The following is a 55089-nucleotide window of genomic DNA, read 5'->3' on the forward strand; positions in this document are numbered from 1 at the left end:
TCGGGCTGGACTACTTCGACAAGTCCGGCATTGCCGAGCCGCGCCTGCAACCGCTGCGCGGCGATCAGGGCGACGCGGCGTTCCTCGACGAGCTCGGCCGCTCACTGGGCCCGTTCGACATCATCATCGACGACGGCAGCCACATCAGCGGTGACGTGATCGCCTCGTTCCGGGCGCTGTTCGCGCACCTGCGGCCCGGCGGGCTGTACGTGGTGGAGGACACCCAGACCTCCTACTGGTCGGGCTGGGGCGGCAGCAGCACCGCCACCGACGACCCGGCCACCAGCATCGGTTACCTGAAAACCCTGGTGGACGCCTTGCACCACCAGGAATTCGAGAAGGAATCCGGCCGCGCGACCGGCGCTTTCGACGACTGGATCGGGGCGCTGCACTTCTACCACAACATCGTGGTCGTCGAAAAACGCCGCAACGCCGAGCAATCGGCTCCATCATGGGTGCCTCGGCACACCAATCCGATGGAGTGGATGAAGCCGAAGGAGTGATCGGATGAAGTTTCTTGTCGTGCCGGTGCCCTCGTCGGGCCACCTGCTGGCGATGGTGCCGTTCTGCTGGGCGCTGCGGCTGGCCGGGCATGAAGTGCTGGTCGCCTCGCGCGACGACGTGACGGCCACCGCGCTGCGCTCGGGGCTCAACGCCGTCGAGATGACCGCGCTCAACGTGCCCATGGACCAGTTGCGCACCCAGGTGAATCCCGGCATGTTCCCGCTTCCGCTGTTCGCCGACCGCGACCTGTCCAGCGGGCAGGGCCTGTGGCAGATCGCCGCGCAGAACTGGCACAACCATGCCCGCCGATACCTCGAGGCGTTCGCCGCGGTGGCCACCGACTGGCAAGCGGAGGTGATCCTCACCGACCCGCTGGCCACCATCGGCCGGGCGCTGGGCGCGCACCTGGATCTGCCGGTGCTGGTGCACCGCTGGGGCATCGACCCCACCGGCGGTCCCTTCACCGAACGCACCGCCGCACTCGCCGCCGAAGCGGGCACCCGGCTGGCCGACCCGGTCGCCGTGCTCGACATCTGCCCACAGCGGCTGCAAGCGCCCGACGCCGCGCCGGGCACCCCGCTGGGCTACGTCCCGTTCAACGGCACCGGCGCGCTGCCCCCGTGGCACCGCAACGAGCACGGCCGCAAGCGGATCGCGGTGTGCATGGGCGGCAGCACGCTGGGCCTGACCGGTCCGCGGCCGCTGGAATCGGTCCTCGCGGCGCTGGCCGACATCGACGACGCCGAGGTCGTCGTCGCGCTGTCGGCACCCGACCGGGCCACCGTCGGCGAACTGCCCGGCCATGTCCGCGTCGTGCAGGAGGTTCCCCTGAACCTGTTCCTGCCGAGCTGCGATCTGCTGGTGCACCACGGCGGCTCGACCACCGGCCTCACCGCGGGCTGGTTCGGGTTGCCGCAACTGGTGCTGCCGCAGATGTTCGACCAGTTCGACTACGCGCGCGGCCTGGTGCGCAGCGGGGCCGGGCTCGCCGCCGAGACCCCGGCGAGCCAAGGCGACATCGACGCGCTCACCACCTCGATCCGCACACTGCTGCGCGAACCCGGATTCCGCGCCGCCGCCGAACAGATCGGCGCGGACCTGCGCGCCGCGCCCACCGCGGGCGACGTGGTGTCCCAAGTGGTTCCGTTGCTGACCGGGCACGCCACAGCAGCGACCAGATAGACCATCCGCGCGGCCCGGGACCGGGCGACGCGGGAACCGAAAGCCGTAGGTTGCAGATGATATCCAGGACATGGACCAGGTTCCGTGGTTCGCTCGACTACTTCGCCGCGATGTACGCGGTGTTCGTCGTCGGCATTCTCGTCCCCGTCGTGATGATCGTGCTCTCGCTCACCGGCCTCCCCGGACCGGTGACCGCCGTGCTCGGCGTCGTGTGCGCGGTGGCGCTGTTCGTGCTGTTCGTGCCGACGGTGCCCGCCGAGTGGCGGGAGGTGGTGCGTGCCAAACCGATCGTGGTGCGGGTGCTGTGGAGCGTGGCCATCCTGCTCGTAGTCGCGGTGCTGGCCCGGTTGACGCAGTTCATCCTCGACGCCGACAACGTCGACGCCTCGCTGTCGGCCGACGACGACTTCCTGGTGAAGAAGACCCACCTGTCCGGTTACCTCAGCGGTGCGCTCATGGCCGAGCACGACCCGGCGAGCCTCTACGACCGCCACCGCTACGAATCACCCCAGGCGGATTCGATCCTGCCCGCGGTGACGCCGCAGGATCGCGACGCCTACCTCTACCCGCCGCCGTTCCTGCTGCTGCCCCGGTTGCTGCTGCTGTTCAGCCACGACTTCGCCACGCTGCGCGCGCTGTATTACTCGCTGTACGTGGCGATCGTGCTGGTGGCGATGTTCGCCATCGCCCGCTGGGTCGGCGGCAGGCAGGGCGGGGTGCTGGCGGCGCTGACCCCGGTGGTGTGGCTCAGCCTGCCGACCCTGGCGACTTTGCAGATCGGCAACATCCACGTGCTGGTACTGTATGTCGGCGGTGCGGGCGCCATGGTGCTGTTCCATCTGCGGCGCAATATCTTCGGCGGCGCGGCTCTGGCGTTCGCGATCATCGCCAAGGTGTCCCCGGCGATCCTGCTGGTCTATCTGCTGGTCCAGCGGCGCTGGCGGCCCGCGGTGTGGACGGCGGTGTTCGGCGTGCTGTATTCACTGGCCACGCTGGCGATCTTCGGCTGGGAGCCGTGGCGGCAATTCCTGTCCGACGGCACCTGGCAGCGGCTGGCCAGCGGGGAATTCCACCAGTTCGTGCTGGTGGAGCGAGCCAACCAGCTGGTCAACTATTCGCCGTTCGGGCTGCCGTACAAGGCGAACATCATGGGCTGGGACATCGGCGATCCCGTCGGGCCCGCTCGCGTGATCACCAACATCTACACGTTGTTGCTGCTGATCCTGGTGGCGGCTACCGCGGTCCGCATCCACCGGCGGCTGTCCGCCGGGGCCGAAGGGCCGCGGGTGCGCGCCGAGCAGCTGGCCATCTGGCTGGCGGTGCTGACGCTGGCGTCGTTCCGCGCTCCGTTCGGGCCGTGGGTGTACATCGCGGTGGGCGCGGTATGGATGCTGGCGGTGTACGCCGGGCTGATGCGCGGCGGCAAACGCACCGTCGCCCTGCTCACGGTGGCCTGGCTGATCGTCGCGGTCTACAACGAGAACGTCTACTTCACGCTGGTGGCGCAGACGGTCATCTACGTCGCCTGCTTCGTGGTGGCCTGGCGGGCGAGCGCGGGCACCGATCCGGAACCCACGCCGCCGCAGGAAGACACTCCACAAACCGAACGGGTCGGCGCGGCATGAGCGGTCAGGCCCGGAGGCGGCAGCGCAGCGTGACCACGCAGGGCCCCGCTCGTGCCGAGAGCACACACAGCATGAGCGACTATTGCGTGATCGGCGCGGGCGCGGCGGGTTTGGCGACCGCGCGTGAGTTCGCCGCGCACGGTTTGGATTTCGAGGTGCTCGAGGCGTCCGATGGGATCGGCGGGATCTGGGACGCACGGCGTCCGGACTCACCGGTCAGCCACAACACGCACGTGATCGCGTCCAAGGGTGTGCAGGCGTTCTCGGGTTTCCCGATGCCCGAGGACTATCCGGACTATCCGGGGCACGAACTCGTGCTGCGCTATCTGCACTCCTACGCCGACGCCTTCGACCTGTGGTCGCGCATCCGGTTGAACACCTCGGTGCAGCGCGTCGAACCGGGAGAAGGCGGATGGGTGGTCACCCTGGCCGACGGATCCGAGCGACGCTACGCCGGGGTGGTCGTCGCCACCGGGCACGACCGCACGCCGCGGCGCATCGATATTCCCGGTTCGGGCACGGTGCCCGTGCTGCATTCCAGCGAGTACCGCCATCCCGAACAGGTGCTCGGCAAGCGAGTGCTGGTGATCGGGGCCGGGCAGTCGGCGGCCGACATCCTGTCCGACTGCGCGGTCAACGCCGCGCTGACCCTGCACAGCAGCAGGCGCGGGTTCTACTGCATGCCCAAATACATGCTGGGCCGCCCGACCGACAGCATGCTGCAAGGCAAGGTGTGGCGGCCGTTGCGTAAGCGGGCCTTCGAGCGGCTGTTCTCGTATCTGCGCGGCCGCTCCCGCACGTTCGGGCTCCCGGTGCCGGATTTCACCGACGGCATCGTCATCCCGATGCTCGGCGACCAGCTGCATCACCACTACACCCACGGCGACATCACGCCCAAACCGGACGTCACCGCGATCGATGACGACCGGGTGACCTTCACCGACGGCACCGAGGAGAAGGTCGATCTGGTGGTGCTGGCCACCGGGTTCGTGCCGAACTATCCCGTCGTCGACCGGACCCATTTGAACTGGGCCGGTGACAGCCTGCGACCGGGCCTGTATCTCAACATCTTTCCGCCGCACACCCGCGACCTGTTCGTCGTGGGGATGGTGCGGCCGATCGGTTCGCACTGGGATGTCTACGAGAAACAAGCCGAGCTGGTCGCGCGGTACCTGCGGGCCAAGGCGAGCGATCCGCGGCGGGTCGAGCGTTTCGATCGCGCCACCGAGGGCCGACAGCCCGACCTGTACGCCGGGTTGCGGCTCTACCACGCCGACCAGTATCCGCTGGTGGTGGAGAAGCAGGACTACGTGAACCAGCTGCGCAAGCACGCCAAGCTCTTGAAGTGAAAGGTCGTTCGATGAAAGCACCCGGGCCAGGTCTGGTGGAAACCGGACGCATGCTGCCGAAACTGGCGAAGAACCCGCTGACGACGGTGGGCGCGCTGCTGGAGGGCTACGGCGACGTCGTGCGGGTCAAGGCAGGCCCGATGCTGGTCTACCTCGTCGCGGACCCGGCGATGACCGAGTACGTGCTCAAGGACAACTACACCAACTACCGCAAGAGCCCGATCTACGACGAGTTCAGCATCCTGCTCGGCGAGGGGCAGCTGACCACCAACAACCTGGAGTACTGGCGCACTCAGCGCAAGCTGATCTCCCCGGCGTTCTCCCATTCGCACGTCAAGGGTTTCGCCGACGACATCACCGACAGCGCCGCGGCGATGCTCGATGGCTGGGACGCCGCGGCGGGGCAGTTCCGCGACATCTACGACGACTACGTCAAGCTGCTGCTCGCGGTGACCGGCCGGATCCTGTTCGGCTTGGACCTGTCCACCGACACCAGCCAGGTGACCGACGCGATGCGCGCGGCGTTCGCGCTCATCATGAAGCGGGTGAACGCGCCGGTGAAGCTGCCGCAATCGTTCCCGACACCGGAGGCGCGCCGGGTCGCGCGCAAGGTCGGCGAGCTCGACGACGTGGTACGCCATCTCATCGAGGAACGCCGCCGCGGCGGTGACACCACCGACGTGCTCACCGCGCTGGTGCGCGCCCGCGACGAAGGCGGTCAGGGCATGCGCGAGGAGGATCTGCTCAACGAGATCAAGACCCTGCTCGTGGCCGGGCACGAGTCCCCGGCCAACGCGCTGTCGTGGGCGTGCTACCTGCTGGCCACCCATCCGGAGATCCAAGAGAAGCTGGCCGGGGAGGTGTGCGCCGTGCTCGGCGACCGCAGCCCGTCCTTCGCGGATCTGGGGCAGCTGAGTTACTGCCGCATGGTGATCGAAGAGACGATGCGGCTGTATCCACCCGCCTGGATCGTCGAGCGCACCCCGATCGCCGATGACGAGATCGGCGGCTACCATGTGCCCGCGGGTGCGCGAGTCACGTTGTGCATGTACTACATCCACCGCGACAAACGGCTGTGGGACGCCCCGGAGGAGTTCCGTCCGGAACGTTTCGCCGACGCGGCGGTGGCCGAGCGGCACAAGTTCGCGTTCTTCCCGTTCTCCGGTGGCCCGCGTATCTGCCTCGGCAAGGACATGTCGATGACGGAGATGGTGCTGATCCTGGCCATGACGGTGCAGCGTTTCCGGCTCGAACTCGACCACACCCACCCGGTGGTGCCGCTGGCCTCGGTGAATTTGCGCCCGGAATCCGGCATCCGCATCCGCCCGGTCCGCCGCGTCACCGAGCCTGTCACGACCTGACCGGGCTGTTCGGCCACTCCGGCGAGCGGATCCGTAATTTCACCGGTCGGGAGTGTCGTGTGCCCTGGGGGGTTTCGGGAGGCGGGTGATCCTCGGCGCTCAGCATGGCTGGGCTGCCGCGTCCGGGCACTTCGGTCGAGGACCGGGCGCACCCGCGGCACCGGGCCGGGCGATGCCGGTGACCTGGGCCAGTCCCCACACAACCAGTGCGGCAAGGGAGTAGGCCGCGCCGGCCCAGCAGGAGGCCTGCCATCCTCGGGTGCTGTATGCCCAGGTGGTCGTGAGTGCGCCGAGGGCGGATCCGAGCGAGTAGAAGGCCATATAGGCGCCTATGACGCTGCCGGCGCGGTGCGGATGCGCCGTGGTCAGCAGATGCTGGCTCCCGACATGGACTGCCTGGACGGCGAAGTCGAGGAGAACGATGCCGATGGCGAGCGGCCACAGGGTTGTTTCGGTCCGGGCGATGAGCGACCAGGAGGCGGTGAGCACCACCAGTGCGGATCCGGTGATCGACTGTGCGTGCCCGGAGTCGGCCCATCGTCCCGCGCGGGCGGCGCCGAGAGCTCCGGCCAGGCCCGCCACTGCGAACAAGCCGATCTGCGTGGTGCCGAAGTTCCACGGGTCGGCGCCGAGGGGCAGGGCCAGCCCGCTCCAGAGGGTTCCGAAGGACGCGAAGAGGAAGAACGCGATCAGGCCTCGGCTCACAAACAGGCGATCCGTGCGCGCGAGCCGCCCCATCGATGCCAGCACCTGCGTGTACCGCGCGCCGGGAGTTCCGCGGTCCGGGTCGAGTGCCGCGCGGACAGTGAGAGCCAGAGCAAGGCACAGTACGGCGAGCAGCGCGTACACCGCACGCCAGCCGACTGTGTCGCCCAAGACACCGGCCAGGACGCGGACGCCGAGGATGCCGATCACCACTCCGGAGGTGATCGCGCCGATATTGCGGCCCCGCTCGCCCGGCGCGGAGACGGCGGCGACGTAGGCCACAGTCACTTGGACCACGACCGCGAACAGTCCCGCCATCGCCAGCCCCGCCACGGCGACGGGACCGTTCGGGGCGGCGGCTGCGACCGCGGCTCCCGCGGCGGTGAGGACCAGATGCACGGTGATGAGCCGCCGCCGATTCACCACGTCGCCGAGCGGGACCAGCAGGATCAGACCGGCGAAGTAGCCGACCTGCCCGGCGGCGACCAGCCCGCCCAGCGACTCGGGTGCCACTCCCAGGCCGGCGCCCGCTGCTTCCAGAACCGGCTGTATCGCATAGATCGTCGATACGGCCACTGCGCACACCAGCGCCAGGACGAATCGCTGCGGCCTTGTGACTCCTGTCGCCACCACACCTCCCACATCAGTAGCAAAATGCAACCATTCGAGGATAGGTAATAATGGTTTCGAATTGCAACTGATTGGAGGAGGCTCATGACCACGACGCTCGGTACCGGCCGCGAGTGGACCGATCCCACCTGCCCGGTCGCGCGAACCGTCGACCTCGTGGGCGACCGATGGAGCTTGCTGATCGTGCGCGACGCCATGGACGGCGCGGCGAGCTTCACCGACTTCCAGCAGCGGCTCGGGATCGCCCGCAACATCCTCACCGATCGCCTGCGCAGGCTGGTCGACCACGGCATCCTCACCACGAGCACCGCCCCGGGCGGCAAGCGGCACAGCTACACACTCACCGGAGCCGGGCAAGACCTCTTCACCCTCGTCGTGGCGTTGCGCCAATGGGGAGAACGCCACACCTTCACCGACGGCGAACCCCACTCCACGCTCGTCGACCGTGACGGCAGCCCCGTCGCCCCCCTGCGCACCGAAAACCACAGGGGCGAGCGCGTCACCGCGGCGACCACCCGAGTTCGCAAGGTGGGCGAACACGACACTTCGGCGGCGGACGCGTAATCGGCCGCACGGCGACTACGCCGAATCCGTTCTCCGGTGCGGCTACCGGAACCCGCAGGTGTTCGCGTTCGCCTTCAACCCCCGTGGGGGTTGCCGACCCGTCTCGATTCCGAGCTCAGCCGAGCAGTTCCCGGCTCAACGCCAGCAGTTCGGCGGTCGACAGAACCTCCTCGTGCGCTGCTGATTTCGCATCCACCGCCGAGGTGATGGGGGCCGGGGGTGACGGATCCGTCGCCGGGGCGGCGGGTGTGAGCCGGACGCCGAGTTCGGCAGTCAAGAGCTCGACGGTGGGGCAGCCCCAGATGACGGCGGCGGGGACTTCGATGCCCAGGCGGGCGCTGAGGCGCGCCGACAGTTCCACGGCGTGCACCGAGCCGATTCCGAGCTGGTCGAAGTTCTGCCGTGCGGGCACCCGGTCGGGTTCGATGCCGACGACTCGGGCCAGTTCGGCGGTGACCAGGGCGGCGAGGTCGCGTGCGGAGTTGCTTCGGGGCTCGCTGGGCTCGGGGGATGGGTGGGCTGGTGCCCGGTCCTGGAGCGTAGCGGCCGGATCGACCGCTCCCGGGGCCGTCACCGGCGACACAGCCAGCGCGGCCCCCACACCGGAACCTCGGGCATCAGTGGGAGCGAGGTCGTGGCCTTCCGGCGAATCGAACGAAGGCGATCCGATCGCGCCAACGTCCGGTTCCTCGACCGGGGCTTGGGGCTGCGCCCAATGCCGCCGGCGCTGGAATGGATAGGTGGGCAGGGATACCGGGCGGCCCGGCGGGTTCACCGCCGCCCAGTCGGGCTCGACACCACGCTCGAACAGCACGCCCGCCGCCTCGAGCAGGTCGCGGTGGGCCACCGTGCCGGGACGCAGGGCCGCGGAGAGCACCAGACTCAGCGCCTCGTGCTCGGTGTCGTCTTTCGGCGTGGTCCCGTCGAGGTAGGCGCCGAGGAAGTCGACAACCGCGCCCACATCGTCGGCCACCACCGCAAGCCGTTGCCCGAAAGGTGTTCTCGTGGCGAGGGTATGGGCGAGATCGCCCAGACCGATTCCGGGATCGCCTAGGAGATGCTCACGCAGCCGATGTGCGTGCGCGCGCAGCGCGGTCTCGGTGCGGGCGGACAGCACCACCAGCCGCTGCGAGACGCCGGTCCCGGTGACCGGCTCCGGCGGGGGCGCGGCTTCGACGATGACGTGAGCGTTGGAGCCGCCGAAACCGAACGCACTCACCGCGGCGCGCGCCGGCCGGTCGTGCTGCGGCCACGGCAGCGCGATGTCGGCGACGCGCACGCCGGCCGTCTGCGAATCGAATTCCTCTGGCAGTCGTTGGAAATGGAGGCTGCGTGGAATCCGGCGATGGGTCAGGGCGAGCGCGACTTTCACCAGCCCCGCCATGCCCGCGGCCGCTTCGGTGTGCCCGATATTGGTCTTGATCGAGCCGACCCTCAGCGGGGCGCCGGGCGCTCTGCCGGTGCCGTAGACCTCGGCCAGTGCCGACAGTTCGGCGCGGTCGCCGACTGCGGTGCCGGTGCCGTGCGCCTCCACGTAGTCGATCGTCGAGGGGTCGACACCCGCTCGCGCGCACGCCCGCCGCAGCAGTTGCCGCTGCCCGTCGGCACTGCTGGCGGGCATGGAGCGATGCCTGCCGTTGTTGTTGGTGGCGCTGCCCAGCAGGGTGCAGTAGACGCGGTCACCGTCGCGCAGGGCCTGTCGCAGCGGCTTGAGCACGACGACCGCGCCGCCTTCGCCGCGCACGTAGCCGTCGGCGGTGGCGTCGAAGGTGCGGGATCGGCCGCGCGCGGACAACACGCCCAGCGCGGACAGTCCGATCGTGGTCTCCGGGATCAGATTCAGTTGCACCCCACCGGCGACGGCCACCGCGCTCTCACCCGCCCGCAGCGCCTGACAAGCCAGGTGCACCGCGACCAGCGATCCCGCGCACGAGGCGTTCACCGTCATGCTGGGGCCGTCGAAACCCAGGAAGTACGACACCCGGTTGGCGATGACGCCTTCGACATCTCCGGTACTGGTGAACGGTGTGATGGCGGTGGCACCACGGGCGAGTTTCACGGCGCGATAGTCGTTGAACTTGTTGGCAAAATACACGCCCGTCCACGGAACCCGGTCGGGGCGGATTCCCGCGTCCTCGAATGCCTCCCAGGCCAATTCCAGCGCCAAGCGTTGCTGCGGATCCATATCGGCCGCTTCGCGTGGGGTGATGCCGAAGAATTCGGCGTCGAAACCGGCGACATCCGCCAGATACCCACCCGCGACCGACACCGTCTTGCCCGCGGCGGCGCGGTCGGCGCCGCGATGGTCACCGGACCAGCGACCGGGCGGCGGTTCGTCGGCGATCGCGTCGGTCTCCTCGATCAGCAACCGCCACAACGCTTCCGGCGAATCGACGCCTCCGGCGAAGCGGCAGCTCATGCCGATCACGGCGATCGGCTCGGCGAGGTCGATCGCTGTCTGCTGAGGACGGGTGCGCCGCTTGGCTTTCTTCACGCTTCTCGCCTGCCCGCGATCCACCGACCGTGCACCCGTGGAACAAGCGGTGCGGTGAATCTGCCGATCTTGTTGTGGGGTCGGGACATGTGCCGGAGACTTTACCTGTGCTGTTTTCCGAACGCCCCGTTTTCGCTCGGGTGACGTCCGCGCTGGGGGGCGAGGCACGGCGTCGAGAACTCCTCCGTTTCGCCTCCGTCGGCGCCGCCGCGTTCACGCTGGACACCGCGGTGTTCCTGACCTTGAAGAGCACCGTGTTCGAGGCGTATCCGGTCACGGCGAAAGTGGTCGCGGTGCTGGCGGCGATCACCTTGTCGTATGTGCTCAACAAGCAGTGGTCCTTCGACGGGCGCGGTGGGCGGCGCGGCCACCACGAGGCGGCGCTGTTCTACCTGGTCAGTTTCCTGGCCGTCGCGATCAACACCGCACCGCTGTGGGTCTCGCGGTATGTGCTGCATCTCGAGGTGCCCGAGGTCTCCCGTTTCACCCAGAACGTGGCCGACTTCGTGGCCGCGCAGCTGATCGGCACCGCGCTGGGCATGGTGTTCCGGTTCTGGGCATTCGTGCGGGTGGTGTTCCCGGACGAGGTCGAGCGCCCCGGCGCGGGGTGAGCCGGGGCGGTTGCACTCATCCTGATGACAACCCTGTCCGGCACGATCGCCCACCGTGCGGGCCGCGGCGCCCCGCCGCGACACCCCGGCCGCGCGTTCGCACCGCCGCGCGGGTGGTAGGAAAGGGGGCGTGTCCGCAACTGGCGAAGGAATCGACCCGAACAGAAGCTCGCGCGCGGTGTCGGAAGTGGTGGAGCTGGTCAGTACGCTGATCCGCTTCGACACCTCCAATACCGGTGATCTGGCCACCACCAAGGGTGAGCGCGAATGTGCGCAGTGGGTGGCAGACCAGCTGCACCAGGCGGGCTACGTCACCGAATACGTCGAATCCGGCGCGGAAGGTCGCGGCAATGTCTTCGCGCGGCTGGAAGGCGCCGATCGCAGTCGTGGCGCCCTGATGATCCACGGGCACCTTGACGTGGTGCCCGCCGAGGCCTCGGACTGGAGCGTGCATCCGTTCTCCGGCGCGGTGCGCGACGGCTACGTGTGGGGTCGCGGCGCGATCGACATGAAAGACATGGTCGGGATGGCGCTGGCGGTGGCCCGCCAGTTCAAACTCGAGGGGACGGTGCCGCCGCGCGATCTGGTCTTCGCGTTCCTGGCCGATGAGGAGAACGGCGGCAAGTGGGGCTCGCAGTGGCTGGTGGACAACCGCCCCGATCTGTTCGACGGCGTCACCGAGGCGGTGGGCGAGGTCGGCGGATTCTCGCTGACCGTGCCGCGCCCCGACGGCACCGAACGCAGGCTGTATCTGGTCGAGACGGCCGAGAAGGGTCTGGGCTGGATGCGGTTGCGCGCCAAGGCCCGCGCCGGTCACGGCTCGTTCCTGCACGAGGACAACGCCGTCACCATCCTCGCCGACGCCGTGTCCCGGCTGGGCAAACACACCTTCCCGTTGGTGCTGTCGGATTCGGTGGCCGCCTTCCTCGCCGCCGTCGCCGAGGAGACAGGTCTGGAATTCGATCCGTCCAGCCCCGACATCGAGGGTCAGCTGGCCAAACTGGGCACCATTTCCCGCATCATCGGAGCCACCCTGCGCGACACCGCCAATCCCACCATGCTGCAAGCCGGGTACAAGGCCAACGTGATCCCGCAGACCGCCGAGGCGGTGGTGGACTGCCGCGTGGTTCCCGGGCGGCAGGCGGCGTTCGAACGGGAGGTGGACGAGCTGATCGGCCCCGATGTCGAACGCGAGTGGATCACCAAGCTCGACTCCTACGAGACGACCTTCGACGGCGATCTGGTCGAGGCGATGAACAACGCCGTGCTCGCCCATGATCCGCGCGGCCGCACGGTGCCCTACATGCTCTCCGGCGGAACGGACGCGAAAGCGTTCGCCCGCTTGGGTATTCGTTGCTTCGGCTTCGCCCCGCTGCAGCTGCCGCCGGAACTGGACTTCACCGCCCTGTTCCACGGCGTCGACGAGCGGGTGCCGGTGCAGGCCCTCGAATTCGGCACCCGCGTGCTGGAACACTTCCTACTGCACAGCTGATCCGATCCGCAAGAGAGAGGTTTTCATGACCTACGACCCCTACGACGCGCTTCCGAAGGTGCCGTCGTTCACCCTCACCTCCACCGATGTCACCGACGGTCAACCCTTCGGCAACGAACAGGTCAGCGGCATCTTCGGCGCGGGAGGCAAGGACATCTCCCCACAGCTGTCCTGGTCGGATTTCCCGGCGGAGACCAAGAGCTTCGCGGTCACCGTGTACGACCCCGACGCCCCCACCGCCTCCGGCTTCTGGCACTGGGCGGTCGCCGACATCCCCGTGAGCGCGACCTCGCTGCCGGCGGGCGCGGGCAGCGGCGAAGAAGGCGGCGCCTTGCCGACCGGCGCGATCACCCTGCGCAACGACGGCGGCTTCCACGGCTTCGTCGGTGCCGCCCCGCCGCCCGGTCACGGCCCGCACCGCTACTTCATCGTCGTGCATGCCGTCGACGTCGAAAGTCTCGGCATCGACGAGAACGCCACGCCCGCCTACCTCGGCTTCAACCTGTTCTCCCACACCCTCGCTCGCGCGACCTTGATCGCCACCTACGAGCAGAACTAGAGCCCCGTCACGTGATTGTGGCCCTGAGCGAAACGCTCGGGGCCACAGCGCTTTCCAAGGCACCTCGGCCAGGCCCACGAGCCGCACCCTAACCCGACCAGTCGGTATTCCCAGGAGTGGGTTCGTTCGCGTCGCGCCGCGACTGCCCGCAAGCGCTACGCTGCCGCTGGACAGCTGCCCAAGTGGGCGCGCGAAGGACTGATGAGGGTACGAACTTGATCATTCGCACGGAAACCGCCTGGGTGCTCCTCTTCGCCGGGCTCATCTTCCTGTGGGCGCTGGTTCTCGGCGTGTGGAAATGGCAGGCGATGACCACCTCGCCGGACGGTCTGGCGCACCCCTACGTCGACATCGCCCACCGCGCCGCACTGCTGTACTCGTTCGCCACCGGTTTGATCGCCTGGTTCGTCGAATTGTCCGGCTGGCCGACGGCGGTGAACGCCACCGCGGCCGGGGCGATCATCGCACTGTTCGTGGTGACGATCGCGAACTACATCCGCCTGGGATTGCAGCGCGAGACCGACAACCAGATGCGCAACCCTCCGCCATCGATGCGTTTCGTCCTCGCCGCTCTGATCATCGGCGAGATCGGCGGATTCTGCGTACTCCTGGTCGGCTTCGCCGTAGAGCAGTTGGCGTAGTCCCGGCTCACTACGCTTAGCAGTAGTACGGCGCGATCCTCGCTACCGCCGCCACCTGCCGGTCCACACACTTGTAGGCACCCGCTAAGCCGTTCGGGAAGGATGCGGCAGCGAGCACCGAGGCGATCATCCGGCGGGTGGTTATCTGACTTGCCCGGGCCCGTTGAGGTCTTGTTGTAGGCATGATGCCGATGCCGTCGAACCGGCTGCTCTTGGCTGTACCGGTTGTCGGTGACCTTTGGCTTTCCTTGGGCCGCGGAGTCCTCCATGAAGGCAGCGGGCGCATCGTCGTATCCTCGGCGAAGCCGGTCGGCCAGTCGCGCGCGGTATCGCTCCGGTTGGACGAGTTCCCTTCTGCCGCAGCGGATTCTGCTAGTCTCTGCCTCAGCAGGACGCTGACGATCGCGGAGGGGAACACATGGAACACAGCGACGAGTGGGACACCCTGGTCGAACTCATTTCCCGGAACAGTTACGGCGTTCGCGTCGAGCCCGACAGCATCAGCCTCACGGTCGAGGACGCTGAAGAGGACTGGGCCGCACCGGATGTCGTGATCAGGCGGGCAGACGATGAATGGATCCATATCGAAAGGCCGTTCGCCAAGTCCGACAAGGTCGATCTCCTGGCCATCCTCACCAAGGTCGGCAGCACGGGCACTATCGGCGGGCTCGTCGTGGTGGGTGAAGATATCCTGATCCGAGACACGGTCCTGCTCACCCAGGCCCTCGAGCCCGACGACCGCTTCGACAACGACGTATTCATGTATGAAGACCCATTGGGCGGCATCATCGACGCGGCCAGGCTGCTGGGGCGCCAACTCGCCGGGCACGACAACGACTACGACTGACCGGCAACTCGGCCGCCACGACCAGCCTGGCGCCCGACTCCGGGCGTCCCGGCCGTTCAGCGCACACTCGACCGTCCATCGGTTGCAGGCGACGCGCTAGGCCGACCAAGCGGTTGAAGAGGGCCGCGGAGCCCGACCAGGGCACAAGGCTGTCCCTGGGCTCCTGCTCATGTTACGGACGGTCGAATTCACCTCGAACTACTGCACTCGTGAAGGCGTCCCAGGCGCTATCGGTGAACACGAGGCCTGAACCCGCCGGGTTTTTGGAATCTCGCGTGCCGATCAGCCCGCCGTCCAGGAATGCCACCTCGACGCAATCCTGGTTAGGTCCGCTGCGACTGCTCTTGAACCACGCCGCCTTCGCCAGGTCGGTATTCACCCGCCATACTCCTTAGCGATCTTCAACACCAGTTCCCTGGTTTCCTGCTCATCCAGCGCGGCGGCGCGAATCGCCTTGCACGCCGTCCTGTACTGGTCGATCTCAGTGGGCTTGTCCAGGTAGAGAGCGCCCGTGTAGCCCTCAACGTACACCACCGGCGGCTCGGTGAAGGACTGCAATGCTGGGAACTCCATGAGCGTGAAAGATCCCGTCACCAGGGGAAATACACGCTCGGTGTGAAATGGCACCACGCGAAGCGTTACCGTCGGTAACCGCGAAACAGCCAGGAGATGGTGGAGTTGTTCCGTCATAACGGGTGGCCCACCAACCCGGTATCTCAGCGCCGCCTCTCCGAGGTACACGTTCATGCTGAAGCGGTCGCGCGATTCGTGTAGGCGCTTCTGGCGCGTGGCCGCGAGCTCGATCCGACGCTCGACATCGGCTGTGGGCATTCCGGGATACGCGCCCCAGATCACCGCACGCCGGTAAGCGGGGGTCTGGAGCAGGCCGGGAAGCAAGGTGAGATGGAAGGTGGTCAGCTTCTTGGCCGCTTCTTCCAATCCGAGATAGAGATCGAAGTAGGTGGGCACCGCATCGCCGTAGGCATGCCACCATCCGGTCCTCTTGGTTTCACGAACCAGGCCCATGAGCGCTGCCGTGTCATCCTCGTCGACTCCATACAGTTCGCAGAGGGCCTTGATGTAGATGTCTTTGAGCTTTACACCCTGACCTCCCTCCAGCCGCCACATGGTTTGCGGCGATACCTCGATGACTCTGCACGCCTGCGCGACTGTCACACCGGAGGCCTCGCGGAGCTGACGCAGTCGGCGGCCCAACATGCGACGCGGAACTGTGGAGCCGGAACTCTCGGTCATTAGCCAACCTCACGGCGGTAGGTGAATTTGGAAGGATCTGCACAGCCACTATGGAAGATGGGGAGAAATCTAGAGTACTCGCGCTGTGGAATATTCCAAATATCGCCTGATGGGCGTCTACTAGGGGTGCGTCAGGCACTGTGAGCGAAACGCCAAGTCGCAGGGGGCAATCGGCTCCGCTCGGCGACAGGTTGACCGCGGCGAAGCGGGCGCGACTCATCCAGTTGTGCGATTCAGTAGGGGGTTCCATGGTTCAGATAGCTTTCGGACGCACACCACTGTCCCGGTGCGCCTACTACCGGCAGGTGTGCGACCTGCCCGCGGAGGTGGATCCACCTCAGGTGGGGCGCATCGTGCTAGGTATGGGGGTGGCGTGGGCGGTGATCATGCCCGCCACGCTCGGCCAGGATGTGAAGGTCTGGATGCAGCGGCACCACCATCGGATCGGGCCGATCATGTCGCATCCCCGGTCGAAGCGGTGGACGTATCTGACGCAGCCCGACCTGCCGGATGACATCATGCTGTTCGCGGAGATGTTCCGGCTCGACGTCTCGTTGGTGCGCGCCGGCGCAACCGTGGCGCTGCCGAGCCCGGCGGATCGGGGGACTACGTTCCGCGCCTGGATCGCCCGCCCCGACAGCGCTTTTCGTCCCTCCGGAAGCGTCGTGGTGGCCGCTATCCGTGGATGCGTGGCGGAGCGGATTGCACGACGGAAACGAGGCTTCACGTATGCCTGATGAGCGTCGTGGTTCTCCGCTCCCGTCCGAGCCGGATGTCCATTTGTCGGTGTTCTGGCACGGCGCCCGGATGGATTACGTCGCCTGCGTCACCGCGGCGTGCTTGTTCGTCCAGGAGTGGCGTGCCCGGCACTGGCACGACGCGGTCGAGGTGTCGATGGACGACATCCAGGGGTATCCGCGATTGCCCTGTGAGCGGTTGTATCTGGAGCCGTGAGGGGCCACCGGGTCAGGAGGGGGCGTCGTAGACCAGGGTGTACCGCCAGAACAAGCGACGGCGGATCCGGGCGCCGGGCAGTTCCCGCGCGGCGGCGGCGCGGATGTCGGCGAGGGTCTCGGTGGGCTCGGCGGTGGGTGCGGTCATGTGCGGGGGCAGCGTTTCGGCGCGAGCCGGGTGCTTGATCAGTCCCATGACGGGATTGGCGGCTATGGCCGGTAGGTCGGCGAGGACGTCGAGGGGTCCGGCGTGGCGGTAGCAGCCGACGATCGCCAGCCGCCCGCCCGGGGCCAGACAATCGCGCAGTTCCCGCAGGGTGGGCAGCAAGGGGAGGAGGTGGTGCAGGACGGCGACGAGGGTGACGGCGTCCCATCGTCGCTGGTGGTCGCGACCGGCGAAGGCGGCTTCGACGATGGTCACCGCGGGGTCGTCGGCGAAACGTTGCGCCGCCAGGCGGGCGGTCGCGGGGTCGGGTTCGAGCGCGGTGACGGTGGCGGCGCGCTCGCGCAGCCGGTCGGCGAGGTTGCCTGTGCCGCATCCGACATCGAGGACGTGATGGGCCCCGGCCGCTGCCACCTGGCGTACGACCCACGCACCGTAGTGGTCGTTGTGGCTCCACGGATGTCGCCGATTGAACCGGTCGAGTCGAGACAGCAGCACCGTTCCATTCTCCCGGCGGCCGCGGCGGCCGGCATCCGCGGCCTCGGGGATCGGCGTGAAAGACCGTGGCCCTGGACGTAATGCCCAGGGCCACAGTGCGTTCCGGCGAGCTTACTTGACGCTGATCACCCGGTCGGAGGGTTCCTTGGCGTACAGCGCGGCGATCTCGGCCTGATATTTGGCCGCGATGGGGGCGCGCTTGAGCGACATCTTCGGGGTCAGTTCGTCGCCGCCGGGCTCCCAGACGGCACCGAGGACGGTGAACCGTTTGATCTGCTCGACGCGGGAGAGTTTGGCGTTGCCCGCCTGGACCGCCGCCAGGACCTCGTCGATGATCTGCCTGCGGGTGGCCAGGGCGGCGATGTCCTCGCCGGTGGCGTCGAGTTCCTTGGCGCGGATGGCGGCGACGTCGGGGTCGAGCACGATCAGGGCGGCGATGAAGGGCTTGGCGTCGCCGATGGCGACGACTTGGCCGATCAGCGAGGAGACTGCCTTCACCGAGTTCTCGATGTTGGTGGGGGCGATGTTCTTGCCCGCCTCGTTGATGATCAGTTCCTTCTTGCGGTCCACGATCCGCAGGTAGCCGTCGGCGTCGAGCGTGCCGATGTCACCGGTGCGCAGCCAGCCGTCGGAGTCGATGGCCTCGGCGGTCTTGTCGGGCATGTTGCGGTAGCCGCGGGTGACGATCGGGCCGCGCACCAGCACCTCGCCGTCGGCGTCCAGGCGCAGTTCCATGCCGTCGACCGCGCGCCCGACCGAGCCGGGGCGGGGCTTGTCCAGCTCGGTGTAGGTGCCCACGCCGGTGGTCTCCGACATGCCCCACACCTCGCTGACGGTGAAGCCGAGGCCGAGGAAGTATTCCAGGGTCTCCGGCGGGATGGGGGCGGCGCCGGAGGAGGCGACGCGCAGCTGATCGAGCCCGAGCGCGTGGCGCAGCTTGGACAGCACCAGCGTCTCGGCGATCTTGTGCTGCGCACCGAGCAGGGGACCGCGGCCTTTGCCGGCCAGATCGGCGCGGGCGGCGGCGATTCCGGTGCTGATCGCCCAGTTGGCCAGCGCTTTCTTGACCGGGCTCGGTTCTTCGGCGAGTTTGCCCTCCACCCCGGCCTTGATCTTCTGCCACACCCGCGGGACGCCGAAGAAGATGGTCGGGCGCGCGTCGGGCAGGGCGGCGGCGACCTCGCGCGGGTCGGGCACGGTGGTGATCTGGATGCCGGTGAGCAGGTTGATCGCGTGGCCGGAGATCCGGTCGGCGACGTGCGCGGCGGGTAGGTAGGACACCGCGCGGTCGTCCAGGCCGACCTGCAGCGGGCCGTTGACCAGGGCAATGATCTGGGCGAGCACATTGCGGTGGGTGATCTCCACGCCCTTGGACGGGCCGGTGGTGCCGGAGGTGTAGATCAGGGTGGCCAGGTCGTCGGCGCCGACGGCCTGCCAGGCGGCGTCGAAATCGAACTCGGCGGTGGGCGCGGTCTCGACCTGTTCGAGGGTGACGGCGCCCTCGGCGGGGCCGTCGACCATGATGATGTGCTCGATCGGCACCCCGGCCGCGGTGATCCGGTCGAGGAAGACCTGCTCGGTCACGACGACTTTGTTGCCCGCGTTGGTGAACAGGTGGGTGATCTGCTCGGGGGAGCTGGTGTTGTAGATGGAGAACGGGGTGGCGCCCAGGTGCAACGCGGCGGTGTCGACGAGATTGAACTCGGGACGGTTGGTGAGCATGATGCCGACGGTGTCACCGTGGCCGACGCCGAGTGCGGCCAGACCCGCGGCGATCGTGCGCACCCGTTCGGCGTACTCGCGCCAGGTGTATTCCTGCGTGCCACCCACCTTGCGCAAGGCGATCTGGTCGGGACGCAGCCGTGCGGTCTCCTGGAATGCGGCGGGGACGGTGTACACCGTTTTGCCCGACTGGTGCGCGTATCCGATTTCTGTTGTCGTCATATCCCTGTTCCCGATAGCGCTGGCGTGAACCGGACGCCGGTATCCACCGGCGTGCGATCCGGACTCGAATCCTGACGCGGTGCGGCGAATGCACTGTCAGTCTCTCACGAGTCGGCGCGCCACATGTGGCGCGGCTCACTCATGGTAGCCACAGGAGGGAAGCGGGGTGGGGCAAACTTCAACAATCCTTCAGGCACCGATCAGATCCGGCGCGGGGCCGGGCCCTGGCCGCGGACGGAAGTTCTCACCAGGTGTGATGACAACTGGGTCGGCGGCAGGCGGCTCGTCGGCCGCCGGCGACATGCCGCCCGGCTCGTCGAGTGCCCACGGCGCGGCATCGGTCGGTATCCAGTGCTTGCGCCGGGTGCGCTTGGTCTCCAGATAGTCGCGGGCCCGCTCGCTGAGCGCGCGCGTGCGCAACGGCACCGCGGTGACCCGCAACCCCTCCTGCCGCAGCGCCTGCACCTTGGCGGGATTGTTGGTCAACAACTGCACCGAACGCAATCCCAGATCGGCCAGCGCACGAGCGGTGGTGACATAGGTGCGGGCATCGGCGGGGTAGCCGAGGGCCTCGTAGCTGGCGAAGGTGTCCGCGCCGGAGCGCTCGCTTTCCCGGTAACCCAGCGCCTTGGCGATCAGTCCCGCCCCGCGGCCCTCCTGCTCCAGGTAGACCAGCACACCGCTGCCCGCGGCCTGGATGAGATCCAGCGCCTTGTCCAGCTCCGGCCCACAGTCGCAGTCCTGCGAACGCAGCGCCTCCCCATACAGGCAGCGGGAGTGCACCCGCACCAGGCAGCCGTCGGCGACCGCACCGAACAGCAGCAGGTGCCCCCGCTCCCCGTCCCCGTTCACCTCCACCACCCGAACTCGCAGATCTTGCCCGTTGCGACGGAACCGATGTTCGGTGTCGGCAGGATCCACAGCGTTGGTCAATGCTCCTCCGTAGCGAGTTTGAAGATTCGCTCGACCTCACTCACCAGTGGCATCGACCCGGGGACGTCCCCGATCGATTGCGTCGCCACCATTGCGGCGGTCGCCCAGACGTAGTCGTTGCGTGCGGCGGGGCGGCGCGTCGAAACGAGACGATATACCAGGGCCGCGGAGAAGGCAGCGTGAGCGCCGACCGAGTCCTGCAACGCGGTCGGAAAGGGCTGGAAGCGGTCGCTGACCTGCTCCGACCACACCGCGCACCGGAAATCCCGGATCGCGCAGACCGCGCCGACCCCGAGCGCGCGCAGCCGGGTGGCGGTCTGTTCGGTGTCCGGCGCCGCGCCGTCGGGCGACATCGCCAGGGCCCGCAGGTCGTTGTCGCCGCCGACGAGGTAATCCACCACACCCAGATGCTGATACAGGTATTGGGGCCGATCCAGCCGCGGCGCGGGGTGCACCACCACCAGCGGCCGGTCGGGCAGTGCGCGCAACTGCGCCATGACCTGCTCGATGACGCCGGTGGGTTGTTCGAAGGTCAGCAGCACCGCATCCGAGGAGGCGATCGCCGAGCAGATGGCCTCGCTGCGTAGATCCTGGGCGCTCAACCGGATTCGCTCGTCTTTGCAGCCGATCGTGCTCGCCGCGCCGGTGCCCGCCACGATCACCGCGGTCACCGGCGTGGGGGCGTAGGGCACCACTTTGACCAGTTCGGTCTCGACGCGTTCGCTGCGCAGGTATTCCAGGATGCGGCCCCCGGCCTCGTCGTCGCCGACCGCCGAGATCAACCGCACCCGCAACCCGAGCCGGGCCGCCGCCACAGCGCGCGTGAGCCCCTTGCCGCCGGGATGTTGCCGATAGCTGCCGCGCGCGGTGCCGCCCGGCCCCGGGATCCGGTCCACCACATACATATGGTCGATGACCGCGTCGCCGATCACGGTGACCACACCGCGGGTGTCCACCGGATCGGGCTCGGCCGCAACGGTTTCGGCAGCCGCGCCGAAGTCGACGGCGTGCGCGCCGTCGAACACCGAGGCCGTGGCCAGCCGCGTGGCCAGCTCGGTGAACGCCCGGCGCTCGGGAGCCCCGCGCAGCGAACGCACCGTCAACCTGTCCGGAACCGGTTGCGCCCCAAGGGCTTCGTGCAGTTCCGCCCACTGCGCGGCGAGGTATTCGCGCCGCTCACCCAGATCCGATGCGTAGAGCAGGCCGGGATCCACACCGGCGGGCGGGTTTTCGCGCAGCAAACCCAGCGACAGCTCCGCATCCACGACGAGCCGGTCGGTGATATCCAATCGCGTGCTCAGATCGCGTACCAGCGGCGGCACCGCTTGTTCCCGGTCGATGCCCGCGCGCCGCGCGTACTGCCGCACGGCCAGCAGATCCAGCAGGGGCGAGACGTCGATTTCGGTGCTGCGCAACCGATCCGAACTCAGCCCTGAGCGTTTGCACAACCGGGTGAGGATATTGCGAACGGCAACCATTCCCGAATCCTGCGGGACCATGGCGATGCCACCCTTTCCGTCGGCGCGACACGGGAGTGTCGGGCGCATGTTGGCCACGCAAATCGGGTTTAGCCAGCGGGCAAATTGTCAATTACCAAATTACAACGGCAATTGCGCTCGGGGAACGGCAAATGCCACACTGGAAGTGGCGATCCCCATCGCACCACCAGGCAATCGGGAGGGCTGGTGATGAGAATGATTCTTCAGATACGGCAGCCGCGACGGCGGCGGCGACACCGCCCCGCCGGATCCGATATCGAGCTGGTGCCGAAGCCGGTGATGGACTGAACCAGCCCCCGGACATCCCGCGCGACAACGCACCCGTCATCGCCCCGGCGCGCCGGTATGCCGATCACGAACCTCAGCTGCCCCCGGCCGCCGCTGTGCGGCGTGTCTGCCGGACCGAACCGTAGCCGCGGCGCACTTCACCGCGACAAGACTTCGCACACCCCCATCGACGCGCAGCCGCGCCTTCAGCCACCGGCTTGCCCGAGGCTGCGGCTTCCCCGGCTGCCGCACACCTCCGAGCCATCCCTCGGACCACCCGGCCCGCCGAGCGGCTTCCTCGGCCCGGGTACCCACCACGGCCGCAGGCACGGCGGAATTCACGGTGCGGCGCGACCACCGCGCCACACCAGCGGATGCACGACGAGAGGCATTCGTGATCATCGAACTCAGCACCCTGGAGCCGGCCTCACTCCACCTGTCGCACCGGAGACCGCGATGACCATCCACACCACCGAATGGACGATGACCAGTGACATAACCCCGGAATCGGCTTACCGTGACACCGACGCGACCGACTCCTGGCGGCTGAGCTGGTTACCGGACCGGCGGCTGACCCGCGCCCAGGCACTGGCCGGGATGTCGCTGGACGAACTGCTCAGCGACCCGCACGTCGTGCACGACCGCATGACCCAGGCCCGCGTCGAGGTCTATGCCGACCAACTGGGCATCCTGCGCGACCACGCGGTGATCCTGCTCGCCAAGGCCATGGCGGCACGCCTGGGCCGGGAACTGGGACCGAAGGGAGATCCGGCCCCGCCGGGGCACAGCACCCGGCGCGGACGCACCCGCACTCCCGAACCGCCGTACGTGCACGGCTGAGTCCCGCTGATGTCAGGCGTGTGCTGTGTGCTCCGCGCCGACGGCTTCGCCGATGCTGCCGTACCCGCCGGCGCGCAACCGCTGCGCCAGGCCCCGATGGATCCTGCGCATCCAGAACGGGCCGCCGTAGATGAACCCGGTGTAGCCCTGCAACAGCGTCGCCCCGGCCAGAATGCGCTCCCACGCCTGGTCGACGGTTTCGATGCCACCGACCGAGATCAGCACCAGGCGGTCACCCACCCGCCGGTACAGCCGCCGCAGCACCTCCAGCGAACGGTCGGCGACCGGAGGGCCGGACAGGCCACCGGCACCCATGGCGGCCACCGCGGCGGCGTCGGTGCGCAGCCCGTCGCGGCGGATGGTGGTATTGGTGGCCACGATGCCCGCCAACCCCAGTTCGACGGCCAGGTCGGCGACCGCGTCGATGTCCTCATCCGACAGATCCGGCGCGATCTTCACCAGCACCGGCACCCGCACACTGTCGAGCACCGCCCGCAGCAGCGGGCGCAGCGATTCGACCGCCTGCAGATCACGCAGGCCCGGCGTATTGGGGGAGCTGACGTTGACCACGACGAAATCGGCCAGCGGCCCCAGCAGCGCGGCGCTGACGGCGTAGTCCTCGGCCGCGGCCTGCGGTTCGACGACCTTCGTCTTACCGATGTTCGCCCCGATCGGCACCCCGCCGCGGCGCGCGCGCAGGCGCTCGGCCGCCGCCGCCGCACCGTGATTGTTGAATCCCATCCGGTTGATCAGGGCGCGATCGGCGGGCAGCCGGAACAACCGCGGCGCGGGATTGCCCGGCTGCGCCTGCGCGGTCACCGTCCCGATCTCGGCGAAACCGAACCCCAGCGGCGCCCAGGCATCGACACCGTCGGCGTTCTTGTCGAAACCGGCGGCCAGCCCCAGCGGCGCGGGGAACTCGACCCCGAATGCCTCGGCGCGCAGGATCGGATCGCGGGTGACGAGGACCTTGCTCATCACCCAGCGCAACGGCCCGACCGAGGCGGCCGAGCGCATGGCCGCGAAGGCGAGATGGTGGATGCGTTCCGGCGCGAGGAGGAACATCAGTCGGAGTAGCAGGGCGTACATCGGCTCACATTCCGGGTTCGGGCTGGGGTAGTAGGGCGGATTTTCGCCGCCGCAGCAGCACCCTCCTGCTGCCGTCGGTGTAGGCGCGCACCCGCGAGAGTTCCCAGCCGCCGAATTCGGCCTGGATCGCCAGCCGCATGGACGCGGTCACCCGCGTGACATCCGGCGGCAGCCGCAACGGCACGTACTCGTAGTCGTCGCTGGTGGTTTCCCAGCCCGCGGGCAGCGCGCGCCCGCGCCCCCGGTGCGCTGCCGGATCAGCGGATGCCGCGGAATCATCGCCCGCGCGTGGTGTCCGAGCCATCACTGCCCTCTCTTCCGATCGTCCGCACCGATCCGTTGCAGACCGTCGCCGGTCGCGGACCCCACGAACAGATCTCCGGTGCGTTGCTCGACGGCCACCGCGTTCGGCTGCCGGACGGTGGCGTAGCGGCCCACTTCCTTCGGTATACCAGTCGAGAGGTCGAATCCGATGACCTCGTTGCGCTGCGTGCACGTCACCCACACGGTGTCGGACCGTGGATCGTAGGCGAGTGCGTAAGGCGAAGATCCTACCGGGAAACGCTGCCGCAACACGAGTGGTCCCGCGGTGTAGACCAGCAGTTCACCGCCCGCGGTGTCGGTGACCACGAACCGGCCGCGCGTGTCGCCGATCAGCCGCGTGGCCCCGTCACCGGCCCGCAGCGCCAGCCCGGGCCGCTGCTCGGCGGGGTCGAACTCGAAGATCGCGCTCTGATGCCGGTCGAGCACCGTGAGCTTGCCGTCGGCTTCGGCGAGTTCGTCCGCGGAGACCAGCCCGGACACGGTGCCGACCGCCTTCCCCTCCGGCGCCAGTTCCAGCACGCGGCCATCGGCGGTGCCGACCAGCAACCCCCCGTCCGGCCGGGCGCGCACCGACCGGACGTCGCCGTCGACGCTCACCTCGGCGATCACCCCGGACGCGAGATCCACCCGCAGTACCCGGCCCGGCGCGCCCGCCAGCATCTCACCCGGTCTGCCCGGCGTGAGACCACTCGCGCGCGCGGGCAACCTCACCGTGCGCACCACCGGCTGCGCCGCGGCCGGATCGAGGACGGTCAGGACGTCACCGTCCAGGCCTGCCAGCAACCCGCCAGCGGAATCGGCGGCCAGCTCGGCGACCGGCCCGGCGGGCAGCACCCGCCCGACCGGCGGCGTCGTCACCGCGGGCGCGGGCGCCGCGGTGGCCGGCTCCCTGGTCGGCAGGTCGGGACCGCCGGAGCCGGAGGAGCATCCGGCCGACAGCACCAGCACCGCCGCACCCGCGAATGCCGAGACGAGCAAGGCGCGAGGGCGCATCCCACCGAACTCCTTCTACCGACGAATCTTCCGCAACCTCACCATCTGACCATGATGACGCAACCGGCCGACCGACCGGGTTCGCCTCGAGCGGAATGTCGGTAACCGGGGTTACGGTGGAGACCCCACCGTCCGATATAGGGAGAACCGGGTTGAAAGCCGACCATTCGTCGGGATTTGCCATCGACGACCTAACCGTCGGCGCGTACGCGCACGGCTTCGGCACCACCGCCGACGGCCACCCCTTCGCGTTCCGCACCATCCGCGCCACCTTGACCCTCGAGGTCTACCGCCGCGACCTCGGCGACGCCGTCCCCGGCCCGGAGGACGTGCTCGCGGTCGCCGAAGCCACGGTCACCGACATCGACCTCGACGACGAACGCAGTGTCGCCGCCTTGGTGCGGGATATGATCCCCGACGCCGCGACGATCGACGCCGCCGCACAACGGGACGTCACGACCGTGCGTGCCCTACTCGGACGGCTCAGCTCCGTCATCGAAGGTATGTAGGAAGTGATGACCCACACACGACTCACCCGCACCGCGCTCACCGCCGCGGGCCTGCTGCTGGCGGTAGCCACCGCCGCGTGCGACAGCGGAGCCGACGAGGCCGCGGTCGACGCCGCCCGCTCCTCGGCCAACGCCTCGCTGTCGTCGTCGATCGCCGTCTCCTCCAGCGCCGCCCACCCGCCGCTACCCACCGCCGCCGACCTCGACGCCCAGATCAAGCGGGCGCTGGACCCGGCGCTACCCGACAGCGAACGCACCGCGCTCATCGAGGACGGGGAATCCTTCCGTCAAGCCATCCCCGACATGTACAAGGCGCTGCAGGACAACCCGCGCGCCGTCTACGGCGTGACCGACCCGGTGTTCGACAACCACGACGGCACCCTGACCGCCACCATGCGCTTGGACAAGGACGGCACCGGCGCCGCGGTCCGCACCACCGTCGTGCACTTCGTGCTCGTCGACGGCAAGTGGAAGATCTCCCGCACCGACCTGTGCGGCATCCTGCGCTCGGCCGACTACCGCACCCCCGCCTGCGGCTGAGCGGGCCCGCCACGCGATGCGCCGTTCCGGATCACTGCGGTGGGGGCGGTTCGTCCACCGCCACCGCTTCCTCGTCCTGGGCTTCTTCGTGCTGTTCGTCCTGGTCTCCGGCTGGTACGGCCGCGACCTGGCCGGGCGGCTGACCCAGGAGGGCTGGTTCGACGAGAGCAGCGAATCGGTGGCCGCCGCCGAACTGGCCGACCGCACCTTCGGCCGCGACACCGACAGCGACCTGATCCTGCTCTACACCGCACCCGAGGGCGCCACCGTCGACGACCCGGCGGTGCGCGGACCGGTCACCGCGCAGCTGGCCGGACTGCTGGGCGCCTATCCCGACCGCATCCAGAAGATCGACAGCTACTGGGACAGCCCGTTCTCCGCCCAGGCCACCGACGCCACCCACACCCATGCCTTCGCCAGCGTCGGATTACGCGGCTCGGGCACCGCGACCGTCGAGAACTACCTGGCGATCAAGGACCATCTCGGCGCCGGACGCGCCGGCGGCGGCCCCGGCGGCACGACCGTGCAGCTGGCGGGATTGCAGCCGATCGTCGAAGGCATCAACACCGGAATGCAACGCGACATCAGGCGCGCGGAGATGATCGCCCTGCCGCTGGTGGCGATCCTGCTGTATTTCGTGTTCGGCGGCGTGATCGGGGCACTGCTGCCGGTGCTCATCGGCGGCATGACGATCCTGGGCACCCAGGGTGGGCTGCGGGCACTGACCGACCACATCCAGGTCAACGTCTTCGCCAGCGCCGTGCTGACCCTGGTCAGCCTGGGCCTGGCGATCGACTACGGCCTGTTCACCGTCACCCGCTTCCGCGAGGAACTCGCCGCGGGCCACACCGTCGAAGAGGCCACCGCCCGCACCGTCGCCACTGCGGGACGCACCGTGCTGTTCTCGGCGGCGATCATCGCCCTCAGCCTCGGCGCGCTGTTCATCTTCCCCAACGGGGTGCTGCGCTCGGTGCCGCTCGGGGGCATCAGCTCGGTCCTGCTCGCGGCACTGCTGTCGGTGACCGCGTTGCCCGCCGCGCTGAGCATCGCCGGACACCGCATCGACTTCCTGGGCTGGAAACGCTTCTCCCGCAGCAAGACCGAAGCGCAGATCGACGCCGGATTCTTCTCCCGCCTGGCACTGTGGGCGATGCGCCGCCCCCTGGCGGTGGCTGTGCCGATCGTGCTCACCCTGCTGGCGCTGAGCATCCCGATGCGCCACATCGAATTCGGCGGGCTCAGCGAACGGTATCTGGCCGACGACAACTCCGCGCGGGTCGCGCAGGAACGTTTCGACGTCCTCTTTCCCAGTTTCCGCACCGAACCGCTGAAACTGGTGGTGGTCGGCGCCGACGCGCGGCAACTGAGCGACATCCGCTACAGCGCCAACCAGATCCCCGGCCTGACCGGACGCTTCGAGCCCGCCGCACCCACCACCGACGGCATCAACGTTCTGGCCGCCGGGCTGACCGACAAACGCGACGCCGACCGCGTGATCGCCGCGCTGCGCGCCATCCCCGAACCACCGGGGGTGGCGGTGATGGTCGCCGGTGTGCCCGCGCTGGAACGCGACAGCATCAACGGACTGCTCGACGGCCTGCCCCTGCTGCTGGCCCTGCTGGTTTCCGCGGCGCTGGCGCTGATGTACGCGGCGTTCCGCTCGCTGGTGCTCGCGCTGAAGGCCGTCACGATGAGCGCACTCAGCCTCGTGTCCACCCTCGGCGTGCTGACCTGGGTATTCGTCGAGGGCCACGGGGCGGGGGTCTTCCACTTCACGCCCGGACCGTTGATGTTCGCGGTCCTGGCGCTGATCGTGACAGTGGTGTTCGGGCTGTCCACCGACTACGAGGTGTTCCTGCTGTCACGGGTGTCGGAGGCACGCACCGGCGGCGCGGACGCCCCCGAGGCCATCCGCTACGGCATCGCCCACACCGGCGGCGTCATCACCTCCGCCGCCGCCATCCTCATCGTGGTCACCGGCGCGTTCGGATTCTCGGACCTGGTGCTGATGAAATACATCGCCTACGGCATGATCGCGGCGCTGATCCTGGACGCCACCGTCATCCGCATGCTGCTGACACCCGCGGTGCTCAAACTCATCTGGCGATAAAACCACCCGGCGGTCGTCACAGGCCGATCGCCGCCCCCCAGCGGTTGGCCCCGACGGCGATCAAGCTCCACGTCATCGACCCGAACCGGGGTGCCGGTAGTAACCGCGCAAATAACAACGGATATGGCAGATGCCGCTGTTCAGCCTCCGGACTCCCCGAGGTGCGTCAGGCCGGAATGGCGGAGTTCGTGCAGATCCCAGCCGGTTGCGGGTCCGTCGATCGCGGTGGCGGCGTCGAGTAGATCGCGGGCTTGGTCGTAGGACAGCCGCGCCGGGCCGGTGTCGGGGCAGATATCGCGCTTGGCGAGGTGATGCACGATAGTTCCGGTATGTCGGAAAGCGGCGAACAGGACGCTCACGAGACGGGCGGTGGTGGGCGTCCTGGTTGGCGAGGCCGGTTTCGGCGACAGACCTCGAGGACCGGAGGAGGTCAGCCCGGTGCGCCGGCGCGGGGGATCGTCATCGTCGTCGGCACTCTGCGTGACCTGCTGCGCGTCAGTCCGGCAGCCAGTGCAGCTCGTGTGCCAGGGTTTTGGCGACGGTACGGATGCGGCGGTGTAGTGGTGACTGCTCGCGCGGGAGGACCAGGTGGATGGTCAAGGTGGGTGCGCCCTGCAGCGGTCGCCAGGTGAGGCCGGCCGGTTGTGTCGTGACCGCGGCTTCTCCGGCCGGGGCGAGGGTGAGCCCGTCGTGTAGGTCGCGCTGAGACAGGTCGAAAGAGACTGCGGGCGTGTGGAATCGGGGGTTCGGCCGGGTGTCGCGGAACAGTGCGGACAGCTGATCGTGGATCACGGGGTTGGCCGTCCGGTCGGGGAGTCGCAGCGGATACGCGGCCGCATCGGCGATCTCGATCTCCGGATGTTCGGCCAGCGGATGATGCTGTGCCAATTGGACCCCGACGCGCTGACGCCGCAGCAGGAACCGGCGCACGCCACGACCCGGCTGTTCACCGCGGGTGATCCCGGCATCGATGCGGCCGTCGGCGACCGCGGGGGAGATCTCCGGTGTCGCCATCGGGACCGCGCCGACCTCGAGTCCCGGGCTGCTGCGAATGAGCCTGTCCACCAGGGCCGGTGCCGTTTCGGCCCCGGTGCTGATGCTGTATCCGATGCGCAGCGTGCCGAGTTCACCGGCCCCCGCATTCCGGGCGGTGTCCCATGCCCGGTCCAGCGCCGCCAGCGCGGGCGGCGCGGACTCCGCTAAAGCCGCACCGGCCGTGGTCAATACGACGCTACGCGTGTTGCGAACCAGCAGGCTCGTACCGAGTTCCGCCTCCAATCGGCGCATCCGGGCACTGAGTGCGGGCTGCGCGATTCCGATCCGTGCGGCCGCGCGGGTGAAGTTCAACTCCTGCGCCAGCACCAGGAAGTACCGCAGGCTCACCGTATCCGGCGCCACGTGCCCTCCCTGCCGATTGATAACGATCCGTTCTGAGTCTATACCGTCCCGGTCTTTCCCTCGACCACACATCAAGCCCTAACCTGCGCATATGACGATTCAACCGACGCCGGTAGATGCAGGAGGCAGTCATGCATAAAACGGTGGTCCTCTATCCCAAGCCCGCCGACCCCGACCACTTCCGCGACTACTACGTGACCAACCACCTTCCACTGGTCATGGATTGGCCTGGCCTGCTCGCGTGGCGCTACAGCTTCGACGTGGCGGCGACCAACGGAGAAGCGCCGTATTTCGCGGTCTTCGAAGGCGACTTCGCTGACGCCGCCGCTTTGGCCGCGGCGCGGTCGTCGCCGCAAGGCCAGCGGTTGGCCGCCGATGTCGTCAACTACGCCACCGGCGGTGTGGTCGTCATCGACTATCCGGTGCTGGACGGCACCAGCTGAGGCAGGAGGGCACGCTCCGGGACGCGTTCGGTCGGCCGTTGCGGCCATGTCCCGACTATCGACCGAACGCTGTTCCCGGTTGCCGGTTCGTTGAGCGTCAACATCGGCAAGCCAACCACCCCGACCCGCACACCGAACGTGGAAACTGCCTACCGACAAGGCATTACGCCATATCCGTTGTTTTTCGCGCGGTTGCTACCTGGACCCCGAACCGGGCGCAGGTCCTCCGGCCGGCCAGCCGTTCTGTGCGGGTCAGCGGCGGACGGGAAGCACCAGTTGCGCCCCGGTCACCGGGTGATCGAGCACTTCCACCGGATGCTGGTAGACGCGACTGAGCAGTTCGGTGGTGAGGACCTCACGGGGTGGACCGTCGGCGGCGATGCGACCGGCGTCCAATACCGCCACGCGATCGGCGTACGCGGCCGCGATACCCAGATCGTGCAGGACGACGACCACCGCGGCGCCGTCGGCGGCGCGGGCGGCGGCCAGGCGCAGCACGGCTTCCTGGTGGCCGAGGTCCAAGGCGGCGGTCGGCTCGTCCAGCAGCAGGGTGGCGGTGTCCTGCGCCAGTACGCGGGCCAACGCGACCCGGGCGCGTTCACCGCCGGACAGGGTGGGGAACGCGCGGGTGGCGAGGTGTTCGACGTCGGTGGCGGCCATCGCCGCCGCGATGTGTTCCTCGTCGAGTTCGCGACGCTCGGTGCGGACCCACGGCGCGCGGCCCATCGCCACCACTTCACGCGCGGTGAAGGGGAAACCGACGGTGTGGGTCTGCGGCAACACCGCCCGCCGCCGGGCCATGTCCAAGGTCGTCCAGTGCGCCAACGGCCGCCCGTCGAGTTCCACCGATCCCGCGCTGGGCGTCAATTCGCCCGCCAGCGCCGCGAGCAATGTCGACTTACCCGCGCCGTTGGGCCCTACCAGCGCCACGACCTGCCCCGCGACCGCTTCGAAGTCGATGCCGTCGAGCACCCGCCGCGCCTGCCCGCCGCTGCGCCGGTCCACGCTCACCGCCGCCGCGCGCACCGTCGCCTCCCCAGTGCGCGGCCACCCCGGCAACTCGTGCACCGTCCGCAACACACTCACCCCGCACCTCCCGGCCACCAGCACACCATCGAGGAAGCTTCCCGGCGTCCACCGCGGTCATGTGCCACACGCACGACAGGGGCGCTCATGCCCAGCCTCCGGAGCGGGCTCGGGTGCGGCGCAGCAGCCAGAAGAAGACGGGGCCGCCGATCAGGGAGGTGAGCATGCCCAACGGCAGGTCGGCGTTGTCGACCAGGGAGCGGGCGGTGACGTCGGCGGCCAAGAGCACCACCGCGCCGACGACGGCGCTCAGGGGGATCAGCACCCGGTGGGCGGGCCCGACCAGCATCCGCACCAGGTGCGGCACGATCAACCCGACGAACAGGATGATGCCGGTGAACGCGACCCCGGCGGTGGCCAGCACCGCCACCACCACGATCACATTGCGCCGCAGACGCTCCACGTCGACACCCAGGTGACGGGCCGCCGACTCACCGAGCGCCAGCAGATCCAGCCGCGGCGCCAACAGCACCGCCGCGGCGACACCGACCGCGGTCAGCGGCGCCACCACACCCACCGACTCCCATCGGGCGCCGTTCAGCGAACCCAACTGCCAGAACACGATCTGATCGCGGGCGGCGGGGGAGGCCACGAACAGCAGCAGCGCGATCAACCCGCCCGCGAACGCGTTGATCGCCACACCGGTGAGCACCAGCGTCACGACCTCGGTGCGCCCGCCCGAGCGCGCCAGCAGATACACCAGCGACGTGGTCGCCAGCCCCGCGACGAATGCCGCCGCCGCGACCGACCAGGCCGCCACGAACGCCCCGCCCACCACGATGACCGTGCCCGCGCCGACCGCCGCACCCGCCGACACCCCGATCACCCCCGGCTCGGCCAAAGGGTTGGCGAACACACCCTGCAACAACGCACCCGCTGTCGCCAGCGCCGCCCCCACCAGCATCGCCAGCACCACCCGCGGGAACCGCACCTGCCACAGCGTCACCTCACCCGAGGGATGGGCGGGCATCGGCCCGATGTCCCACCCGATCCGGTGCAGCACACTGCCCGCCACCTCGACGGGCGTCGTCGGCACCTGCCCGATCGCCGCCGACGCCAACGCCAACGCCACCAACCCGGCCACCGCGACCGCGAACACCAGCACCACCCGCGAACGGCTACGCGATTTCGGCACCGGCGTCACCGGCGGTCGCGCCGTGTCGGTCTGCGAAACACTCATGCGTGCCCGGTGCCGTACACCGCCGCGCTCAGCGCCGCGATCACCCGGCCGGTATTGGGGCCGAAACTCAACAGCACCGCATCGGACATGTCCACCACACGCCGGTCGCGTCCGGCCGGGGTCTGCGCGATACCGGGCACCTTCTGCAACCCCTCCACACCACCGACGGACTTCAACCCGTCCGACATCACCAGCAGCACATCCGGCGCCGCACCGATCATCGCCTCACTCGTGATCGCGGTGAACGGCTCGCGCAACCCGGCGACCGCGCCCGCGTCCCGCGCACCCAGCGCCGCGATCAACGCATCCGCACCCGACCCCGGACCGGCGAGCATCGTGATCGCGCTCGACCGCAGATACAGGAACGCGATGGTCAACCGAGGATCCTGCGCGGGCACCGCGGCACTCGCGGCGGCGATCTCGTCGCGGGTGCGCCGCGCCAGCGCCTGCCCCCGCTCCGGCACACCCAACGCGGCCGCGACCGCCTCGATCTGCGGCCCCACCCCGTCCATGGTGCGCTCCGGGTCGAAGTAGACCACCGTGACACCGGCCGCGCGCAACTGCTCACGCACCGCGGGCGCGGCGCTGGTGGTGTCGGTCAAGAACACCGACGGCCGCATCGCCAGCACCGACTCCACGTTCAGCGACCCGTTGCCCCCGGCCACGTTCGGCACCTCCCGCACCGCCGGAAACGCCGCCGACGTGCTGCGCCCCACCAGCTTGGGCCCCAACCCCAGCGCGTACACGATCTGGGCGAGGGTGCCGTAACGGTCCACGGCGATGATGCGGGAGGCATCGGCGACGGTCACCTCGGCGCCGTCGAACGACCGCACGGTCACCGGCAGCGCGGGCGCGGGCTCCGGCCCGATCGGCACCGGATCCAGATCGCTCAACGTCGCCGTCGTCGGCCCGTGCCCGCCGTGCGAGGAACCGGCGTCGGTGGCACACGCGACCGACCCGGCCAGCAGGCTCGCCGCGAACAGGGCCGCGAGCCCGCGCCACCACCCGGTTCGGACTCGGTTCCCACGCCCACCCCCGGTCGCTGCAGTGCTCATGCAGGCAAGGCTAATCCGCGGCGCGCGCACTGACGTCGTCGAGGGCCGCGGCGATCGCCCGCGGCAGCTCCAGGGTCTCGGCGGCCAGCACGCCGGTGAGCTGCCCGATATCGCGGGCGCCGACGATCATGCTCGCGATGCCGGGCCGGTCCCGGATCCAGGCCAGCGCCACCGCCAGCGGCGAGGTACCCAGCCCGTCCGCGGCGGTCACCAGCGCATCCACCACCCGGGTGGCGCGCTCGTCGAGACCACTGCGGATCTCCGCCGCGGTCGCCTCGTCGGCGCCCCGGGAATCGGCGGGAACACCGTCGCGATACTTGCCGGTCAAGATGCCGCCCGCCAACGGCGCCGAGGCGATCACCCCGACCCCGTGGAACCGCGCCGCCGGCACCACATCGGCTTCGGCACCCCGCGCCAGCAGCGAATACGGCGTCTGCGCCGCGGTCACCGGCGCTACCGCGGCCAGACTGGCCAGCTGCCAGGCCCCGAACCCGCGCACCCCCGCGTACCGCACCCGGCCCGAGCGCACCGCCTGCTCCAGCGTCGAGGCCACCTCCTCGAGCGGCGTGCGCGGATCCCACACCGCCACATTCCAGATGTCGAGGTGATCGGTGCCCAACTCCAGCAGCGTGCGATCGAGTTGACGCAGCAACGCCCGCCGCGAGGTGTCCACCGTGACCTGCGCGGGCACCGGCACCCCCGCCGGGGGAAACCCCCACGGCGCGGTCCCCGCGCACCCGCTGAGCACCAGCTCGTCGCGTGAGACCAGATCACCCAACAGTTCGGCCAGGATGCGCTGCGCGGCCCCGCCCGCATAGGCGGGGGAGGTGTCCACCAGCGTGCCGCCCGCCTCCACGAACGCCACCAACTGCCCCGCGGCGTCCTCGGCGTCGGTGTGCGAACCCCAGGTATGGGTCGCCAGGCCCATCCGCGACACCCGCAGGCCGCTACGGCCCACCGTCCGCTGTTCCATCACCGTGTCCGCGCTTTCGTCACGGCGCCAAGCCTAGAGTGTGGATACGCGACCGGGCGTCCACCAGCACAGTGGGTCGCGCTTCGGTGCGCCCGCGCACCGCCACCCCCGCGGTGGCGGCAGCCCACAGCCGGGCACGCCGACGCCGCCTCGACACTGTACTGTCGCTGCGAGATTGGCGCGGCAGTCACGACGAAGCGACCGACCGCTGCACCAATGCCCAGGTAGGAACGTGTATTTCGGGCGGAACTGGAGGATGGTTCGTGGTTGGCGAGTCGATGACCTGGGTGCAGGCCTTGGTGCTGGGTCTGGTGCAGGGACTGACGGAGTTCCTGCCGGTCTCCTCCTCGGCGCACCTGCGCATCGTGTCGACGGTCTTCTTCGGCGACGACGCGGGCGCCTCGTTCACCGCGGTCACCCAGCTCGGCACCGAGGCCGCGGTGCTGGTGTTCTTCGCCAAGGACATCCGGCGGATCGTGGTGGCCTGGTTCGCGGGTCTGCGCGAGCGGGTGGGCGCGCGCGATCGCCGGGAACTGCCGCTGCACGATCAGCCCACCACGAAACTTCCCGTCCTCACCGCCGACCACCGGCGCGTTCTCGACGAGCAGGCCCAGCGCGAACTCGACTATCGCATCGGCTGGTATGTGATCATCGCCACCATTCCCATCGGGGTGCTGGGGTTCTTGTGCAAAGACGAGATCCGCACCGGCGCCCGCAATCTGTGGCTGGTGTCGTTCATGCTGATCTTCTTCGCCCTGGTCATCGCCGCCGGTGAGCACTACGGCCGCAAGGAACGCTCCATCGAGCAACTGACCACCCGCGACGGCCTGGCCATGGGTTTCGCGCAATGCCTGGCGTTGATCCCCGGTGTCTCGCGCTCGGGAGCGACCTCGACCGCGGGCCTGTTCCTGGGTTTGGAGCGCGAAGCGGCCGTGCGGTTTTCGTTCCTGCTCGCCATCCCCGCCGTCACCGCCTCGGGCCTGTTCAGCCTGCCGGACGCGTTCGAACCCGCTGGTGAGGGCCTCACCGCCAGTGGACCGCAACTGCTGGTGGCCACCGTGCTGGCGTTCGCGGTCGGCTACGCGTCGGTGGCGTGGCTGTTGCGTTTCGTGGCACGGCATTCGCTGTACTGGTTCGTCGGCTACCGCGTCGTGCTGGGCGCGATCATCATGGGCCTGCTGGCGGGCGGGGTGGTCTCGGCGACATGATCGCTAGGCTGGCCGCATGACGGTGATCCTGCTGCGCCACGGTGTGTCGACCTCCAACAGCGCCCGCACCCTGGCCGGTCGCAGCACCGGCGTCGAACTCACCGAGCGCGGCGAGGAGCAGGCCAGGGCCGTGGCCGAACGCCTGGCCGGGCTGCCGATCGAACGCATCGTGCACTCCCCGCTGCTGCGCTGTCAGCGCACGATCGCACCGCTGGCGGAAAAGTTCGGGCTGGAACCGGTATTCGACGACCGGCTGCTCGAGGTGGACTACGGCGAGTGGACCGGCCGCCCCATCGCCGAACTGCTCGAGGAACCGCTGTGGAAAGTCGTGCAGCGCCATGCCTCCGGCGCGGTGTTCCCCGGCGGGGAGGGGCTGGCGCAGGTGCAGGCGCGCGCGGTCGCCGCGATCCGCGACCACGACCGCGCCCTGGCCGAGCAGCACGGCCGCGACGCGCTGTGGGTGGCGTGCACGCACGGGGACGTGATCAAGTCGGTCCTCGCCGACGCGCTGGGCATTCACCTCGACGGCTTCCAGCGCATCGTCGTGGAGCCCGCCTCGATCAGCGTCGTGCGCTACACCCCGACCGCGCCCTACGTATGGCGGCTCAACGACACCGGCGCCGACCTGTCCGCCCTCGCCGCGCAACGCCCCGCGGCGACATCGGCAACGCCCGGACCGGAGACCTCCGGGCCAGTCCCCGGTGGCGAGCTCGGCAATACCGGCAGTGCGGATAATGGGAATGCGGAGCGTCGAGATTCCTTGTAAACAACCGAGCGGTCGTTGTATGGAATCCCCGCACCGCGGGTAGTCGATCAGGGTCACGTATCAGGAGGTGCATGTGTCACGCGCAATCCATGTATTCCGCACCCCCGATCGTTTCGTCGCCGGGACCGTCGGTGAGCCGGGCGATCGCGCGTTCTATCTGCAGGCGGTGCAGGAACCGCGCGTGGTCAGCGTGCTGCTGGAAAAGCAGCAGGTCAAGGTCCTCGCCGACCGGATGGGTCTGCTGCTGGACGAGGTCGCGCGCCGCTTCGGCGCGGAAGTGCCCCCGCAGGCCGAGGATGTCAGCGACAACGCGCCCCTGGTCACCCCGATCGACGCCGAGTTCCGCGTCGGCACCATGGGCCTGGGCTGGGACGCCGACGCCGGGGCGGTGGTGGTGGAACTGCTGGCGATCACCGAGACCGAGGTCGACGAGTCGGTGGTGCTCGACGACACCGAAGAGGGCCCCGACGCGGTGCGGGTGTTCCTCACCCCGATCCAGGCCCGCGAATTCGCGTTGCGCTCCACCCGGGTGATCGCGGCGGGCCGCCCGCCGTGCCCGCTGTGCGGGGAGCCGCTGTCGGCGCGCGGGCACATGTGCGTGCGCACCAACGGCTACAAACGCGGTGACATCTTCGGCGCGGCCGAACTAGAGGAGTGATTCGGTGGCCGAGACCGGGGACGGATTCCACAGGGGCGAACTGACGGTGATCGGGCGGATCAGCACCGCCAGCAACGTGACCCTGGTCTGCGACGTCGACGACACCGCCACCGACGACGCGCCGCTGCGGGTGGTCTACAAACCGATCCGCGGCGAACGGCCACTGTGGGACTTCCCCGACGGCACCCTGGCCGGGCGTGAGGTGGCCTCCTACCTGATCTCCGAGGCCGTCGGCTGGGGCGTGATCCCCGAAACCATCCTGCGCGAGGGCCCTTTCGGGATCGGCATGGTGCAACGCTGGGTCGTCGGCGTGGACAACCACACCGACCGCGGCGACCGCCTGGACCTGATCGACCTGTGCCCCGCGGGCGCGGTGCCCGACGGATTCCGCGAGGTGCTGCGCGCGGTGGACGACGTGGGCAACGAAGTGTCACTCATCCACGCCGACGATCCGCGACTGCAGCGCGTGGCGGTACTCGATGTGCTGCTCAACAACGCCGACCGCAAGGGCGGGCACGCGCTGGAAGGGCTCGACGGGCAGGTCTACGGCGTCGACCACGGCATCTGCCTGCACGCGGAGTACAAACTGCGCACCGTGCTGTGGGGCTGGGCCGGTCAACCCCTCGGCGACGGCCTGATCGCGGACATCACCGCGTTCGCCAAGCAGCTGCCCGGCGCGTTCGCCGACACCCTCAGCGAGCACATCACCGACACCGAGATCGACGCGTTGATCGAGCGCACCCAGCAGTTGCTCGACGAACCGGTGATGCCGGTGCCGCGCACCTCCCGCCCCATCCCGTGGCCCGCCTTCTGAACCCGCCGCCGCGCAGGCCGGATTCCTGGCACAGTTGAAGCTTCGAACGCTCGGCGCCACGACGAGGAGGAAGCGATGCCCCACTCCACTCCGGACCGGGCGGCACCGGCGGTGCGGATCGTCATCGGCGCACCGACCTACCGCATCGCGCTGCACTACGTGCACCTCTACGACAAGAAGCCCTATCCCGACACCGACCTGCACCTTTACGACAACGGCGTCTACTGGCTGAGCTCGGCGGGGGAGAACCACTTCGGCGTCTACGTGCTCACCGAAGGCTCGGTGGACTCCGGGCGGTTCACCATGCGGTTCATCTCTTTGCCTTCCGCGGACTGGGGCGATACGGTCGCTTATCACGAACTCGAGTTCGACGTCGCCCGCGGCGAATTCACCCAGCTCGCCCTCGCCGACACCGATCCCGACATCCCCGAGCTGGACGGCACGTTCGCGATCACACCCAACACGATCACCGATCCCACCCGCCGCGCGGGCAGCTGATTCAGCGAAACCGAAATCATTGACATCCCACGATTTGCTGGAAGACGCAGGTCGCGACGGGCGAGCGCACCCGCCCGATGGTCGCGGGCACCGGGCCGGGGACCGATGACCCTCACCACACCTTTACCCTCGTAAGCATGCAGTCCTGGTCCGATACCGCCCTCCCCACCGTCCCCGGAGCAGGACCGCCGTTGCGGTTGTACGACACCGCCGACCGTCAGGTACGCCCGGTCACTCCCGGCTCCACCGCGACGATGTACGTCTGCGGCATCACCCCCTACGACGCCACCCACCTCGGTCACGCCGCGACCTATCTGACCTTCGATCTGGTCAACCGCCTGTGGCGCGACGCGGGCCACGACGTGCACTACGTGCAGAACGTCACCGACGTCGACGACCCGCTGTTCGAACGCGCCGCCCGCGACGGCGTGGACTGGCGCGAGCTGGGCGCCGCGGAGACCGATCTGTTCCGCGAGGACATGGCCGCGCTGCGGATCGTGCCGCCGCGCGACTACATCGGCGCCATCGAATCCGTCGACGAGGTCGTGGAATTCGTGCAGAAACTGCTGGCCTCGGGCGCGGCCTACGTCGTCGACGACGCCGAATTCCCCGACGTCTACTTCCGCGCCGACGCCACCGAGCAGTTCGGCTACGAATCCGGCTACGACCGCCCCACCATGGAGCGACTGTTCGCCGAACGCGGCGGCGACCCCGGCCGCCCCGGCAAACGCGACACCATCGACGCGCTGCTGTGGCGCGCGGCGCGTCCGGGCGAGCCGTCCTGGCCCGCCCCGTTCGGCCCGGGACGCCCCGGCTGGCACATCGAGTGTTCGGCGATCGCCTTGAACCGCATCGGCCCGGAATTCGACATCCAGGGCGGCGGCAGCGACCTGATCTACCCCCACCACGAATACTCCGCCGCGCACGCCGAGTCGCTCATCGCCGGGCGCCGCTTCGCCCGCCACTACGTGCACGCCGGCCTGATCGGGCTGGACGGGGAAAAGATGTCGAAATCGCGCGGCAACCTCGTGTTGGTCTCGGCGCTGCGCCGCGACGGCGTCGACCCCGCGGCCATCCGCCTGGGCCTGCTGGCCGGGCACTACCGCCAGGACCGGATGTGGACCGACGCCCTGCTCGAGCAGGCGCAGCAACGTCTGGACCTGTGGCGCGACGCCGCCGCCCGCCCGGCGGGCCCCTCGGCCGCCGACACCGTCGCCCGCGTGCGCCGGCACCTGGCCGACGACCTGGACACCCCCAAAGCGCTCGACGCGCTCGACAGCTGGGCGCGCCGAGCCCTCGACTACGGCGGCCAGGACACCGACGCCCCGGCGCTGATCGCCACCGCCGTCGACGGGCTACTCGGCATCCGCCTGTAGAACCGCTCCTCTTGCCCGCATCCCCTCGCCCGTGATGGGGTAACCGCGTGTGCAAGCTTCCCGGTGCGGGTCTGTTCGGTCCCGGCGGCAAAGTGGCGACCCTGGCGGCCGGTCGACTGCGGCCCGCGACCGACCCCGCCGATCCACGCACGATCGCGGCGCGTACCCGGTTCTTCGGCGCCGACACCGTCGACCCCGCCACCGGCGCACCGCGCGGCGACCGGGTCGTGCTGTCGTGGGCCGGCTGCACCACCTACGCCCTGGCCATCGGCGGTTCGGTTTTCCTGCTCGACGCCTGGGTGCCGCGGCTGACCAGCACCGGATACGTCCCGGCCACCCCGCAGCAGTTGGCGGACCTGGCGCCCGCGGCGATCTTCATCGGTCACGGGCACTTCGACCACGCGGGCGACGCGGGCCGCATCGCCCAGGCCACCGGCGCCACCGTGCACGGCACCGCGGAGCACTGCGCGGCGATCGCCGCGCAGGTCGGCGACCCGGCGTTCCCCACCGTCGCGCACGGTGACGCGCACACCCCGATCGGCACCCGGGAGGACTGCACCGTCGGCGCGGTCGAGGTCACCGTCGTGCGGCATCTGCACTCCGCACGCACCCCACCCGATCCCGCCGGCGGCTCACCACGGTTCTTCCCCCGCCCCGAACCGGGAATCGTGCGCACCCACCCGCCGACGCTCGAAGGCCTGCTGCAAGCGGTGCCGCGGCTGCGTGACGCCGAGGGCGGGGTACTGCTGTACCAGTTCCGGGTACCGGGGTTGTGCCTGGTGTGGCACGACTCGACCGGGCCGCTCACCGAACGCGCACCGCACGTGTTCGACGTCCTGGCCGCGCTACCGGCCACCGACGTGCAGATCGGCGCCGTGCAGGGCTACAACCAGATCAGCAACGGCCTGCGCGATCCCCGGACCTACGTCGAGGCACTGTCGCCGGGACTGTTCGTCCCGTCCCATCACGACAACTGGCTGCCCGGACTCACCGCGAGCGCGGCGACCTATGACGCGCCGCTGCGCGCGGAACTGGACAAGATCCCCGCGGCACGACGACCGGAACTGCGCGCATTACACGACCCCGCCGACTACATCCGGCCCCAGCGCCTCACGTTCACGCTGTAACGGCGCACGGCGGCGCCGATACCGGAATCGCCACTCCCGCAAGGGCGCGAACGGCAGCGCGCGACGCGAATCGAATTCCGATTCGCGTCGCCCGCTGCCCGGTCCGCCCCGATCGAACATTGCGTCTATCCGGGTGCCGCATCCGGACAAGTGTTGCCGCACCGTCTATTTCGGATCGAGCAGCGGCGATCGGGCCTCCTAGGCGGTCAATGCCGCGACGGCAGTGGCGTACATGGTGTTCTTGATCGCGGCGAGGGTGCCGGGATCTTTGGCGCCCAGCGGAGCGAGCAGGGCCACGGCGGTGTCGGTGACCGCTGTTTCGGCGGCGGTGGCGTCGACGATGTCGAGGGCCGCGGCGTCGATACCACCGAAGCGGCGGCCGGTGGTCATCGAGGCGACCGCGCTCTTCGGGGTGAGTTTGGCCTGGATGAGCGCGGCCATGCCGGGGGTGAAGCGGATGTGGATGTCGACTTCGGGGAAGCAGAAGTAGCCGCGGTCGGCACGCATGACGCGGTAGTCGTGGGCGATGGCGAGCATGGCGCCCGCACCGAACGCGTGGCCGGGCAACGCGGCGGCGGTGGGCATGGGGAAGGTGAGCATGCGGGCCAGCAGTGCCTGCACCTGCTCGACGTACCAGTCGGCGCGCTCGGCGTGGGCGCCGAGCCAGTCCAGGTCCAGTCCGTTGGAGTAGAACTTGCCACTCGCGGTGGTGACCAGGCCCTGGGCGCCGTCGGCCACAGCGGTGTCGAGGTGGGCGCCGACCTGGTCCAGGAAGTCCGGGGAGAAACGGTTTTCGTCGCCGCCCAGATCGAGAACGGCGATCTTGTCTTGATAGTCGAGGGTGGGCATTGGTGTTCCTTCCATTGAGGGTCGGTGGTGAGGGATCACACCGGCGGCGGGCCGACGGCGAGTACGGCGCGCACGGCGCTGCGCAGATATTCACGCGCGCGCGGATCCGCCAGCCGGTCACGGCGCAACAGCACGGCGGTGGGCAGATCGACCAGGCACAACGTCATGACGTCGACGGCGTGGCGATCGCCGCGCTGCCACAGCCGGCGTGACAGCCGCACCAGCAGCTCGACCAGCACCGCGTCGGTGGCCGCGAGGTCGGCGGCCACGCTGTCGGGCACCTCGCCCAGCAGCTCCTCGCGCCGCACCGCGAGCAGCAGCCGCGAGGAGTCCCGGTGGCGCTCGGCGAAGACGGCGGGCGCCTCGGCGGCCGCGACCACGGCCTCGACGTCGTCGTCGTGCCGATCCAGCGCCGCGGTGACCAAGGCGGTTTGCAGGTCGAGGAAGCGGCGCGCGGCGCGCAACCAGGTGCGGCCGAGCAGCTCCGCGCGGGATCCGAAGGTGTGGTAGATCGCGCCGTTGGAGATGCCGGTGGCGGCGGCGACCGCGCGGGTGGTGACCGCGGCGGGGCCGGAGCCGACGGCCAGTGATTCCGCGGCGTCGAGCACGGTGTCGGGGTCGTGCGTCCGGGGGCGGGGCATGCCGACACAATAACAGAGCGGATGCTCTGCTATCGAGCGCGTGGCGGCCGCGAGCGCATCACGTTCGGGCGCTAGATATTTCAGCAGGTAACAGGTACCGAAGAGTCTTCTCGGGATACGCTGCGGTACTTCCCGGGCTCGGTCCGGACGACGCTACGATGCGGTACTGTTCGGTCCCTGCCCCTGACCGAACGAAGAGAACGGCGCACGCATGTCACGAGTGGTCACCAAGGAGCAGTACTTCGACACCGGGTTGGAAGTGCTCGCCGAACTCGGCTTCAAAGGTCTCAACATCGGCGTGCTGTGCCGGCAACTCGGCGTCACCAGCGGGTCGTTCTACCACCACTTCGGCAGCTGGCAGGGATTCGTCGACGCCCTGCTCGAGCACTGGGAGAACCGCCAAGTGCGCATCCTGGGCACCATGCCGTTCAACAGGGGCAACCCCGACGACGACATCCGCGCGATGTCCGACCTCGCCGCCGGACTGCACCATGCCGCCGAAGCCGCCATCCGCGCCTGGGCGGCCAACGACGAATCGGTCAACCTCGCCCTCAAACGCGTCGACGAATCCCGCAGGCGCACCGTGCACAAAGCGGTCAAAGGCATCGTCCGCGACGACGACACCGCCGCCGTGGTCACCTCACTGGGCATGGCGATGCTCGTCGGCTACCAGCAGATCGCCGCGGGCGGGGAGAACCTGTCGCTGGACCAACTGCTGGCCGAATACGCGCGCTTGATCTACAGCCACGCCCAGCGCTGACCTTGCTCGGCTAGCCGAGCAGTTCATCGACATAACACCAACGCCACGCCTCGCCCGGCTCCACACTGCGCATCACCGGATGACCACTGGCCCCGTGATGCTTGGACGCGTGATTGCCCGGCGAGGAATCGCAGCAGGCCACGTGCCCGCACGACAGGCACATCCGCAGATGCACCCACGCCAGCCCCTCGGCCACGCACTCGGCGCATTCGTCGGGCCCGGCGTGCGCACGCACCAGCGGCGCGTCCCGCAGATGCGCGCACACCTCCTCGGCCACCGGCGCGGCCAACGGTTCCACGCGCTCCTCCTCGGCCTCATCGAAGCGATCGATGATCGACTCCTCCAGATCCAACTGCCCCAGCACATGCTGCAGGATCTGGTAGTCGACCGTGCCCGAATCCCGCACCCGCAACACCGATTCGCGTTCGGCACGCAACATCGCCAACCGCAGCCGCCGGTACTCCGCGGTGGGCGTCACCAGTTCCGATTCCGCCCGCCCCAGCCGCTCCCACGCCGCATTCGCCTTCCACGAAACGCGATCACGCAACGTCTGCACCACCCCGGGCGGCGTATCCGCCGTGATCTGCTCATCGAGCGCGGCCAAACCGGCCGCCGTCGCCTGCTGCAACACATTCGCCTTCTGCAACGCGTCCTCGGCGCGACTGGGCGCACGCAACCGCAGCCACCGCACCAGCCACGGCAGCGACGTCCCCTGCACCAGCAACGTCCCCGCCACCACCACCAGCGCCAGCAGCTTCAGCACGGCCAACAGCGGCGTGTCCTCCGACAGCAACAACACCGCCGCCAGCGTCACCACACCGCGCATCCCCGCCCACGACACCACGACCAGTTCACCGGCCGGCACCGCGGAACCGTTGCCGAGACTGCGCGACACCAGCGAGGAACCGAACACCCAGATCGGCCGCGCCAGCATCGTCACCGCCACCACCGCCAGCGCCGACCACACCAACGTGGCGTGATCGAGATCGCTGTGCCAAGCACCCTCCACGATCCCGCGCACCTGCAACCCGATCAACACGAACACCGCGCTCTCCAGAATGAACTGGATCGTCCGCCAATTGATGCGCTCGGCGATCCGCGACGCGGCACTCTGCCAAGCCGGCGCGTTGTGCCCGAGGATCATGCCGCACACCACCACCGCGATCACCCCGGAGGCATGGATGCTCTCGGCGGGCAGATACGCCGCGAACGGCGCGAGGAACGACAGGGTCGTGTCCATCACCGGATCGGTGATGCGCCGCCGCAGCATCGCCAGCAGATACGCCACGATCACCCCCACCGCCGCGCCGCCACCGGCCGCCAGCAGGAAATCCGCCCCCGCCTCCCACACCGACACCGTGCCCGCCGTCGCCGCCAGCGCGGTCCGCAACGCCACCAGCGCGGTCGCGTCGTTGAACAACGACTCGTCCTCCAGGATCGTCACGATCCGCCGCGGCATCCCGATCCGGCGCGCCACCGCCGTCGCCGCCACCGCGTCCGGTGGAGCCACCACCGCACCCAACGCGACCGCCACCGCGAAGGGCACCGGCAACAGCCACCACACCACCAGCGCCACGGCGAACGTCGTGAACAACACCAATCCCACCGACAACAACGCGATCGTGCGCACATTCGCCCGGAAATCCACCAGCGACGTGCGGATCGCAGCGGTATACAGCAAAGGAGGCAGGAAACCGAGCAGAATGATCTCCGGCTCCAGGTGGATCTCCGGCACGAACGGCAGATACGACGCCGCCACACCGCCCACCGTCAGTACCAACGGTTCGGAGACCCCGAACCGGCGCGCCAGCGCCGCCAACGCGGCCGCCGACGCGACGAGAACAACCAAGCCGATCGCGACATGCACGGTGGAATTCTCGCAGAGCGCACGATCGGCAAACCGCCCGCGCGGTAGATGACACGTGCGCGGTCGGCCGAACTACTGTGCCCGGCGCACCCACGCGCCATGCTTGTCGACGACAAGGAGGTAGACATGGAGGAGTTCGCGTCCTGGCGGGCGAACGGACGACGCCACACTCATCGCGGCCACCAGATCTTCTGGCGCGACGGAGGCTCAGGCGCCGACGGGACGCTGGTATGCATCCACGGATTTCCCACCGCCTCGTGGGACTGGCACCGGATCTGGCCCGGTCTGTGCGAACGCTTCGCCCGCGTCATCGCCCCCGACATGATCGGTTTCGGCTGGTCGGCCAAACCCCGCCACTACGACTACCGCATCACCGACCAAGCCGACCTCCACGAGAACCTGCTCCGCGAACAAGGCATCGGCCGATTCCACATCCTCGCCCACGACTACGGCGACACCGTCGCCCAAGAACTCCTGGCACGCGACGCCGAACGCCGCGCGGCAGGCGACGAATCGCTGGTGATCGAATCGGTGTTCCTGCTCAACGGCGGCCTGTTCCCCGAGGCCCACCGCGCGCGGCCGGTGCAGCGACTGCTGGCAGGCCCCCTCGGCCCGCTCGTCGGCGTCCTGGGCACCGAACGCACCTTCCACCGCAGCCTGGCCACCGTGTTCGGGCCCGACACCAAACCCACCGATATCGAACTGCACCAATTCTGGCTGCTGTGGTGCAGCAAACACGGAAAACGCAACGGCCACAAACTCGTTCGCTACATGGCCGAACGCCGCAAACAGCGGCAGCGCTGGGTGGGCGCACTGCAACAGGCCCAGATCCCGATCCGGCTCGTCGACGGCGTCACCGACCCCGTCTCCGGCGGCCACATGGCACACCGCTACCGCGAGCTCATCACCGACCCCGACGTGGTGGAACTGCCCCGAATCGGCCACTACCCACAACTGGAAGCACCGGAACAGACCCTCACGGCCCTGCTGGAATTCCACGCCGACCGAGTACACAAGCCCACCGCCTGAATCCCTCCGGCGAACCGTGTTCCGGACCGGCTGCCAGGCCGGTCCGGAACACTATCGTGTAGACGACCGTCGAGGATGGGGCCGCCCCACCCGAAACAGGTTCGCGTGCAAACACTCTCGCGTTCCCACCCGAGCACCGAAGGAGCCGCCCGATGCCCGCCGCCGACCTCCACCTGGACACCATCGAACTCGACCGCACCGGGCGAGTACTCACCGCACGCGTCGTCGCACCCCCACTCAACTTCGTCACCCCCGTGGTCGTCCGCGACCTCGACACCCTCACCGCCACGGTAGACACCGACGACACCATCGGCGCGGTCGTGCTCACCGGGGGACTACCCGGCCGCTTCCTCACCCACGCCGACCCCGCCGCCCTCGGCGGCATGATCGACCGGCCACATCCCTTCGTCCCCGCCCGCGCCGCGGCACCGTTCCTGCGCGCCGCCGCGGCCGCGCTCCGCGTCCCCGGCGCGACCGACCTGGTCGAACGCCACGGCGGCGGCCTCGGCGCGGGCCTGGTCTGGGGCCACCGCTGGAAGCGCACCACCTTGCGGATGAACCGCTCCCGCGTCGCATACCTCGCCGCCATCAACGGACCCGCCCTCGGCGGCGGCCACGAGATCGCGCTGGCCTGCGACCTGCGTTACGCCGCCGACACCGAGCACGTGCGCCTCGGCCAGATCGAGACACTCGCCAACCTCATCCCCGGCGGCGGCGCCACCCAACGCCTCACCCGCCTGCTCGGCGCCGCCAAAGCCATCGAGATCACCCTCGAGGGCACACCCTTCACCGCCCGGGAAGCGCTGCGCCTGGGACTGATCCACCGCCTGCTCCCCGCCGAGGACCTGCTCGCCGAAACCAATGCCACCGCCGCACGGCTGGCCGCCCGCAACCCGATCGCCATCGCCGAACTCAAACGCGCCGTCTACTTCGGCTCCGACAAATCCCTCTCCCGCGGCCTGGACGCCGAACAAGCCGGATTCATCTCCGTCGGCACCACCGCCGCGGCCGCCCGCACCACCAAAGCCTTCTTCGAAGACCTCGACCGTCTCGCCGACACCCCCTTCCTCGCCGACCCGCAACCATGGTTGGACGGCACCCGCGTCGACCAGGTGAGCAAGTGACCGGCCGCGCGGCCGCCGCTCACACCCGCGCGCTGAACCCGGACCGCTACCGGCAGGGGAGGACGAGACCGACCACGACGCGGTGAACCCATGCGGCGCCTTCGGAGGCCTGCTCCCGCCGTATCGCAACGGCGACAGCTATCGGTCGGCGGCGTGCAGTGGCTTGCGGTGCAGGACCAGCTTGGTGGTGTGCGCCTTGTACGCCTCGGGCGCGTCCTCCCAATCCGCGGTCAGGGTAGTGACCTGCTCGGCGGGGAAGTACTGCCGGGCAACGAAATCCAGCACTTCGGGCAGGATCGGCTGGGTATTCGAGACGCCGATCTTCAGGGTGGCGTCATTATAATCTGCGGACGCTACTATATGACAGCCGTCATAGACAAGGAGGTAGCGATGCCGAAATCCCCGGACTCACGCCAAAAGCTCGTGGCCGGAGCGGCCGATATGATCCGGCGACGCGGCCTCAACGCCACCAGCGTGCGCGAATTGGCCAAGCACGCCCACGCACCGCTGGGATCGACCTACCACTACTTCCCTGGCGGCAAGACCCAACTCGCCACCGAAGCGGTCACCTTCGCAGGCGAACTCACCGCGACGCTGCTCGCTCGCGAACTCGAGAACGGACCCCTCCAGGGATTACGCGTCTTCCTACAGATGTGGCGAAAGCTGGTGGTGGACTCCGACTTCCGAGCCGGATGCCCCGTGCTGGCGGTCGCGATCGAAGACCTCCCCGAAACCGAAGGGGCGCCACACGAAGCAGCGGCCGCCGCCTTCGGCCGCTGGACCGACCTGCTGACATCCTCGCTGCGCGAACACGGCGCCGACCCCGCCGATGCCGAACTCACCGCCACGCTGATCGTCACCGCCGTCGAGGGAAGCGTGGCGGTGTGCCGCGCCGAGCGCAGCACGCGAGCGCTGGACCGCATCAGCCGAAAGCTCGAACTGATCGTCCAGGACACGATCGCGCGGACGCACGAGGAGAACTGATCGCGCCGCGATCCACCAGCATGCGCTAACTCCCTCAACCGCAGCCGGTGCAAAATGGCACGACCCGCACCCCTCAAGCAGTAGGCGCGGGCTCACGCTCACTCACGCCGACCTGCTCCCCGGAACCGACCGGCGCCCGCGTCACCGCCACCCAGGTGTTGTTCACCGCCGCCGTCCCCGAAAACGTGTCCGTCAACGCCGGATCGTGCAGCAGGTTCACATTCGCCCCCGGCAACGACGCCGCCACCGTCCACCCGACACCCGGCTCCTGATGCCCCCACCCATGCGGAATCGCCACCGTCCCGACCCGGATATCATCACTGACCTCCACCGGCACCACGATCGACCCGGTCCGCGAACGCACCGTCACCGGCTCACCGTCCCGCAACCCCCGCGCCGCGGCGTCCTGCGGATGCATCAGCGCCGTACAGCGATCCCGCCCCTTCACCATCGAAGGCACATTGTGCAACCACGAATTGTTGCTGCGCAGATGACGCCGCCCGATCAACTTCAAGTCATAGCCGTCCACCGGCACGGTCACCGCATTCCCGCGCTGCGCGTCCGCCAGGACCTCACGCGCCGCCGCCACGAAATCCTCCGGCGCCACCTGCACCTTCCGATCCTTCGTCCCCAGCAACGACCGCAACCTCGGCCGCAACGGCCCCAAATCGATCCCACCCACCGCCGCACGAGCCTTACCCACGGTCAACCCCTTGCGGCCCCGCCGCAACACCCCGTACGGCCCCGCCGCGATCCCGAGCGCAGCGATCCGCACCGGACTCACCCGATCGAACAACCCGTTGAGCACCCGCGCGGTGAACCGACGAGCAGGCAGCGGCACCACCTCGGTGACCAGCCGCGCCATGATCTGCCAATCCTCCAGCCCATCGGCAGGCGGCTCGAACACCCGCGCGTCGAAACGCAAGTTGTTGCGCACACTGAACACCGGGAACAGGATGTTGACGTCCTCCCGCTCCAACGGCGAGATCGGCGGCAGGATGATGTCCGCGTGCCGCGTCGTCTCCGTGATGTACATGTCCACGGCCACATAGAAATCCAGCGAGTCCAGCGCCGCCCCCAGCCGGCCGCGCTGCGGCGTCGACAACACCGGATTGCCCGCATACGTGATCATCGCGCGGATCCGGCCCGGCCCATCGGTCAGCATCTCCTCCGCCAGCGCCGCCACCGGCAACTCCGAACGAAACGACTTGTAGGTCCCGGAACTATCCGTCCACGCCCCGTACCCCACCGGCAGATACTTCGCATACCGCGCCGCATCGATCGGCGGCGTCGCGAACATCTGACCGCCCGCCCGATCCAGATTGCCCGTCACCGCGTTGATCGTGTTCACCAACCAATGCGTCAGCGTGCCGGTCACCTGCTGACACACCCCGATTCGCGCGTACAGCACCGCCGAGGACGCCGCCGCGTGCTCCCGGGCCAACCCGCGAATCGTCTCCGCATCCACCCCCGCGTACACCGCCATCTGCTCCGGAGACGCCTCGGCCACCAGCGCGCACAACCGCTCCCAGCCTGTGCTCGACGCCCGGATCGCCTTCTCGTCGCACAGATCCTCGGCGACCAGCACATGCAACATCGCCAGCAGCAGATACACATCCCCGCCCGGCGCCACCGCGACGTGCTGATCGGCCAGCCGCGCCGTCTCGGTCCGCCGCGGGTCGATCACCACGACCTTCCCACCACGCCGCCGCACATCCCGAATCCGCTGCTTCGCATTCGGCATCGTGGTCACCGAACCGTTCGACACCGCCGGATTCGCACCCAGAATCACCAGCCGATCGGTGCGATCGATGTCGGTCACCGGCATCAGCACATTCGAGCCGAACATCCGCCACGCGACGAACTCCTGCGGGAACTGATCGATCGACGAGGCAGAGAAGAAATTCCGCGTCATCAGCAACGTCCGCAGCAGCACCGCATACAACACCGACGAACTATGGGCCGCCGGATTGCCGAGATACATGCCGACCGCACTGTTCCCGTGCTCGCGCCGCACCTGCCGCAACCGCTGCCCGATCTCGCGGAACGCCTCGTCCCAGCCGATCGGCTCGAACGACGAACCCACCCGCCGCACCGGCGTACGCAACCGATCCGGGTCATGGTGCAACCCGCCCATCGCCGTCGCCTTCGGGCAGATGTACCCCTTCGACAGCACGTCCTCGGGATTACCCTCGATCCGCGTCACCTGGTCATCGGAGACTGTGACGAGAATTCCGCAGTGCGCCTCACACAACGTGCACTGCCGGGCGATGGTGGTAGCACTCATGTTCCACAGGCTAACCGGGTACACCACATTCCGTACAGGGCTGTACGTAAGATTGACGCGGGTACACCCGCGACCGCTGCGCGCGCGATCCGGGGCTGCGCTGACATCGCCGGGCGCACACCATACTTTCACCGCCACACAAACCATTTCGGACGTCTACAGACCTCATGATCACGCCGTCCGGTCGGCCGACGACCTCTCGGCTCCGAGCTGAGCGATCAGGGTGAGCATCCGAGACGATTCGCGCCGCCGCGACTCAGCTCCAGGACACCGACGACGACGCGGCCACCGAGAGTCATGGCGGGGGGTAAACCCAGCCCTTAACCGTCACCGTGACGATTAGGGCTGAATTTCAAGGGGAGATCGGCAGGGGAGACGAGCTACGCCGTCGGTACCCCGGCGACTTCACGGGCGGCAGGCGCCGGCCTCGTCGCCGCGAATCCCGGCAGGAATCGGTTCACCACGGGAATCATCAGGTGAATCAGCGGGCCGATCCCGAAGGCGTACACCAGCGTTCCGATGCCGACGCTGCCGCCGAGAACGAACCCCGTCGTCAGCACGGACACCTCGATCGCCGTGCGCACCACCCACACCGATCGCCCGGTTCGCCGCACCAGTCCAGTCATCAGTCCATCACGCGGTCCCGGACCCATGCCCGCGCCGATGTACAACACACTCGCCACCGCGTTGAGCACGACGGCGGCCCCCATGGCGCCGACCCGCACCGCGAGCAGATCCCACGACGGCAGCCACGCGAGCCCGGCATCGACCGACACGGCGATCACCACCACATTGCTCACCGTGCCCAAGCCGGGCATCTGCCGCAGCGGAATCCAGGCCAACAGCACCGCGACACCGGTAACCGCCGTGACAGCACCGAAACTGATCGGCACCTGCCGCGCCACGCCTTGATGGAACACATCCCACGGATCCAGTCCGAGCCCCGCCCGGACCATGACGGCCATCGAGAACCCGTACAACCACAACCCGACATACAACGCGATCAACCGACGAACCAGCACCGACTCAGCCTGCCCGCAACTGGACACCACAACCAGAGCCAATCACCGATCACTGGACCTCGAAACAACAACCACCGAAGTCAACCGTCACTCCGGAGCAGCCCCCAATTCGTCACTGTGACGTTTATATGCAACTGGGATATAGACCAGGGGAGCCCACTCTAGGGAAAACCCAAGAATCACCAACCGAGCCAAGAATCACCGGAAAATTTCCACCAAGCGGACAAACGCGCCAAGAGGGTTCGACCGCCCGGCATCGAACACCGCCCACCCGAGAGCCCGTAGTCGATCCGACAGCGCCGCGCGGGCAGCGAATGACATACAGCGGCAACGACGTACCGCGGTAAGCAGCTCCTACGACCCGCGCCGAAATTGCGCCGATAATCAACATTATGTCAACTAGCGCTTCCCCTGGCACCTTCGGACCCTTCCCTTACCCGAGCGACCCCTACGGCTCGACAGTCAGATGAGACGTATCGGCGAGGCTGAGCACCGCGCGGTTGCGCCAGTAATCGTCGTGCCGCAGATGCGTGATCGCGCCGGGTGCGGTCGAGAACGAGACGAAGCCGACCGCCTCGACCGGCACCATCATCCACGTGGTGAGGACGAATGTCAGTGCGTAACCGTGCGTGACGACGATGTGGTCATGGTCCGTGTCGGTCATCAACTCACGCACACACGCCTCCACACGGGTCGCGACCTCACGCCGCGTCTCCGCCCCAGCGATAGGACCGCGATGGTCGAGCCGATCATGATCCGGCGCGGGGATCTGGCGCTGCGCGAGCCATGTGTTCGGTCGACCGCCCGCCTCCCCGAAGCTGATCTCCCGCAGCCGCTGATCCGCCGTAACCGGAACGCCGAGCGCGGCCGCCAGAATCTGCGCGGTCTCGGTGCACCGAGCCAGATCCGACGTCGAGATCCGCACCGGCCGAATCGCTCCGTCACGCCGCCGCACCAACTCCGCTGCCACAAGGTGGGCGTCGCGCCGGCCGCGCGCCGTCAACCCCGAGTCGTACCATCCGCCGACCAGATCATGTTCGGTGTGCTCCGCGTGCGGATGACTCACGACGTACAGGTCCTGCATGCAACTCCCCCTGATTCGATATCGCGCGCCCAGGCCCTTGCCGACCCACTGTATTGCGGTCGGACCGCATCTCGGATGCCGGTCTCGGCGCCGGACCCAACCCCGAACGTGGTCCGGCGCCGAGGTCTTCGAGCTCAGGCCAAGATCTCCGCCAGTTCCGCGTGCAGATCGAACAAAGCGGGAATCTGATCCGCCGGACGGCGTCCCATACCGCACTCGGTGGCGATGCCGAACGCGGCGACCGCGGAACGGGCGGCTTCGATGCGCTCCAGCGCCCCCGCACGGCCGTCGGTGGCGTGCACCAAGCCCAGGTACAGGTCGGTTTCGGGTGCAAGGACGAGGTCGGCGAGTGGCTTGAAATAGTCGGTGTCGGTACGTGAACGTGGAACCGGCAGGTGGAGCCAGTTGACCGGCCGGTCCAGCCCGGCCACGATCCGGGCGGCGACCGCCGCAAGCCGGCTGGTGTCGGTGGGCTCCGCGAAATGACGGTGACCGAAATCGCCGTAGCAGAGGTGGTAGCCGAGCTCGACCGCTTCGGGCACCGCGGCACCCAGCCGGACGAGCCGCTGCCCCACTTCGTCGAGCTGCGTCCGGTAGTCCGACCCGAACCACGAAGGGAAGATCCCCTCGAAGATGGCGAACTCGACCGCGGCATCCCATTGCACCGCGAGGTCTTCGGCCGGGATCGCGGCGACGATGGCGGCGAGTTCGTCGAGCAGACGCGCCTCGTATCTGCGTTCCAACTCCCCCTGCGGTCCCGCGACGAATGCCCCGATCACCGCGATAGGGGTCGGCAAACTCACCTGGAAGCGGACGCCCGCCGGGATCGTCCCGTCCTCGCGCAACTGCCGGAACACCTGCCAGGATTCCAGGGCCGCCTCCGCGTAGCCCAGCGGACCGAAGTCGATCGACGCCGCGTCCACGCCGGGCTTGGGCTGCACCCGTTCGCTCGGCCCGTACTCCGGGCTCGGCGGCGGAACGGTTTCCAGGTCGGGATGCGCCTGCATCTTCGGCAGCTGCCACACCACCCAGTTGTCCCGGATCCCGGTCTCACCATCCGGGATGCGTTTCAAATGCGGCCCGATCCGCCGCGCCGCTTCAGAAAAGACCGTCCGCGCGTCCGTCAACGGGACACTGCCGCACAGATGAACTCCGCGCCCCTCACCCACCGCAACCTCCTACACATGGCCTACCGCTGATCGAGCCGACCTGCTCGAAACCAGACATTTGCCACATCGATCCCCGAAACTCGGAGCCGGAGCGGGCAATCGACCAGGTCGTACTACGCGATGCAGCGTAGGCCCGCACTGATGGCCCAGATCCCCAGTTCTGGGAAACAACCGGCGATCGGTTCACTGGCGGGACACCGGCGAGGCGACTCCCCTGTCCCCCGGCCGAACCGAATCGTTCAGGGCGCTTGCCGAACATGCTGTCGGGCAACAAGAATCACGACATGACGGTCGAACCTCCGGCGGTCACCGCTGTACGCCATTCGCCGACCCCGGCATTCACGGGCCGCTCAGGAGGTTGTGCCACATCTGCGAACTACTCATCATGGTCAACGGCCTCCCCGGCTCCGGAAAGTCGACATTGGCCGCACCCCTGGCACGGGAACTCGGCGCGCACTTGATTTCCAAAGACCTGATCAAGGAGGCGCTGAGTTCCGGGCTCGACGACACCACTGTGCTGCCGAACATCGGCACGATCGCGATGGAGGCGGGGTGGGCGCTCGCCGCCGCACTGCCCGGCGTGGTCCTGGTCGACTCCTGGTGGTTCAAGCCGCGCGACGCGCGCTATGCCGCCACCGGGCTCGCGACTTCCGGCGCCACACGCGCGGTGGAGGTCTGGTGCGCGGTGCCATCCGAGGTTGCCCGTGCGCGATTTCGCGGCCGCACGCGCGCTGATCTCTACCAGGACGACGCGCATCTGGCGCAGGATTGGGACCGATGGGCGCGATTGGCCGAACCCCTCGCGCTCGCTCCGGTCGTCACCGTCGACACCACCGCTCCGATCGACTGTGCGGAACTCGCACGCCGGGTGATGGCCGCGGCGACAGTCGCCATCGGCGACGTCTTCTAGCGAGATCATCTGCTATCCGGATTGCCTTGCACTACCGAGAGCCCCCGGTTCCGTGCTTCTTTTGGATGGTCTGGATTAGTCGGGTTAGGTGCTGATAAATCTTATACATGTATAGATGCGCATAGGAGCGTACCGCCATCTTTCTTTGCCCTCGGCTGGGATGCGAGACTTTGATGAAACCGTCAGCGACTGATCAGCTTCGGCGGCACCTTGCCACATCTTCGCACCTGAGCCTCACGGACGCCGCACCGCACCAGCACTCCCCTAGTTCATCACAGCCCAGAAAGCCCCCCCCCCCCCC

General features: G+C 68.7%; 55 protein-coding genes (1 of these 55 cut by a window edge). 30 read left to right on the forward strand and 25 right to left on the reverse strand.

What is annotated here, in order from left to right; all coding sequences use genetic code 11:
* The 5 genes in view from NG1_RS12975 to NG1_RS12995 are tightly spaced (at most 56 nt apart) and all read left to right on the forward strand, a layout consistent with a single transcriptional unit that may run on beyond the window.
* Window positions 1-503: the final stretch of a class I SAM-dependent methyltransferase gene (locus tag NG1_RS12975; RefSeq protein WP_157114031.1), read on the forward strand. The gene continues 682 nt to the left of window position 1, outside the view; only the last 503 of its 1185 coding nucleotides appear in the window; the start codon falls outside the window, past its left edge; it ends in the stop codon at window positions 501-503.
* 4 nt (window positions 504-507) lie between these two features.
* Window positions 508-1686, forward strand: a complete 1179-nt coding sequence (locus NG1_RS12980; RefSeq protein WP_062970483.1) for a nucleotide disphospho-sugar-binding domain-containing protein — start codon at window positions 508-510, stop codon at window positions 1684-1686.
* Between the two features lie 56 nt (window positions 1687-1742).
* Window positions 1743-3311, forward strand: a complete 1569-nt coding sequence (locus tag NG1_RS12985) for a glycosyltransferase family 87 protein (protein ID WP_062970485.1) — start codon at window positions 1743-1745, stop codon at window positions 3309-3311.
* A 29-nt stretch (window positions 3312-3340) separates the two neighbouring features.
* Entirely contained in the window at window positions 3341-4660 is a 1320-nt protein-coding gene (locus NG1_RS12990) for a flavin-containing monooxygenase (RefSeq protein WP_168434233.1), read from the forward strand.
* An 11-nt stretch (window positions 4661-4671) separates the two neighbouring features.
* A complete protein-coding gene (locus NG1_RS12995) occupies window positions 4672-6021 on the forward strand; it encodes a cytochrome P450 (protein WP_084498891.1) in 1350 nt (449 codons plus the stop codon).
* Between the two features lie 99 nt (window positions 6022-6120).
* Here the strand turns inward: NG1_RS12995 and NG1_RS13000 are convergent, their stop codons facing one another.
* Complete coding sequence (locus tag NG1_RS13000; protein WP_062970578.1) at window positions 6121-7356, reverse strand: MFS transporter; 1236 nt, start codon at window positions 7354-7356, stop codon at window positions 6121-6123.
* Window positions 7357-7440: 84 nt separating this feature from the next.
* Here NG1_RS13000 and NG1_RS13005 point away from each other — a divergent pair, with 84 nt between their 5' ends.
* Complete coding sequence (locus tag NG1_RS13005; protein ID WP_062970491.1) at window positions 7441-7920, forward strand: winged helix-turn-helix transcriptional regulator; 480 nt, start codon at window positions 7441-7443, stop codon at window positions 7918-7920.
* Between the two features lie 115 nt (window positions 7921-8035).
* Here NG1_RS13005 and NG1_RS13010 read toward each other — a convergent pair whose 3' ends face one another.
* Entirely contained in the window at window positions 8036-10414 is a 2379-nt protein-coding gene (locus NG1_RS13010; protein WP_062970493.1) for a beta-ketoacyl synthase N-terminal-like domain-containing protein, read from the reverse strand.
* A gap of 107 nt (window positions 10415-10521) precedes the next feature.
* Between NG1_RS13010 and NG1_RS13015 the strand changes: the two genes are divergently transcribed.
* The 5 genes from NG1_RS13015 to NG1_RS13035 all read left to right on the forward strand — a co-directional run bounded on the left by NG1_RS13015 (window position 10522) and on the right by NG1_RS13035 (window position 14564).
* A complete protein-coding gene (locus NG1_RS13015) occupies window positions 10522-11025 on the forward strand; it encodes a GtrA family protein (RefSeq protein ID WP_218018964.1) in 504 nt (167 codons plus the stop codon).
* A 130-nt stretch (window positions 11026-11155) separates the two neighbouring features.
* Window positions 11156-12517, forward strand: a complete 1362-nt coding sequence (locus tag NG1_RS13020; RefSeq protein ID WP_174315483.1) for a M20/M25/M40 family metallo-hydrolase — start codon at window positions 11156-11158, stop codon at window positions 12515-12517.
* A gap of 25 nt (window positions 12518-12542) precedes the next feature.
* Window positions 12543-13076, forward strand: coding sequence for a YbhB/YbcL family Raf kinase inhibitor-like protein (locus tag NG1_RS13025; protein ID WP_062970497.1), 534 nt, complete (start codon window positions 12543-12545; stop codon window positions 13074-13076).
* A 215-nt stretch (window positions 13077-13291) separates the two neighbouring features.
* Window positions 13292-13717 (forward strand): hypothetical protein, encoded by a 426-nt coding sequence (locus NG1_RS13030; RefSeq protein ID WP_062970499.1) that lies wholly within the window; start codon window positions 13292-13294, stop codon window positions 13715-13717.
* A gap of 418 nt (window positions 13718-14135) precedes the next feature.
* On the forward strand, window positions 14136-14564 hold the full coding sequence (locus NG1_RS13035) for a hypothetical protein (RefSeq protein WP_062970501.1): 429 nt from the start codon (window positions 14136-14138) through the stop codon (window positions 14562-14564).
* Between the two features lie 172 nt (window positions 14565-14736).
* Here the strand turns inward: NG1_RS13035 and NG1_RS13040 are convergent, their stop codons facing one another.
* Entirely contained in the window at window positions 14737-14943 is a 207-nt protein-coding gene (locus NG1_RS13040; protein WP_062970503.1) for a DUF397 domain-containing protein, read from the reverse strand.
* A complete protein-coding gene (locus NG1_RS13045; protein ID WP_063910335.1) occupies window positions 14940-15818 on the reverse strand; it encodes a helix-turn-helix domain-containing protein in 879 nt (292 codons plus the stop codon). Before NG1_RS13045 ends, NG1_RS13040 begins: the two co-directional genes overlap by 4 nt.
* 362 nt (window positions 15819-16180) lie before the next feature.
* Between NG1_RS13045 and NG1_RS13050 the strand changes: the two genes are divergently transcribed.
* Together NG1_RS13050 and NG1_RS36660 are read left to right on the forward strand one after the other, a co-directional pair.
* Entirely contained in the window at window positions 16181-16555 is a 375-nt protein-coding gene (locus NG1_RS13050) for a DNA-directed RNA polymerase subunit beta (protein ID WP_245659885.1), read from the forward strand.
* Window positions 16548-16772 carry a hypothetical protein gene (locus NG1_RS36660; RefSeq protein ID WP_157114032.1) on the forward strand — a complete coding sequence of 75 codons (225 nt, stop codon included), beginning with the start codon at window positions 16548-16550 and terminating at the stop codon, window positions 16770-16772. Before NG1_RS13050 ends, NG1_RS36660 begins: the two co-directional genes overlap by 8 nt.
* 12 nt (window positions 16773-16784) lie before the next feature.
* On the opposite strand, the gene NG1_RS13055 is transcribed toward NG1_RS36660, so the two are convergent.
* The 4 genes from NG1_RS13055 to NG1_RS13070 form a co-directional block, all read right to left on the reverse strand.
* On the reverse strand, window positions 16785-17432 hold the full coding sequence (locus NG1_RS13055) for a class I SAM-dependent methyltransferase (protein WP_062970510.1): 648 nt from the start codon (window positions 17430-17432) through the stop codon (window positions 16785-16787).
* Between the two features lie 111 nt (window positions 17433-17543).
* Window positions 17544-19376 carry an AMP-dependent synthetase/ligase gene (locus NG1_RS13060; RefSeq protein ID WP_062970512.1) on the reverse strand — a complete coding sequence of 611 codons (1833 nt, stop codon included), beginning with the start codon at window positions 19374-19376 and terminating at the stop codon, window positions 17544-17546.
* Between the two features lie 189 nt (window positions 19377-19565).
* Entirely contained in the window at window positions 19566-20309 is a 744-nt protein-coding gene (locus NG1_RS13065) for a GTP cyclohydrolase II (RefSeq protein WP_084498892.1), read from the reverse strand.
* Complete coding sequence (locus NG1_RS13070) at window positions 20306-21787, reverse strand: carbohydrate kinase family protein (RefSeq protein WP_245659886.1); 1482 nt, start codon at window positions 21785-21787, stop codon at window positions 20306-20308. The genes NG1_RS13065 and NG1_RS13070 overlap by 4 nt, the downstream gene beginning before the upstream one ends.
* A 744-nt stretch (window positions 21788-22531) precedes the next feature.
* Here NG1_RS13070 and NG1_RS13075 point away from each other — a divergent pair.
* Window positions 22532-22915, forward strand: a complete 384-nt coding sequence (locus tag NG1_RS13075) for a hypothetical protein (protein ID WP_062970517.1) — start codon at window positions 22532-22534, stop codon at window positions 22913-22915.
* A gap of 12 nt (window positions 22916-22927) precedes the next feature.
* On the opposite strand, the gene NG1_RS13080 is transcribed toward NG1_RS13075, so the two are convergent.
* Genes NG1_RS13080 through NG1_RS13090 form a run of 3 tightly spaced genes read right to left on the reverse strand, consistent with a single transcriptional unit; the run spans window position 22928 to window position 25321 of the window.
* Complete coding sequence (locus NG1_RS13080) at window positions 22928-24004, reverse strand: quinone-dependent dihydroorotate dehydrogenase (RefSeq protein ID WP_062970519.1); 1077 nt, start codon at window positions 24002-24004, stop codon at window positions 22928-22930.
* A gap of 4 nt (window positions 24005-24008) precedes the next feature.
* Entirely contained in the window at window positions 24009-24308 is a 300-nt protein-coding gene (locus tag NG1_RS13085; protein WP_245548973.1) for a DUF5703 family protein, read from the reverse strand.
* Window positions 24308-25321, reverse strand: coding sequence for a YncE family protein (locus tag NG1_RS13090; protein ID WP_062970521.1), 1014 nt, complete (start codon window positions 25319-25321; stop codon window positions 24308-24310). The genes NG1_RS13085 and NG1_RS13090 overlap by 1 nt, the downstream gene beginning before the upstream one ends.
* 152 nt (window positions 25322-25473) lie before the next feature.
* On the opposite strand from NG1_RS13090, the gene NG1_RS13095 reads away from it, so the two are divergent.
* From NG1_RS13095 to NG1_RS13105, 3 genes are read left to right on the forward strand one after another with little or no spacing between them, the layout of a single operon-like run.
* Window positions 25474-25830 carry a hypothetical protein gene (locus tag NG1_RS13095; protein ID WP_040867041.1) on the forward strand — a complete coding sequence of 119 codons (357 nt, stop codon included), beginning with the start codon at window positions 25474-25476 and terminating at the stop codon, window positions 25828-25830.
* 6 nt (window positions 25831-25836) lie between these two features.
* The gene (locus NG1_RS13100; RefSeq protein ID WP_062970523.1) at window positions 25837-26370 is read left to right on the forward strand and encodes a WKL family lipoprotein; all 534 of its coding nucleotides are present in this window, start codon (window positions 25837-25839) and stop codon (window positions 26368-26370) included.
* 16 nt (window positions 26371-26386) lie between these two features.
* Entirely contained in the window at window positions 26387-28480 is a 2094-nt protein-coding gene (locus NG1_RS13105) for an MMPL family transporter (protein WP_062970525.1), read from the forward strand.
* Between the two features lie 140 nt (window positions 28481-28620).
* Here NG1_RS13105 and NG1_RS13110 read toward each other — a convergent pair whose 3' ends face one another.
* Both NG1_RS13110 and NG1_RS13115 read right to left on the reverse strand, forming a co-directional pair.
* Complete coding sequence (locus tag NG1_RS13110; protein WP_245659887.1) at window positions 28621-28797, reverse strand: hypothetical protein; 177 nt, start codon at window positions 28795-28797, stop codon at window positions 28621-28623.
* 178 nt (window positions 28798-28975) lie between these two features.
* A complete protein-coding gene (locus NG1_RS13115; RefSeq protein WP_062970529.1) occupies window positions 28976-29878 on the reverse strand; it encodes a LysR family transcriptional regulator in 903 nt (300 codons plus the stop codon).
* A gap of 131 nt (window positions 29879-30009) precedes the next feature.
* Between NG1_RS13115 and NG1_RS13120 the strand changes: the two genes are divergently transcribed.
* Complete coding sequence (locus NG1_RS13120; protein WP_062970531.1) at window positions 30010-30321, forward strand: EthD family reductase; 312 nt, start codon at window positions 30010-30012, stop codon at window positions 30319-30321.
* Between the two features lie 252 nt (window positions 30322-30573).
* Here NG1_RS13120 and NG1_RS13125 read toward each other — a convergent pair whose 3' ends face one another.
* From NG1_RS13125 to NG1_RS13140, 4 genes are all read right to left on the reverse strand, one after another.
* On the reverse strand, window positions 30574-31407 hold the full coding sequence (locus NG1_RS13125) for a heme ABC transporter ATP-binding protein (RefSeq protein ID WP_174315482.1): 834 nt from the start codon (window positions 31405-31407) through the stop codon (window positions 30574-30576).
* Between the two features lie 85 nt (window positions 31408-31492).
* Entirely contained in the window at window positions 31493-32587 is a 1095-nt protein-coding gene (locus NG1_RS13130) for a FecCD family ABC transporter permease (protein ID WP_084498893.1), read from the reverse strand.
* A complete protein-coding gene (locus NG1_RS13135; protein ID WP_062970538.1) occupies window positions 32584-33642 on the reverse strand; it encodes a heme/hemin ABC transporter substrate-binding protein in 1059 nt (352 codons plus the stop codon). The genes NG1_RS13130 and NG1_RS13135 overlap by 4 nt, the downstream gene beginning before the upstream one ends.
* Window positions 33643-33652: 10 nt before the next feature.
* Window positions 33653-34615, reverse strand: a complete 963-nt coding sequence (locus tag NG1_RS13140; RefSeq protein ID WP_062970540.1) for an aldo/keto reductase — start codon at window positions 34613-34615, stop codon at window positions 33653-33655.
* Window positions 34616-34893: 278 nt separating this feature from the next.
* Between NG1_RS13140 and NG1_RS13145 the strand changes: the two genes are divergently transcribed.
* The 7 genes from NG1_RS13145 (at window position 34894) to NG1_RS13175 (ending at window position 41062) form a co-directional block, all read left to right on the forward strand.
* Entirely contained in the window at window positions 34894-35823 is a 930-nt protein-coding gene (locus NG1_RS13145) for an undecaprenyl-diphosphate phosphatase (protein WP_062970542.1), read from the forward strand.
* 16 nt (window positions 35824-35839) lie between these two features.
* Window positions 35840-36589 carry a histidine phosphatase family protein gene (locus NG1_RS13150; protein WP_062970544.1) on the forward strand — a complete coding sequence of 250 codons (750 nt, stop codon included), beginning with the start codon at window positions 35840-35842 and terminating at the stop codon, window positions 36587-36589.
* Window positions 36590-36662: 73 nt separating this feature from the next.
* Complete coding sequence (locus NG1_RS13155; RefSeq protein ID WP_039798216.1) at window positions 36663-37247, forward strand: DUF3090 domain-containing protein; 585 nt, start codon at window positions 36663-36665, stop codon at window positions 37245-37247.
* A 4-nt stretch (window positions 37248-37251) separates the two neighbouring features.
* A complete protein-coding gene (locus NG1_RS13160) occupies window positions 37252-38061 on the forward strand; it encodes an SCO1664 family protein (RefSeq protein ID WP_062970547.1) in 810 nt (269 codons plus the stop codon).
* A 75-nt stretch (window positions 38062-38136) separates the two neighbouring features.
* Window positions 38137-38559 carry a hypothetical protein gene (locus tag NG1_RS13165; RefSeq protein WP_062970549.1) on the forward strand — a complete coding sequence of 141 codons (423 nt, stop codon included), beginning with the start codon at window positions 38137-38139 and terminating at the stop codon, window positions 38557-38559.
* 137 nt (window positions 38560-38696) lie between these two features.
* On the forward strand, window positions 38697-39935 hold the full coding sequence (mshC, locus tag NG1_RS13170; protein ID WP_062970551.1) for a cysteine--1-D-myo-inosityl 2-amino-2-deoxy-alpha-D-glucopyranoside ligase: 1239 nt from the start codon (window positions 38697-38699) through the stop codon (window positions 39933-39935).
* A gap of 47 nt (window positions 39936-39982) precedes the next feature.
* Window positions 39983-41062 carry an MBL fold metallo-hydrolase gene (locus NG1_RS13175; RefSeq protein ID WP_157114033.1) on the forward strand — a complete coding sequence of 360 codons (1080 nt, stop codon included), beginning with the start codon at window positions 39983-39985 and terminating at the stop codon, window positions 41060-41062.
* A gap of 198 nt (window positions 41063-41260) precedes the next feature.
* Here the strand turns inward: NG1_RS13175 and NG1_RS13180 are convergent, their stop codons facing one another.
* Both NG1_RS13180 and NG1_RS13185 read right to left on the reverse strand, forming a co-directional pair.
* Window positions 41261-41911 (reverse strand): enoyl-CoA hydratase-related protein, encoded by a 651-nt coding sequence (locus tag NG1_RS13180; protein ID WP_062970552.1) that lies wholly within the window; start codon window positions 41909-41911, stop codon window positions 41261-41263.
* A 35-nt stretch (window positions 41912-41946) separates the two neighbouring features.
* Window positions 41947-42552 carry a TetR family transcriptional regulator gene (locus NG1_RS13185; RefSeq protein ID WP_062970554.1) on the reverse strand — a complete coding sequence of 202 codons (606 nt, stop codon included), beginning with the start codon at window positions 42550-42552 and terminating at the stop codon, window positions 41947-41949.
* A gap of 211 nt (window positions 42553-42763) precedes the next feature.
* Between NG1_RS13185 and NG1_RS13190 the strand changes: the two genes are divergently transcribed.
* On the forward strand, window positions 42764-43312 hold the full coding sequence (locus NG1_RS13190; protein ID WP_062970556.1) for a TetR/AcrR family transcriptional regulator: 549 nt from the start codon (window positions 42764-42766) through the stop codon (window positions 43310-43312).
* A 10-nt stretch (window positions 43313-43322) separates the two neighbouring features.
* Here the strand turns inward: NG1_RS13190 and NG1_RS13195 are convergent, their stop codons facing one another.
* Window positions 43323-45179 carry a Na+/H+ antiporter gene (locus NG1_RS13195; RefSeq protein ID WP_062970558.1) on the reverse strand — a complete coding sequence of 619 codons (1857 nt, stop codon included), beginning with the start codon at window positions 45177-45179 and terminating at the stop codon, window positions 43323-43325.
* A gap of 126 nt (window positions 45180-45305) precedes the next feature.
* Here NG1_RS13195 and NG1_RS13200 point away from each other — a divergent pair, with 126 nt between their 5' ends.
* The gene (locus NG1_RS13200; RefSeq protein WP_062970585.1) at window positions 45306-46208 is read left to right on the forward strand and encodes an alpha/beta fold hydrolase; all 903 of its coding nucleotides are present in this window, start codon (window positions 45306-45308) and stop codon (window positions 46206-46208) included.
* A 152-nt stretch (window positions 46209-46360) separates the two neighbouring features.
* Window positions 46361-47332, forward strand: a complete 972-nt coding sequence (locus NG1_RS13205; RefSeq protein WP_062970560.1) for an enoyl-CoA hydratase/isomerase family protein — start codon at window positions 46361-46363, stop codon at window positions 47330-47332.
* A gap of 138 nt (window positions 47333-47470) precedes the next feature.
* Here the strand turns inward: NG1_RS13205 and NG1_RS35565 are convergent, their stop codons facing one another.
* Window positions 47471-47617: a hypothetical protein gene (locus tag NG1_RS35565; RefSeq protein ID WP_174554912.1), complete on the reverse strand. Its 147-nt coding sequence runs from the start codon at window positions 47615-47617 to the stop codon at window positions 47471-47473.
* A 105-nt stretch (window positions 47618-47722) separates the two neighbouring features.
* Between NG1_RS35565 and NG1_RS13210 the strand changes: the two genes are divergently transcribed.
* Window positions 47723-48316, forward strand: coding sequence for a TetR/AcrR family transcriptional regulator (locus NG1_RS13210; protein ID WP_062970562.1), 594 nt, complete (start codon window positions 47723-47725; stop codon window positions 48314-48316).
* 73 nt (window positions 48317-48389) lie between these two features.
* On the opposite strand, the gene NG1_RS13215 is transcribed toward NG1_RS13210, so the two are convergent.
* The 4 genes from NG1_RS13215 to NG1_RS13230 all read right to left on the reverse strand — a co-directional run bounded on the left by NG1_RS13215 (window position 48390) and on the right by NG1_RS13230 (window position 53782).
* Window positions 48390-50603: a molybdopterin oxidoreductase family protein gene (locus NG1_RS13215; RefSeq protein WP_062970564.1), complete on the reverse strand. Its 2214-nt coding sequence runs from the start codon at window positions 50601-50603 to the stop codon at window positions 48390-48392.
* A 380-nt stretch (window positions 50604-50983) separates the two neighbouring features.
* Window positions 50984-51568, reverse strand: coding sequence for a membrane protein YczE (gene yczE / locus NG1_RS13220; RefSeq protein ID WP_210750879.1), 585 nt, complete (start codon window positions 51566-51568; stop codon window positions 50984-50986).
* 505 nt (window positions 51569-52073) lie between these two features.
* Window positions 52074-52709, reverse strand: a complete 636-nt coding sequence (locus NG1_RS13225) for a histidine phosphatase family protein (RefSeq protein ID WP_062970566.1) — start codon at window positions 52707-52709, stop codon at window positions 52074-52076.
* Window positions 52710-52843: 134 nt separating this feature from the next.
* Window positions 52844-53782, reverse strand: coding sequence for a hypothetical protein (locus NG1_RS13230; protein WP_084498894.1), 939 nt, complete (start codon window positions 53780-53782; stop codon window positions 52844-52846).
* A gap of 481 nt (window positions 53783-54263) precedes the next feature.
* Here NG1_RS13230 and NG1_RS13235 point away from each other — a divergent pair, with 481 nt between their 5' ends.
* Entirely contained in the window at window positions 54264-54788 is a 525-nt protein-coding gene (locus NG1_RS13235) for a P-loop nucleotide/nucleoside kinase family protein (RefSeq protein WP_157114034.1), read from the forward strand.
* Window positions 54789-55089: the final 301 nt, after the last annotated feature.

The organism is Nocardia gamkensis NBRC 108242 (assembly GCF_001612985.1).
Lineage (GTDB): Bacteria > Actinomycetota > Actinomycetes > Mycobacteriales > Mycobacteriaceae > Nocardia > Nocardia gamkensis.

Bases quoted from the DNA above. Each gene is read 5' to 3' on its own strand.
- NG1_RS13235 (WP_157114034.1), top strand. From the start codon at position 54,264: ATGGTCAACGGCCTCCCCGGCTCCGGAAAGTCGACATTGGCCGCACCC.
- NG1_RS13045 (WP_063910335.1), bottom strand. From the start codon at position 15,818: ATGACCGAGAGTTCCGGCTCCACAGTTCCGCGTCGCATGTTGGGCCGC.
- NG1_RS13205 (WP_062970560.1), top strand. From the start codon at position 46,361: ATGCCCGCCGCCGACCTCCACCTGGACACCATCGAACTCGACCGCACC.
- NG1_RS13150 (WP_062970544.1), top strand. From the start codon at position 35,840: ATGACGGTGATCCTGCTGCGCCACGGTGTGTCGACCTCCAACAGCGCC.
- yczE (WP_210750879.1), bottom strand. From the start codon at position 51,568: ATGGCCGTCATGGTCCGGGCGGGGCTCGGACTGGATCCGTGGGATGTG.
- NG1_RS12985 (WP_062970485.1), top strand. From the start codon at position 1,743: ATGATATCCAGGACATGGACCAGGTTCCGTGGTTCGCTCGACTACTTC.
- NG1_RS13035 (WP_062970501.1), top strand. From the start codon at position 14,136: ATGGAACACAGCGACGAGTGGGACACCCTGGTCGAACTCATTTCCCGG.
- NG1_RS13180 (WP_062970552.1), bottom strand. From the start codon at position 41,911: ATGCCCACCCTCGACTATCAAGACAAGATCGCCGTTCTCGATCTGGGC.
- NG1_RS13215 (WP_062970564.1), bottom strand. From the start codon at position 50,603: ATGAGTGCTACCACCATCGCCCGGCAGTGCACGTTGTGTGAGGCGCAC.
- NG1_RS13130 (WP_084498893.1), bottom strand. From the start codon at position 32,587: ATGAGTGTTTCGCAGACCGACACGGCGCGACCGCCGGTGACGCCGGTG.
- NG1_RS13060 (WP_062970512.1), bottom strand. From the start codon at position 19,376: ATGACGACAACAGAAATCGGATACGCGCACCAGTCGGGCAAAACGGTG.
- NG1_RS13100 (WP_062970523.1), top strand. From the start codon at position 25,837: ATGACCCACACACGACTCACCCGCACCGCGCTCACCGCCGCGGGCCTG.
- NG1_RS13090 (WP_062970521.1), bottom strand. From the start codon at position 25,321: ATGCGCCCTCGCGCCTTGCTCGTCTCGGCATTCGCGGGTGCGGCGGTG.
- NG1_RS13190 (WP_062970556.1), top strand. From the start codon at position 42,764: ATGTCACGAGTGGTCACCAAGGAGCAGTACTTCGACACCGGGTTGGAA.
- NG1_RS13140 (WP_062970540.1), bottom strand. From the start codon at position 34,615: ATGGAACAGCGGACGGTGGGCCGTAGCGGCCTGCGGGTGTCGCGGATG.
- NG1_RS13185 (WP_062970554.1), bottom strand. From the start codon at position 42,552: ATGCCCCGCCCCCGGACGCACGACCCCGACACCGTGCTCGACGCCGCG.
- NG1_RS13005 (WP_062970491.1), top strand. From the start codon at position 7,441: ATGACCACGACGCTCGGTACCGGCCGCGAGTGGACCGATCCCACCTGC.
- NG1_RS12980 (WP_062970483.1), top strand. From the start codon at position 508: ATGAAGTTTCTTGTCGTGCCGGTGCCCTCGTCGGGCCACCTGCTGGCG.
- NG1_RS13120 (WP_062970531.1), top strand. From the start codon at position 30,010: ATGCATAAAACGGTGGTCCTCTATCCCAAGCCCGCCGACCCCGACCAC.
- NG1_RS13075 (WP_062970517.1), top strand. From the start codon at position 22,532: ATGACCATCCACACCACCGAATGGACGATGACCAGTGACATAACCCCG.
- NG1_RS13210 (WP_062970562.1), top strand. From the start codon at position 47,723: ATGCCGAAATCCCCGGACTCACGCCAAAAGCTCGTGGCCGGAGCGGCC.
- NG1_RS13145 (WP_062970542.1), top strand. From the start codon at position 34,894: ATGACCTGGGTGCAGGCCTTGGTGCTGGGTCTGGTGCAGGGACTGACG.
- NG1_RS13105 (WP_062970525.1), top strand. From the start codon at position 26,387: ATGCGCCGTTCCGGATCACTGCGGTGGGGGCGGTTCGTCCACCGCCAC.
- NG1_RS13080 (WP_062970519.1), bottom strand. From the start codon at position 24,004: ATGTACGCCCTGCTACTCCGACTGATGTTCCTCCTCGCGCCGGAACGC.
- mshC (WP_062970551.1), top strand. From the start codon at position 38,697: ATGCAGTCCTGGTCCGATACCGCCCTCCCCACCGTCCCCGGAGCAGGA.
- NG1_RS13200 (WP_062970585.1), top strand. From the start codon at position 45,306: ATGGAGGAGTTCGCGTCCTGGCGGGCGAACGGACGACGCCACACTCAT.
- NG1_RS13070 (WP_245659886.1), bottom strand. From the start codon at position 21,787: ATGGTTGCCGTTCGCAATATCCTCACCCGGTTGTGCAAACGCTCAGGG.
- NG1_RS12995 (WP_084498891.1), top strand. From the start codon at position 4,672: ATGAAAGCACCCGGGCCAGGTCTGGTGGAAACCGGACGCATGCTGCCG.
- NG1_RS13085 (WP_245548973.1), bottom strand. From the start codon at position 24,308: ATGGCTCGGACACCACGCGCGGGCGATGATTCCGCGGCATCCGCTGAT.
- NG1_RS13225 (WP_062970566.1), bottom strand. From the start codon at position 52,709: ATGCAGGACCTGTACGTCGTGAGTCATCCGCACGCGGAGCACACCGAA.
- NG1_RS13050 (WP_245659885.1), top strand. From the start codon at position 16,181: ATGGGGGTGGCGTGGGCGGTGATCATGCCCGCCACGCTCGGCCAGGAT.
- NG1_RS13025 (WP_062970497.1), top strand. From the start codon at position 12,543: ATGACCTACGACCCCTACGACGCGCTTCCGAAGGTGCCGTCGTTCACC.
- NG1_RS13135 (WP_062970538.1), bottom strand. From the start codon at position 33,642: ATGAGCACTGCAGCGACCGGGGGTGGGCGTGGGAACCGAGTCCGAACC.
- NG1_RS36660 (WP_157114032.1), top strand. From the start codon at position 16,548: ATGCCTGATGAGCGTCGTGGTTCTCCGCTCCCGTCCGAGCCGGATGTC.
- NG1_RS13165 (WP_062970549.1), top strand. From the start codon at position 38,137: ATGCCCCACTCCACTCCGGACCGGGCGGCACCGGCGGTGCGGATCGTC.